Genomic DNA, 57,671 nt, shown 5'->3' with positions numbered 1-57,671 from the left:
GCTTCGCGCGGCGTGAGGTCCGGCAGCAGGCCGGGGATGCGGGCGGCGAGCATGGATTTGCCGCCGCCGGGCGGGCCGATCATCAGCAGGTTGTGACCACCGGCGGCGGCGATTTCGACGGCGCGGCGGGCGGTGGCCATGCCGCGGACATCGGCGAGGTCGGGGCCGTCATCGGTGCGGTCGATCGTGCCGCGCGGCGGCGGGGTGAGGATACCATCACCTTTGAAATGATTGATCAGGGAGAGCAGGTTGGGCGGTGCCAGCACGCCGATTTCGCCGGCCCAGCCGGCTTCGGCGCCCTGGGATTCCGGGCAGATCAGGCCGAGGTCGCGCGCCCCGGCGGCGATGGCGGCGGGCAGCACGCCGGCGACCGGGGCGAGGCGGCCATCGAGCGATAATTCACCGAGGGCGGCGAAGCGGGCCATTTCCTCGGCGGGCAGGATGTCCATCGCGGTGAGCACGCCGAGGGCGATCGGCAGGTCGAAATGGCTGCCTTCCTTGAGCAGGTCGGCGGGGGCGAGGTTGACCAGAATGCGTTTGGGCGGCAGCGCGAGGCCCATGGCGGTCAACGCGGCGCGCACCCGTTCCCGCGATTCGCCGACGGCTTTGTCGGCGAGGCCCACGATCAGGAACAGCGGCAGGCCGGGGGCGATCTGCACCTGTACCTCGACCGGCAGGGCTTCGATGCCGGAGAACGAGAAGGTCTGGACCCGTGCGATGCTCATGCGGCGCGCAACAGGCCTTCGCGGCGGAAACTGAGCCAGGCGCCTTTGCCGATGATGATGTGGTCGTGTAGCGTCACTTCGAGCAGGGCGATGGCGCGCTGGATTTCCTTGGTCATTTCGATGTCGTCACGCGAGGGGGTGGGGTCGCCGCTCGGGTGGTTGTGCACCAGGATCAGGGCGGTGGCGTGGTTCTGCAAGGCGCGGGTGACCAGTTCGCGGACGTAGACCTGGGTGTGGTTGACCGTGCCGCGCGAGGCGATTTCATCGGCGATCAGGCGGTTGCGGTTGTCGAGATAGAGGACGCGGAATTGTTCGATCGACTCGCGCGCCATGGCGATGGTCAGGTAGTCGATCAGCCGGTCCCAATTGTTCAGCACCGGCTGGTCGGCGAGTTCGGTGCGGGCGAGGCGGAGTGCCGAGGCGTGGATGAGTTTGATGGCGGCGACGCTGTGGATGCCTATGCCCTCGTGCGCGAACAGCGATTCGATCGGCGCGGCGAGGACGCCGGCATAGGAGCCGAATCGGTTGATCAATGATTTGGCGAGGGGTTTGGTGTCGCCCTTCTTGAAGGCGAGGAACAGCAGCATTTCGAGCAATTCGTAATCGGCCAGGGCGTCGGCGCCGCGATCAAGCAGTTTTTCGCGCATGCGGCCGCGGTGGCCCTGGGGGCCGGTGCTGGCGAACGGCAGCTCGGCGGCGCTGGCCGCATCGAACTGGTCACGTTCCGCGAAGCCTTTGCGGGTTGGCCGCGCGGGCGCTTCCGGGAAATCGTGGTCCGGGGCCTTGCGGATGCCGCGTAGCAGTTTCTCCCACAATCGCGCCTGACCTTTCGGGAAATTATCGCGCCTAGGTTGTAGGATAGAGAGGGAGTCCGGCATTTGTCCAGCGCAATCGTGCGACCACGGGTTGCGTGATGGCGCGACGGTTCGATACAAGGCGGGCTCAATCAGGAGGATCTGTGATGAGCCGTATCATTCGCACCGAAGCCAACGAAGTTCTTGCGAAAGTCGTTGAATACCATGGTTTCATCTACACGCAGGGCGTGGTTGCGACCGATCTGGACGGCGATGTGGCGGCGCAGACGCGGAACGTGCTCGATCAGATCGATGCGCTGCTGGAACTTCATGGGACGGACAAGACGCGTCTGTTGCAGGCCCAGATCTGGTTGAAATCGATCGAAGACCGGGCGGCGCTTAATACGGTGTGGAGCGCCTGGCTGCCGGAAGGCGGCGCGCCGGCGCGGGCCTGTGTGGAAGCGAAACTCGCCGACCCACGCTATCTGGTGGAGATCATGGTCACGGCTTGCCGCTGAGTTTCATGACCAACTCACAATTCGCCACCCTTAATAAAAATTTAGGAAATTGATCTTAATTTACGCCGAGCGAGACGGTGAAAGATTAAAATTTTCTACCTCGTGACATTTTTGTCAGTATTGAGGGTTGCAGATTTTGCAGTGCCCCCGTAACAAGAATGCAGACGTCCGGTAGGCTGGAGACGGAGTCGCTGCCTTGAAGACAGCGAGTTCTGTTGAAGAGGTACCGGAACATTCCGGCTTAAGGGCTTGTTTGGTGGGCGTTTTGCTGCGTAAGAGTTGGCTTCGAGACGGATTGGGGACGAGCAGGGTATGAGGCAGGGTGGCAAAAAGATCAGAGGCGCGGTCCGTGTTCTTGGGTGCCTTTCTGCCATTTTTGGTTTCTCACAAATCAGTCATGCGAATTCCACCCATAAAACCTTCCATGCCGCACCACATCGCCCGGTTGTCGCCCGTAAAGTCGCTTTTCATGGCCACGTCGTAACCCGTAAGGTCGCAATCCGGCGGCCGGTGCTGCGTCACATCGTCCAGCATCATGCGGTGATCCGGCATGACGTGGTTCGTCATCCTGAAGTTCATGCCGCCGCTTATCACCATGCAGTATGTCGCCGGGTGGCGGCGCGGCGCCCGGATTATCGGCACGACTACGTGGTGCATCACGAACTTCACCGTTACGTCCGTCACGCCGATTACCTGTGGTGCGTGCCTTACGCGCGTGACGTGTCGCATATCGATCTGACCGGCGACGCCTTCCTGTGGTGGGCCGAGGCGGCGGGCCGGTATGGTCGTGGTGAACGGCCGGAGGCGGGCGCGGTGCTCAACTTCCGCTCGAGCCGGCGGATTCCGATGGGTCATGTCGCCGTGGTCGCCCAGGTGATCAACAGCCGCGAAGTTCTGGTCAACCAGGCGAACTGGGTGCCCGACCGGGTCAGCCACGACGTGCCGGTGATCGACGTGTCGCCGAACAACAACTGGTCCGAGGTTCAGGTTTCGATCGGGGATGGCCGGTTCGGTTCGACCTATCCGACCTACGGCTTCATCTATCCCGAGCAATCCAACGGGTTGGTCTATGCCAACAGCGGCAGAACCGAGGTCGCCGAAGCGCCGGTTACCCATAAAATCCGCCTGATCGCGCCGAACCGCACGTTGCGCTGAAGCCCGCCGGAGCGGTCTGCGGTGTTCATTTGAACACCGCGTGCAACAGCGTCATCAATGATTGCGGCGCGGTGATCGGGATGGCGATGATGTTGGCCGGGGCTTCGCCACGATCGGCCGGTTTCAGCGCCATTACCAGAATGATTCGCAGATAATAGAACAGGCCGACCACGCTGCTCAGCACCAGCGTCGCGGTGAGCACCCGCAGGTCGGCGCTCACGCCGGCAGCCATGATGTAGAGTTTGGCGATGAAACCGATCGCGGGCGGGATGCCGGCAAGCGAGAGCAGGATCAGCGTCATGATGGTGGCGAGCAGCGGGCGATGCCAGAACAGGCCGCGCAGATCGTCGATCTGATCGGCATCGCGCGCTGAGCCGGCGCGCGACAGGACGCCGATGACGCCGAACGCGCCGATCACGGTGATCGCGTAGGTCACGATATAGAAAATCACCCCGGCACGGCCGATCCTGCCTGCCGCAAGCAGGGCGATCAGCAGATAGCCGAGATGTGCGATCGAGGAATAGCCAAGCACGCGCTTGAGGTTTTCCTGCATCAGGGCGAGCAGATTGCCCACCAGCATCGACAGCATCGCGACGATGCCGACCGCGCTGGCGAGGATGGGCGAGACGGTGCTGCCCGGCATCGCCAGCAGGTGCAGGATGACCGCGATCACCGCGATTTTGGGGATGACCGCGACATAGGCGGCGCTCGGCGCCGGCGCGCCGGCGTAGATGTCCGGCACCCAGATGTGGAACGGGACCACCGAGAGTTTGAACCCGGCGCCGGCGCCGATCAGCGCCAGGGCGGTCAGGATGATCGGGTTCGGGCCAGCGGCCAGCAGCGGGGCGAAGGTGAGATGGCCGGTGGCGAGTGCGGCGAGACCGATGCCGAACAGGACGATCGCCGAGGACATGCCGGAGAGCACCAGGTATTTCAGCGCGGCTTCCTCGGCTTCCGGTCGGTCGCGCGGGTAGGCGATCATGCCGATCATTGCGATCGTCATGGTCTCGAGGCCGAGAAACAGGGTGATGAACCCGGCGCTGGTCGCCATGGCGACGGCACCGAGCGTCGCGAGCACGAGGAGCAGGGGATATTCCTCGCGCGGGAGTGGCAGGTCGCGGGTCAGATAGAGTGTCGCGAGGATCAGGGTGGCGAGGCCAGCGAGCAGGATCAGCCCCGCGAAACCGAGCGCATCCGGCGTGAGGTTGAACAGGCTGGGGAAGGGGTTGGCGCGGGCGGCGAGCGCCCAGGGGATGCTGATTGTTGCGAGGATCAGGCCGGTTGCGGCGATGATCACTGTGATGGCGAACGAGCGGCGGATGGCGAGGGCGGCGAGCATTGCGGTGACGGCGAGGGCGAGGATGAGCAACGGGGCGGCTGCCTGCATCAGGGTCATCATGTGCCGCGCCTGGTGGCGGGGATTGCCGCGGCATGGGTGATCGGCAGCAGTGCAGCGATGCTGGGTCCTGCGATTTTCAGGACCGGCTGGGGATCGATGCCGAGCCAGATGACGGCGGCACCGAGTGCCAGCATCATGGTGGTTTCGCGCGTGCCGAAATCATGGATCTTGCGCGTGGCGTGGGCCTCGCCGTGAAAGGCGCGCTGGATCGCGATCAGGGAATAGAGTGCTGCCGGGATCAGGCCGATCGCGGCGAGGATGGCGATGGCGGGGGACACCGCATAGACGCCGCGCAGGATGAGGAATTCGCCGACGAAGTTGCCGAGGCCGGGCAGGCCCATCGAGGCGATGACGAAGAACGTGCCGAACGAGGACAGGCGAGGCAGGTCGGTCCAGAGACCGCCCATCCGCGTGAGGTCGCGGGTGTGCAGGCGGTGCTGGATGCTGCCGACCGTGATGAACAGCGCCCCGGTGCTGACGCCGTGCGCGATCATCAGGATCACCGCCCCCTGCCAGGCGAGTGCGTTGAAACTGTAGATGCCGATCAGCACGAAGCCCATGTGGCTAATGCTGGAGTAGGCGACCAGTTTTTTCAGGTCCGACTGGCCGTAGGCGAGGATGGCGCCGTAGAAAATACTGATGGTGCCGAGCGCCATCGCCAGCGGGGCAATGTGGTGCGCGGCGGCGGTGAACAGCGGTACGGCAAAGCGCATCAGCCCATAGCCGGCGGTTTTCAGCAGGATGCTGGCGAGGATGACGGAGCCGGCGGTGGGGGCTTCGGTATGCGTGTCCGGCAGCCAGATGTGTACCGGAAACGATGGCAGTTTCACCAGGAAGGCGATGAAGAAACCGAGCATGATGAGTGTGCCGAGGCGACCGGTCGGCTGGCTGGCCAGCAGGGTAACATAATCGAAGGTCAGCACGCCGGTCTGGCGCTGGTGGAGGAAGGCGAGCGCCAGGATCGACAGCAGCATCAGCAGGCCGCTGCCCTGGGTGAACAGGAAGAATTTGATCGCGGCGCGGCGGCGGTGTTCGTGGCCCCAGATGGCGATGATGAAATACATCGGCACCAGCATCACTTCCCAGAAAAAGAAGAACAGGAACAGATCAAGCGCGAGGAACACGCCGATCGATCCGGCAAGGGACCATAACAGGTTGGCGTGGAAGAAGCCGGTGCTGTGATCGATCTCGCGCCAGGATACGATCACGGCGAACAGGCCGATGATGATGGTCAGCACGATCAGCAGCCAGCTCAACCCGTCGAGATCGAGGCGGATGCTGATGCCGAGGGTCGGGATCCAGCTTGTGTCGAACGTGGCGAGCCAGTGGCCTGAGGTGATCAGATTGGGGGTGGTGAGGCTGGCGGTGCCTGGCCCATGGACCAGGGGCAGGATGAGGCCGAGTTCGAGCAGGAGGGTGGCGAGGCTGATGGCGCGCGGCAGCATCGGGGTGATGCGGTCGGCCGGCCAGGCGAGCAGGCCGCCGAGCAGGGGGATGATCAGGAGCCAGGCCAGAATCATGCGAACACCAACAGGGCGATGGTTGCGATCGAGCCGGCCATCAGCCAGGCAGCGTAGCGGCGGATCTGGCCGATCTGGCTGCGGCGGAGGGTGTGGTGCAGTTGCAGCGTCGCGGCGCTGATCAGGGTGACGACATGGTCGACCGGGTCGTGCCCGAGCGCGCGCACCAGCGCCATGAACGGGCGGACCAGCAGGGCTTCATAGAGCGCATCGAAGCCGAAGCCGGTGCGCAGCAGGCGGCGGAGCGCGCCCGGTTCGGCGGCGGCGGCGCGCTGCCAATGGCCGTTGCGATACAGCGTATAGGCGATGGCGATGCCGAGCAGCGGGACGATGTAGCCGGCGGCCTCCACCAGAATCGCCAGCGCCGATCGGGGTGCCGGGCTGCCGAGCACGGGGTGGAGCAGGGTCATCACCAGACGATCGCCGCCGAGGAACGAGGGTGTTTCGAGCCAGCCGATCAGCAGCGATCCGGCGGCGAGCAGCACGAGCGGCACGGCGATCGGCGCGCCGGACCGGCCGGTGACCGGGGTATGGGCCGGGCCGAAAAACACCAGAAAGACCACTCGGAAACTATAGGTTGCGGTGATCAGCGCGCCGAGCAGCCCGGCCGCCCATAAGCCAGGGCCGATGCCGGGTGCGAACCAGACCGCGCCGAGGATCATTTCCTTGCTGAACGACCCCGCGCTGATGATCGGCACCGCGGCGAGCGAGGCGGCGCCGATCAGGAAGCTCCAGAAGGCGAGCGGCAGGCTTGTGCGCAGGCCGCCCATTTTGAAAATGTCCTGCTCATGGTCGAGCCGCATGGCGATGGCGCCGGCCGAGAGGAACAGCAGCGCCTTGAAGACGGCGTGGGTGAGGAAATGGAACATCGCGGCCGACCAGGCGCCGACGCCGAGGGCGAGGAACATGTAGCCGATCTGGCTGATCGTGGAGTAGGCGAGCACGCGTTTGATGTCGGACTGCACCATTGCGGCCAGGGCTGCGAGCAGGATGGTGATGCCGGCGCCGATCGATATCGCGAGCAGCACGTCCGGCGCGAGCAGGTACAGCACGTGGAGCCGCACCACGAGATAGACGCCGGCGGTGACCATGGTGGCGGCGTGGATCAGGGCGCTGACCGGCGTCGGCCCGGCCATGGCGTCGGGCAGCCAGGTCTGGAACGGGAATTGGGCGGATTTGCCGAGACCGCCGATCAGCAGCAGGGCCGCGGCGAGGGTTGGCCATGCGCCGCCGTGCGGCCAGAGTTCGGTTGCGCGCGCGAGCATCGGCTGGATCGAGAGCGTGCCGAGTTTGACCGCCAGCAGCAGAATGCCGGCCAGCATGGCGATATCGGCGATGCGGGTGACGATGAAGGATTTGCGCGCGGCATAGCCGTTGGCGGCATCCTGAAACCAGAAGCCGACCAGCAGATAGCTGCAGACGCCGACGCCTTCCCAGCCGACGAACAGCACCAGCAGATCGCTCGCCAGGATCAGCAGCAGCATCGCGGCGACGAACAGGTTGAGATAGGCGAAATAGCGGCTGTAGCCGGCTTCGCCCGTCATATAGGCGGTCGAAAACAGATGGATCAGCGTGCCGATGATGGTGATGACCAGCATCATCAGCAGGGCGACCGGATCGAGGTAGAGGCTGATATCGACCGTGAGGCCGGGCAGGGTCAGCCAGGTCCAGAGATGTTGGATGAATAGGTGCGATGGCGGTGCGGCGGCATACCAGTGGAGCCCGATCAGGATCGCGATGAGGGCGGCGATGCCGACGCTGGCGGTGCCGATGATGGCTGCGGCGCGGGCTGGCAGCATTGTGCCGCACAGGCCGAGGATGGTGGCGCCCATCAGCGGGCTGGCGGGGACGAGCCAGAGGAGATGGTTCATGCCTGGGCATCCCGCAGGCGGTTGGCGGCATCGCCGTCGAGCGTGGTGAGGCGGTTGCGCAGGCGGAGCAGCAGGATCAGGCCGAGGGCGAGTTCGGCGCCGGCGAGGTTGATCACGAAGATGAACATGATCTGGCCCTGCGGGTTGCCCCAGCGCATGCCGGCGGTGATGAACAGCAGGCCGGCCGCGTTCAACATGATTTCGATCGACATCAGCACGAAGATCAGGCTGCGGCGCGCGAGCAGGCCGATCAGGCCGATGATGAACAGCATGGCGGCGAGGGTGGCCGGGGCGTGCCAGGAGAGGCTGACCATCGGCCTAGTCCCGCGCCCTGGCCGGGCGGCCGAGGTGGTACGCGCCAATCAGCCCGGCGAGCAGCAGCATCGAGGCGAGTTCGACCGCGGCGAGATCGGTGGTGAACAGTTTAAGGCCGACCGCCTGGGGCGAGACGATGTGATGCGCGCCTGCCGGGCCGGTGCTGCCGAGCAGGCCGTAGAGCAATTCGCCGGCGAGTGCCGCGCCGGACAGGATGGGGATGATCCAGATCGAGCTTGTCAGCCAGCCGGATTCGCGCGCGATGGCGGTGCGGTCGAGCCGGAGCATCATCACCACGAACAGGAACAGGACCATGATGGCACCGGCATAGACGATGACTTCGAGCGCGGCGGCGAACGGCGCGCCGAGCGTGTAGAACACCACCGCCATGCCGAGCAGCGAGAGGACGAAATTGAGCAGGCCATAGAGCGGGTTGGCGCGGGTGATCGCGATTGCCGTGGTGAGCAGGGCAAAGGCGGAGGCAGCGTAGAACACGATGTCGTAACACGACGGGCTCATGGCAGCAGCCCCCGTGGGTCGACCGGCGGGCTTTCGTTGAGCGCAGCACCTTTGGGTTTGCCGGGCGTTGCGACGCCGGCAATGCGGTAGAAATTATAGTCGGGCACCTTGCCGGTGCCGGCGATCAGCAGATGCTCTTTTTCATAGACCAGGCTCTGGCGGGAAATCTCGCTCATTTCGAAATCGGGGATGAGCTGGATGGCGGATGTCGGGCAGGCTTCCTCGCAGAAGCCGCAGAAGATGCAACGGGAAAAATTGATCCGGAAATGCTCGGGGGTCCATTGGTCCGGCGCCGCGCTCTTTTGCAGGCTGATGCAGTCGCATGGGCAGACCGCCGCACAGAGGTAGCAGGAGACGCAACGTTCCTCGCCGTCCGGATCGCGGGTGAGCACGATGCGGCCGCGGTAGCGCGGCGCGAGATAGGGTTTTTGTTCCGGATATTGAACGGTTTCGGTCTTGTGGAACAGATGCAGGAAGGTGAGCCACAGGGTGCGGATGGCGCTGATGATGAACATGCGGGGCTACTCGATGCCGGCGAGCATCAGCGCGCCGGTGATCGCGAGATTGGCGATGGTGAGCGGCAGCATCAGCTTCCAGCCATATGACATCAACTGATCGTAGCGCGGGCGGGGCAGGGCGGCGCGCAGCAGGATGAAGAAGGCGATGAATGAGCCAATTTTCAGGGCGAACCAGAGGGCGGGCGGCAGCAACGGGCCGTGCCAGCCGCCGAAATAGAGCACGACGGTGATCGAACAGATCAGCACGATGCTGGCGTATTCGCCGATGAAGAACATGCCGAATTTCATGCTGGAATATTCGGTGTGAAACCCGGCACCCAGCTCGTTTTCGCCTTCCGGCAGGTCGAACGGCAGGCGGTGGGCTTCCGCGATGCCGGCGATCAGAAAGGGTAGAAAGCCGAAGAATTGCGGGATCACGAACCAGAGGCGGGTTTGTGCTGCGACGATGGTTTCGAGGTTGAACGAGCCGGTCAGCATGACCACGCCGACCACGGCGAGGCCCATGAACACTTCGTAGCTGATGGTTTGCGCCGCCGCGCGCATGCCGCCAAGCAGGGCGAATTTGCTGTTCGACGACCACCCCGCGAGGATGACGCCGTAGACCGACAGCGAGGTCATGCCGAGGAAGAACAGCAGGCCGATGTTCAGGTTCGGCATGATGCCGGCGAACGGGCCGAGCGGGATGACCGCAAAGGCGAGTACCACCGTGGTCAGCACGATGATGGGTGCTGCGGTGAAGATGATTTTGTCGGCGAAGGGCGGTGTCCAATCCTGCTTGAAGAAAATCTTGATCATGTCGGCGACGATTTGCAGCGTGCCCTGCCAGCCGACCCGGTTGGGGCCAAGCCGGTCCTGCCAGAAGCCGAGCAGGCGGCGCTCGGCGAAGGTGAGGCCGGCGGCGAGCAGGGTGATGCCGAGCAGGACGGCGACCGCCTGGACCAGGGATAGCAAAATGGCGTTCATGAGGGCTCGCCGGGGTGGCTTGCGGTGATGGTAAGGCTGCCGGGCAGGGGCGGGTTCGCTTCGCCCTGGACGCCGATCGTGAGGCCGGCGACGCCTGCGGCCATGGTCGGGTCGAGCGCGATGGTGCGGCGGACCGTGGTTGTGCCGATCGTGCAATCGACCATCGTGCCGGCGGACAGGCCGCGCGTTGCGGCATCGGCGGGGTTCAGGCGGAGGATGGGGCTGCCCACGCGTGATGCGACTGCGGGCGCGAGATTGCTCAGCTCATCCGAGCCGAATACGCGCCGGATCGGCAGGGCGAGTATACCCGGCGTCGGTGATGGCGGATGGGGGAGCGGCAGTTCGGTGGGGATGCGTGTGATGGCCGGGAAGAGCATGACGCCCGGCTCGGCTGCCGAGGGGAATTTGAGGTTTGCCTGCACGGAGTTCCAGCCGGGCGACCAGACATGGGGCATCAGGCCGGTGCGCGGCATGGGGCCCTCCATCGTCGGGCCGAGCGGGGAATCGGGGTTTGCGAAGGGCTGAGGCTCCCGAACATGGCTTGCCGCATTGACGGCGGTGCGGCCGCTGTAGCGGTGCGGCAGCGTGGGCGGGCGCTGCATGTCGCCCTCATGCGCGTGCGGCCAGAGGGTGCGGCAGGCGGCGAGGTCGGGCAGGTTTGCGGCCATCGCCTCGATCAGGTCGCGGTGGGTGGCCCAGGCGGTTGCGTCGAGGCGGCCGGCGGCGATGCCGGCGTTGCGCAGGATGTGCCAGGAGGGCGCGGGATCGTCGGCGCCGAAGATCGCCTTGAAGCTGCGCTGGGCGCGGCCTTCCTGGTTGACGAGCGTGCCATCGGCGTCGGCGAAGCTGCCGACCGCGATGGCGAGATCGGCTGTCGCGGTGGTCGGGGTTTCGATGCAGTCGAGCACGCTGAGTGAGGCGATGCGGCTGAAGGCGTGTTCCAGCGGCCCGGTTTCGCTGCGGCGGTGCAGGTCGTTTTCCAGCACGATGACATGCGGTGCATGCCCTGTCTGGATTGCGGCCAGGGCGGCGGATAGTGGTGGTGCGCAGAACAGGCCGAGGCCGAGGCTGTTGGTTTCGGGCAGCAGGATGGACAGGCGCGCGGCGATCCCATGGCGGCGCAGGGTGGTGACGATGTTGGCGGCGGCGCGCATCAAGGCGCTGTCGCCACCGACCACGATGACCGGTGCGGAGGCGCAGCACAGGATGGCCGCGATGGCGGTTGGATCGGCGGTTGAAGGGTGTTCGAGTTGGGCTTTGATGGTGGCGGCGAGGGTGAGGAGTGCGGTCGGGGCGAGGCGGAGGCAGGCGGTCGCGCAATCATCGAGCCTGGTGCTCATCGGTGTCGCGATGATCAGCGGTGTTGGCGACCCGGCGGCGCTGCGGCGCGCGGCGCTGTCGTTCCAGGCGGGGATCTGCCGGATTGCCAGGGCCTCGCTGGTCGCGCGCTGGGCTGACTGGCGGAGCGACAAGGCGAGAATCGGTGCGATGTCGGACGGGTCCTCGCCCAGGATCAGCACGGCATCGGCTTGCGCGGCATCGGCCGGTGTTGCGGTCGGGACGGCGGCATCGCGCAGGATCGTGATGGCGGTGGCGATGATATCGGCGTCGTGATCCGACACGCCGGCGTAGAAATGCGCGGGCCCGACCAGAAGGCGCAGGGCCGCGTTGGCTTCGAGCGAGGCGCGCGGCGATCCGATGCCGATGACATTGTTCGTTCGCAACGGTTCAGCGAGTGCGGCGGTCGCGGCTGCGATATCGAGGGGCGTTTCGGTGCCTTGCGCGTCCCGCTGGAGGGATGTGCGACGTCGTGCTGGTGAGCGGATGAAATCGACGCCAAACCGGCCGCGGTCGCAGAGGAAATAGCCGTTCAGCGCCGCGTTATAAAGATTGACGACGCGCCTGAATTCGCCTTCGCGTTCCTGCACCGTGATGTTGCAGCCGACGGCGCAGTGCGGGCAGATCGAGGGGGTGGCGCGCATGTCCCATTTGCGGCGAAACCTGGTTGCGAAGGGTTTGTCGACGAACACGCCGGTCGGGCATACTTCCACGAGATTGCCGGCGAATTCGCTTTCCAGCGTGCCTGGCGTGGCGCGGCCGAAATAGATGTTCCGGTTGGCGCCGAACACGCCGAAATCATCACCGCCGGCGTAGTCGCGGTAGAACCTGACGCAGCGGTAGCAGCCGATGCAGCGGTTCATTTCATGGCGGATGAAGGGGCCGAGATCCTGGTTGAGATGGGTGCGTTTGGTAAAGCGGTAGCTTCGTTCTGTATGTTTGACCAGAGCGGTCATGTCCTGCAAATGGCATTCGCCGCCGACTTCGCAGACCGGGCAATCATGCGGATGATTGGTCAGGACAAATTCGATCACCCGGTCGCGAAATTGCGCGGTGGCCGGATCGGTGATCGATAGACGCATGCCCGGAGTGACCGGCGTCATGCAGGCCATCACGATAGTGCCGGTGTGATCCTCCGGGCCGTTGAACAGTTTGACGGCGCATTGCCGGCAGGCGCCGACCGCGCCGAGGGCGGGGTGCCAGCAAAAATAGGGGAGGTCGAGTTGCTTCGAGGACATTCTGGCCGGGTTGGGCCGTGATGATCGTGCGATCGACATCGAGGTGCAGATGGTTCAGGTCCATGCGCAGGCCCTGGTTTCGATGTGCCGGGTGAATTCGGCGCCGAAATAGCGCAGGCCGCTTTGCAGCGATGCCATCGCACCGGGTGCCAAGGCGCAGAAGGTGCGGCCCGGGCCGAGATTGCCGGTCATTTCCGCAAGCGTATCGAGATCGTCGATCATGCCGGTGCCGGCCTCGATCGATTTCAGGATGTGTTCGACCCACGGCAAACCATCGCGGCAGGGGGCGCACCAGCCGCAGGATTCGCGGGCGAAAAACTGTTGCAGATTGGCGATGAAACCGACCGGGCAGGTGTGATCGTCGAGCACGATGGCCGTGCCGGTGCCGAGCCTGGTGCCGTGCGCCGCCATGGCTTGCGCGGTCATGCTGACGTCGAGCTGATCGGCTGGGAGAAACGCGGTCGACGCGCCGCCGGGCAGGACGGCGCGCAGTTCATAGCCCGTTTTCATGCCGCCGGCATGGTGCTCGATCATGTCGTGCAGCGTCGTGCCCATCGGCAGTTCGAAGGCGCCGGGGTGGTTCACCCGCCCGCTGACGCCGTAGATTTTGGTGCCGACGCCGCCGTTGATGCCGAGGCTGCGATACCACGCCGCACCGTAGCGGACGATGTGCGGAATGTTGCAGATGGTCTCGACATTGTTGACGATGGTCGGGCAGCCCCAGAGGCCGCTGATCTGCGGAAACGGCGGCTTGGCGCGGGGGATGGCGCGATGGCCTTCCAGGGAGTTCAGCAGCGCGGTTTCCTCGCCGCAGATGTAGCGCCCGGCGCCGGCGTGCACCTGAATTGAAAGATTGTAGCCGGAGCCGAGGATATTCTTGCCGAGCAGACCTGCTGCCGTGGCTTCCGCGATCGCGGTGTTCAGGCGCTCGATGGCGGTGAAGTATTCGCCGCGCACGAAGATATAGGACATGTTCGCTTCGACGGCATAGGCGCTCAGGATGATGCCCTCGATCATCTGGTGGGGGTCGCCTTCGAGCAGCAGGCGGTCCTTGAACGTGCCGGGTTCCATTTCATCGGCGTTGACCACGAAGTAGCGCGGGCCGGGCCGTTGTGCGGCGCTCGGCATCAACTGCCATTTGCGCCCGGTTGGAAAGCCGCCGCCGCCGCAACCGGTGAGGCCGGACTCGGTGACCATGTGTACGATGGCGGCGGGGTCGGTCTTGCCCAATGTATCGCGGACCGCGCGATAGCCATCGGCCCGTTCGTAGGCGGCGATATCGAGATGGGGCGCGCCGCGATGGATATTGCGCGTCAGCGGGCGGTCGGGCGCTGTGTTCATGGGAGTGGCGTGGCGTCGAACATTGCGTCGAGCGTGGCGGGATCGACGTTGCCGTGCAGCACATCGTTCGCCATCATCGCCGGGGCGTGATCGCAATGGCCGAGGCAGACGATGGGCAGGAGCGTGAACCGGCCATCGGCCGAGGTTTCGCCTGGCTTGATGCCGATGCGGCGTTCGATGTGCTGTGCCAGATGATCGCGCCCCGTGATCCAGCAGGTGATACTGTCGCACAACAGGATAACGGTCTGGCCAACCGGTTTGCGGTAGATCAGATTGTAGAAGGTCGCGAGGCCGTCGAGTTCGGTGGCCGGCAGGCCGAGCAGGTGGGCGATTTCGGCGAGGAGGTTGTCGCCGATGTAGCGCCGCCGTTGCTGGACGAGTTTCAGCGCATCGATCGCGGCGGCGCGCGCGGTGGGGTAGTGGCCGATCAGATTGCGGATTTCGGTGCGTTCGGTCGGGTCGAGCGCGGGCTGGGCTTCAACGATCGACATCGGCCATCACGAAATCGATGCTGCCGATAATCGCGATGAGGTCGGCCAGGTAGGCGCCGCGGCTGATCGCGGGGATGATCTGCAGATGCGCGAAGGAGGGGGTGCGGATGCGCACGCGGTAGGGCTGGGTGGTGCCGTCGCTGACCAGATGATAGGTGTTGAGGCCTTTGGTCGCTTCGATGGTTGTCGATACCTCACCGGGGGGAATTACTGCACCCCAGGTCGCGTTGAGGAAATGTGGGATCAGCGTGTCGATATCATGCAGCACGGCTTCGCGCGGCATCGGCATGGCGAGCGGATGGTTCGATTTTACCGGGCCCGGCGGCATTTGTTCCACGCATTGGCTGATGATTCGCAGGCTCTCGCGCATTTCATCGAGCCGCAGTTGAACGCGGTTGTAGCAATCGCCGCGCTGGGCGATCGGGATGTCGAACGCGAGTTGATCATAGCCGGAATAGGGATGGATTTTGCGATAGTCGAACGCGATACCGGTGGCGCGCAGGCCGGGGCCGGTGACGCCCCAGTCGAGCGCTTCGGCCGCGCTGTATTCACCGATGCCGATGGTGCGGGCTTTGAATATGCGGTTGCGCATTACCATCGATTGATATTCGTCGAGCCGCTTGGGCAGATAGGCTAGAAACTCTCGGACCTTGCCATCCCAGCCCTGGGGCAGGTCTGCCGCGACGCCGCCGATCCGGAAGAACGAGGGGTGCATGCGAAAGCCGCAGATCATTTCGATCAGTTCGAGGGCGCGTTCGCGATCGGTAAAGACGTAGAACACCGGCGATAACTGGCCGACGTCCTGGACCATGGTGCCGAAGAATACGAGATGACTGATGATCCGGAACATCTCGGCGAGCATGATGCGGATCATTTGCGCGCGGGCCGGGACGGTGATGCCGGCCAGTTGTTCCACGCCCATCACGTAGGGGAAATTATTCATCACGCCGGCGACATAGTCGATGCGGTCGGTGTAGGGGATGAAGCTGTGCCAGGACTGGCGTTCGCCGATTTTTTCGGCACCCCGATGATGGAAGCCGATTTCGGGGACGACATCGATGATCTCTTCGCCGCGTAGTTTGGCGACCAACCGCAGCACGCCGTGCAGGCTGGGATGATTGGGGCCGAGGTTGATGATCATGGTCTCGGGATCGTCGTCGGCATCGTCGATCATGCCGGCGAGCGCTGGACTATCGCGGAGCGCGTACTGTTCGGCCTGTTCGGTTGCGGCTTGCATGACGAACGGGCCACGTTCGGTCGCACGGCTGTAGTGGTCCTTGCGTAGCGGATGGCCCTGCCAGCTTTCTGGCATCAGGATCCGGCGGAGATTGGCATGCCCTGCGAAGCGGATGCCGAACATGTCCCATATTTCGCGCTCGTACCAATTTGCGTTAGGAAACACCGCGCACAGGGTTGGGGCGATCAGCGCATCCTGCGTCAGCGGAATTTTCACCCTTAGCTGCTTGCCGTCGGTCGGGCGAAGCACATGGTATAGCAGGGTGAAATCGGCACAATTTGGGTGCGGACGGTGGGTGCGCTGCCGTTCGTCGATCGCTGTGATATCGAGCAGGAGACGATAATTCTGGGCCTGGTCGGTTTTGAGGTACTGCATCTGGCGGATCAGGTGATCGGCGTCGCACCAGATGGTTTCGATGGCGTCGGTGGTGGCTTGCGGCGATGGCGGCACGGGTTGCGCCGGTGGGGCGGCGGGCGGGCAGGATTTCAGGGCAGGTGGGGCAATGGCGTCGGGCAAGGTTACGCTCATGACAGGCGATCCGGCAGCGGTGATGTCCGCATGGCCATGCGGGTGTCGGTCTTGAGGTCGCGCTGGCTGGGCGGGGTGTAGGGAACCGGGCCGGTGTCGCCGATCATCCAGCTCAAAGGGCGTTTTGTGGCGCTGATCGAGTTCTGGAGCAGTAACAGGCCTTCGAACAGGGCTTCGGGCCGGGGTGGGCAGCCTGGCACATAGACATCGACCGGCAGGATACTGTCGACGCCCTGCACGACACTATAGACATCGTACATGCCGCCGGAATTGGCGCATGAGCCCATCGAGATGACCCAGCGCGGCTCGAGCATCTGGTCGTAGAGATATTTCACCACCGGCGCCATTTTCAGGAACACGGTGCCGGCGATGACGATGACATCGGCCTGGCGGGGGGTCGCGCGCAACACTTCGGCGCCATAGCGGGCAATGTCGAATTTGGAGGTGAACGAGGTCGCCATTTCGACGTAGCAGCAGGACAGACCGAAATTGAACGGCCAGAGCGAGTGTTTCTGACCCCAGGAGACCAGATCCTCCAGTTTGCCGAGCATGAATTTCTGGTTGGCGCCGGTCGGGTCCGGCGCTGGGTGGTTCACAGCGCCCGGTTCCGGGCTGGCAGAGGGCGCCGCGACCGCGGCTGCCATTCCAGCGCGCCTGAGCGCCAGAGATAGGCCAGGGCGACCAGGAGCAGGGCGAGGAATGACATGATGCCGCCATAGGCCGGCCAGCCGGCACGGCGTGCGGCGACCGCCCAGGCAAAGACGAAGACCATTTCAAGATCGAAAATGACGAACAGCATCGCGACCAGGTAGAATTGGCTGGGAAACCTGATTTTGGCGTCGTGGATCGGCATGATGCCGGATTCGAACGGGTGTGGATCGGCCGGGCCGCGCTTGCGGGGGCCGAGCAAATAGGAGCCGCCGACCATGACACAGGTCATTGCGATGATGGCGATGATGTAGAAACCAAGTCCGACGAAGTGTTGTGGCGTCGGCGTCATGCCGTGTTGCCGAGGCTTGAATGGATTTCGAGTCCGGCGTGGTCGATCATCGCGTTTCCTCTCGTGACAGCACCACCTTTGAGGCTCGTGCGGTTTTCCCGGCGACGCTCTGCGGCATCGATCACATTACGATGACAGAGTCAGATTAAATCAGTAAAGATAAAAAAATTTTTTTTATATTTAGAAAAACTTAATACTGTTTGTGCGCCGATCGCTTGCTACACGCCGTGACTCGATGAATTGTCGCGATCGCGGCAGATGACGCAGTGACGGTGATCAGCCAGCGCGACTCGTGGCACGGATCGACGTCGCCGCTGGATGCTAGTGCACCCAGTGCTCTCGCTTGCGCGTCAGCAATCCACACGACACGAGGCTGAAGTGGGACACGGTTTGAGGGGGGTTGGAAACCTTGGCTCCCGGAGCAGGACTCGAACCTGCGACAAAGCGGTTAACAGCCGCTTGCTCTACCAACTGAGCTATCCGGGAACTGTGCTGCGCGTCTTAGCCAAGCCGACGGCGATTGGCAACAGGGGGGCGGTGACGTGTGGCGCATCCACGGTTTTGCCGCCTCTTTTGAGTCGGAATGAGTTGTGCTAAGGCCTGCTCTTGGATGCGGGCGTGGTGGAACTGGTAGACGCGCCGGACTCAAAATCCGGTTCCGAGAGGAGTGTCGGTTCGATTCCGACCGCCCGCACCATGAAATCTCGAACAATTGGAGCGGGGACGGTCGTCATCGTGGCGGCGCTAATCTGCGCCGGTCTGCTGTCGCGGTTTTGACTTTGTCGTGGCTGCGGCCCTGACGGGTTTGCCGCGCGCGTCATGGGGTTTCGCCGCTCCGTTCAGCGGCTTGCCGGCCTGATTTTTTGATGCGTTCCGCGGGGCTGGGTGTGCGGCATGCACCGGCGCGATCGGGTGGGTTTGCGGAGTCGGGTGATCGATTCTGCGCTCGTCCTTCGGGTCGAGCCGTCGCAGATCGCGGTACAAACCGCCTTCACGCGTGAAATGGCGATTGTAGAACGGGTCCTCCGGCAGGACGTGCTCCCAGCGCAGCCGCATCGCCTCGTTCTCGCGCATGAAGCGCGATAGTTTATCTTCATCGAGGTCATCGCCACGGCTCATGCTTTCCCGATGCTCGCAGACGACATCCGGCGTGAAGATGATCCGGTAGCCGGCTTCGCGGATTTTGATGCAAAGATCGACGTCGTTGAACGCGACCCCAAGTTCCGCCTCGTCGAATCCGCCGGCGGCTTCGAACGCGCTGCGCCGGACCAGCATGCAGGCGGCGGTGACTGCCGCGACCTCGCGTGCCGCGATCGCGTGGGCAATATAACCGGGGGCGGCGCCGGACAGGCCGCGAAACGCATGGTCGGCAACGCCACCGACCCCGAGCACCACGCCGGCGTGCTGGATTGTGCCGTTCGGGTAGAGCAGCTTTGCGCCGACCGCGCCAACCTGCGGGTCTGCGAGAGCTTCGTTCAGCATGGTGCGTAACCAATCCGGATCGTTCACGATCACGTCGTTGTTCATGAACAGCAGGAACGGGTGCGATGCGGCGGCCACGCCGCGATTGTTGATCAGGGAATAATTGAAGGGCTCGGCGATACGCAGGATTTTAGTATCCAGGTAGTTGCCTTGTTCGGTGCAGAACGCCTCAGCTTCGGCACCCTGGGACCAATTGTCAAGTAGGAGAATTTCGATCGTCAGGCCTTCGGATTGGGCACGGATCGCTTCGACGCATTGGCGGGTCAGGTCGATATGGTTTCGAAACGGAATTAGGATCGAGATGCCTGGGTCGGCATCGAGCGCGAAGCTCGTGCGGTAACAGGTCAGCGCGCCGCGCCGCTCGACTTTCGCGGGTAGATTACGCCGTTTGAGGTGTTCGGCGACCGCCACCTCGCCGGCGAGGGCGGCGCGGGGCTTGGCGGCGGCGCCACCGGCGGTCGATGCCGGTGTAATACGCCAATGGTAGAGAATTTCTGCGACGTGATGGATCTCGTGCGGCAGCAGGCGCTCGCTCATACGGAGCAACAAATCGTGGTCCTGTGCACCGTCGAACCGCGGGTCGAGGCCGCCGACCTCGCGCACCAGCGCGGTTTCGGCGACGACCAGGTGGCAGATGTAGTTCAGGTCGAGCAGGAAACGGTAATTGAAATCGGGTTTGAAGTTGGGCTCGGAGACCTGACCGTTGCGGTCGATCTTGTCTTCGTCCGAATAGAGCAACCGCGCACCGGTTGCGGATCGGGCCCGGAGCATGACACCGAGCGCGCAGGGTTCCAACACGTCGTCGTGGTCGAAAAATGCGACCAGCGGGCCGCTGGCTGCGGCGAGGGCCTGGTTGGTGGCCGCGGCGATGCCGACGTTTTTAGGTAGGACGACCACTTTGATCCGTTGGTCGACGCTGCCGAGCCGTTCGAGCGTTTCGCTCAGCGTTTCATCCCGGCTGGCATCATCGACCAGGATCAATTCCCAGTTCTGATAGGTCTGGGCGCGCACCGAATCGACCGCGGCGAGAAATTCACCCTGATTGGGCCGAAAAACCGGGCAGAGTACCGAGACCAGCGGGGCATCGAGGACGGCACCGTATCGCGCGGTGGCGCGCTGCACGATCAGCGGCTGGCTTTGGCGGACCCAGGACGCATAACTGCCAAGTGTCAGCCGTTCCGCAGGCATGGCAGCCTTGAGTTCGCGTCGCAGATGATAGGCGTAGCGGAACAATTCATCAGCCCGGTCGATCAGATTGGCAAGGCGCGTGCGCTCGGCCTCAGTCGGGATCGCTATTTCCATCGGGCTGCCACGCAACAGGATGCGGTCCGGCATCGCATGGAAATCGAGGACGATGCTCTTGCCGTTCCGCAGTTCCGGCGGCAGCGCATAGGAGAAGCCGCAGGCTGGGTCGGCACCCAACGCTTCGGCGACATCGGCGCGGAACTCGTTGGCCTGCAGTTCGGCGAGCGGTTGACCTTTGGTGGAAATCAGCACCCGGATGCCGCCGGTCTTGGCGTTGGTGCGCTCGTCGACCCGCAGGGCCCAACCCTGTATCATGCCGTCGATCAGCCCATCGAGCACGCCATCGATATGGGTGCGGCGGGTCAGGCAGAAATGCAGCTCCGGCAGGATAAGGCCGCCGCGGCCGGGCAACTGGATGCGGTCGCCATCCAGCGTTGCAAAAGACAGGACGTGGCGCAACCCATCCTGAAAACGGGGGGGAATGGCGTAATCAAATCCAACACGGGTCGATGGCAGGTTGAGCGGCGCGGTATCGGGCCGATTGACATCACATTTGATCACGTCAGCAATCTGGCCGTCGACCATCACGCGCATGGTCAGGGTGCGATCCGCGGCCATCGGGTCGACTGCCCAGCCGGCTAATGACGCGTCTTCGATGCGATCGAGAAATCCTAGAATCACGCGACCGGGTCGCGCTGGCAGGACGCGACGGGCTGCTTCCTTGCCGACAACATCCGTATCAAGCCGTACCGCCATTCTTTTGCCCTTTTTCAATTCGCCCCCGGCCCATCGTTCGCCACAGACGATCCACGTCACACTACCTCACGTTGATTTATCTTGCACCCGGCAAAAATTAAAAAATTGATGCTTTCGATCGTTTTGCGCCGGCATATGAGCCGACGTGCAAGCGAAATGCGACCGGTTGCATTGGCCGTGCAATGTGCCTATACGCCGCACTCCAGCGCGATCCTGTCGCGAGCCCGGGCGTTTTGGCATGCCCGGCCGCACAACGCGCACCCGGAGTCGAGCGGCTCCGGGCATGGACTTGAAGGAGATGAAAATGCCGAAAATGAAGACCAAGTCGTCGGTCAAAAAGCGGTTCAAGATTACCGCGACCGGCAAAGTTCTGTGCGGCCATGGCAACAAGCGCCACGGCCTGATCAATCGTTCCACCAAAATGAAGCGCACCAATCGTGGCACGATGGCGCTGCCCGAGCAGGACGGCAAAACCGTCAAGCAATGGGCTCCCTACGGTCTCGGTTAAGGAAAACGCATCATGGCACGCGTCAAACGGGGTGTAACCACCCACGCACGGCACAAAAAAGTTCTCAAACAGTCGAAGGGCTTCGTCGGCCGTTCGTCGACCAGCTATCGGATTGCGCTCGAACGGCTCGAAAAGTCGCTTCAGTACGCGTATCGCGATCGCCGGGTTAAGAAGCGCGAGTTCCGCGCGCTGTGGATCCAGCGGATCAACGCGGCGGTTCGCGAGCACGGCATGACCTACAGCCAGTTCATCGCGGCGCTGAAAACCGCGAATATCGAACTGGACCGCAAGGTGCTTTCGGCAATGGCGTTCGATGATCCGGCCGGTTTTGCCGCGGTGGTCGAGGCGGCGAAGGCGGTCGCCGCCTAACCCACGTTTACGTATCGGCTGGCGTAACGCGGAGTCGGTACCATGATGTTGCCCGGGAGCTTTGGCTCTCGGGTGCATCAATTCGGTTTGACCGGGACCAGATTTTTCATGAACAGGGTGGCGCAGGCCTCCCACGAGAATTGCTCGGCGAAGCGGCGGCAATCCTGACGATCGATCGTCAGTGCCGCCAACGAGGCCGCGCGCAAATCATTGTTGAGTACGCCGACGCGCGGGAGCACGCCGCCAAAAATATCGCTGGGGCCGCAGACCGGAAATGCCGCAACCGGCGTGCCCGCGGCGAGCGCTTCGAGCACGACCAGGCCGAACGTATCGGTGCGGCTGGGAAACACGAAGACATCCGCACTCGCGAACAGGCTGGCAAGTTCGGCGCCCTGGCGGGGCCCAAGAAAGATCGTGCGTTCGCCGGCGTAGCGCCGTTCCAGCCAATTGCGTTCAGGACCATCGCCGACGATCAGCTTGGTACCGGGCAGATCAAGGTCGAGAAACGCCGTCAGGTTCTTTTCGACCGCCAACCGCCCAACTGATAGAAAGATCGGGCCGGGATAGGGCAGGGTGGTGGCGCGGTCGGGGTGGAACAGGGTGGCATCGACGCCGCGCGACCATAACAATGTGTTCGCGAAACCATGCTCGCGCAGTTCAGCCGCTAGCGATCGTGTTGCGACCATGGTGCCCGAGCCACGACCGTGAAAGCGGCGCAGCCAGGCATAGACAACGCGATGTGGCAATGCGGTGCGCGCGGCCAGATAATCGGGGAAGCGGGTGTGGTATGCCGTGGTGAATTGCCAGCCGACGCGGCGTGCCAGGCGAGAGGCGGCGATGCCGAGCGGGCCTTCGGTTGCGATATGCAGAGCATCCGGCCGGAACTCATCGAACAGGCGCGCCATGCGCCGGCGCGGAAACAGCGACAATCTGACTTCGGGATAGCTGGGGCAGGGCAGGGTATGGAAGCGATCCGGGCCGACGACCAACACGCGCTGGCCGAGCCGCTCAAGCTGCCCGGTCAGCATTGACAGCGTCCGCACTACGCCGTTGACCTGGCTGTGCCATGCGTCGGTGACGATCAGGATGCGGGATGTCTCAGGCAGGCGCCGCATCCAACGCGCCTTGCACGGCGACGGCCTTGCGCGGCGCCAGGAACGACAGCTTGTTCAACACCGCCCAGTCCAGCAGTTCAAGCCGGCCATCCCAATGTTCGACCAGGGCGGTGCAGCTTTCCACCCAATCGCCATCGTTGATGTATAACACCCCGTCCACCATGCGCATTTCGGGGTGGTGGATGTGGCCGCACACCACGCCATCGAAGCCACGGCCCCGGGCATCGGCCGCGAGAGCCGTCTCGAACCGATCGATCGCCTTCACGGCTTCCTTGACCTGCCGCTTGAGATAGGCCGACAGCGACCAATACGGGTAGCCCAGGTAGGATCGGGCCATGTTGAAGTAACGGTTCAGCACCAGAGCGGCGGTGTAGGCCCAGTCGCCGAGTAGCGCGAGGGTTTTAGCGTAGCACACGACCGAGTCGAACTGATCGCCATGCGTAATCAAAAGCCGTTGGCCGGCCGCGGTGATGTGTTCGGCTTCGGCCTGGAAGGTGACGCCTGCCATTTCCAGCCCCAGCGGCAGGAAGCGGCGGACCACTTCGTCGTGATTGCCGGGCACGTAGATGATTTTCGAACCGTTCCTGGCGTGGCGTAGAATGGATGTCAGGACATCGTCATGATGACTGTCCCAATACCAGCCGCGCTTGAGGCGCCAACCATCGATGATGTCGCCGACCAAATATATGTGATCGGCTGTATTCCGCCTTAGAAAATCGGCTAGAAAATCAGCCCGGCAGCCACGCGTGCCGAGATGAGTGTCGGAGATGAACACGCTGCGATAGCGTGTAATCGCGGCCGGTGCTGTCATGCGCGCTCGTTACGCGATCTGACCGCGTCTCACCTAATGAAACTCTGATGACAGGACTTGAATGTTTACAAATTCATGACGAATTCTGGGCGCGCCACTCATCCTGGGTGATCGCCCAGGTTTCGGATGGATGGCGGCCGGCGACGTAATCCGTCTCGCCCCTGGCGATCACGCGCATGCCCTGGCGTGCCGACAGGCGGGATGACGCGATGTTGGCGACTGCCTTGGAGACGCGCAAAACGGGCTGATCGAGCGTGTTGAAATAAAATTCGGTGACGGCGTCTGCCGCTTCGCTCGCGAAGCCCTGGCCTTGATGGGCGCGCGCGATCCAGAAGCCGCGGTTCTCGGTCGAACCGATCCGAAGGTTGATCAAGCCGACCCTGCTGTCAGGTGCGGTGCGCAGCCGGATACTCCACGCATAGGCCTCGCCGCGGGCAATCTGCGGCAGTAGAAGATCATGCAGAAACAGCCGTGCCCCGTCAGCCGGGTAGGGCCAGGGCACGCGGGTATTCATGAATTTCACGATGTCCCAGTGGGGAAACTCGGCCTGAATGAAATCAGCGTCATCAAGCGTGACGGGAACCAAGCATAGTCGCGCTGTGGTCAACACCGGAGAGTTCATTTGGCGCCGACTTGATTGAGCCAGTTCTCGAGATTGTAATAGTTGGTCACGCGTGTGATCAGCCCGTCCCGGATTTCGAAAAAGGCACCGGCGGGGAGCACGTAATTTTGGCCGTGGGCTTCGGGCAGGCCAGGATCGGTGCGCAGATACGCGCCATGCACGATGAATTCGGCGGCGGCGCGCGTCCCATCGGCGGCGGGCATCACCACGATATCGGTCAGCCGTTCCCGATACGAAATGTTCATGTGATCGAGAAAGGCCGCGAAGGCATCCTTGCCGATTTCGCGCTTACCCTGGTTGATGTCGTGGACGACGTCCCGGCTGAGCAGATCGAGCATCGCCTGGGGCTGGCCCGCATTGAACGCAGCATAGTATGATTCGATGAGATTCTTTGCGTTGGCAGGCATGGTTGGGCTCCCCTGAGATCGACAGACCTTCAATCTGCGAATTCATGATTGAGTTCAAGACCCATGGCGCGGGTGCTGCAACGAAATCTGATCGCCGACAGCGGCGGCTTGCTCCTTGCGGCTGCAACCCGTACCGTGTCGCTCAAACGAGGAGCAATGCCATGAGCCAACCAGAAAACCGGCAGTTTCGCCTGATCCGTCGTCCGGTCGGGCACGTCAAGCGCGAAGATTTCGAGTTCCGCACCGAGCCTGCGCGCGCACCCGAGGCTGGGGAAATCATGGTCGGGGTCGAATATCTATCGCTCGACCCGGCGATGCGCGGATGGATGAACGAGGGTAAATCGTACATCGCACCCGTCAAACTAGGCGACGTGATGCGCGCCGGTGGTGTTGGCACCATCATCGAGAGCAAGGCTGACGGCTTCGTACCCGGCGATGTCGTGACCGGAGCGCTCGGGATCCAGACGGTTGCGACGCTGGCAGCCGAGGGCTGTATCAAGGTCGATGCCAGCCTGGCGCCCAAGCCTTTGTTCATCTCCGCACTCGGTATGCCGGGCATGACGGCGTATTTTGGGTTGCTGGTGGTCGGCGAGCCAAAATCCGGCGAGACGGTGGTGGTGTCCGGCGCGGCCGGCGCGGTCGGCGCGTTGGTCGGGCAGATCGCGAAAATTCAGGGTTGCCACGTGGTCGGCATCGCCGGTGGTGCGGAAAAATGCCGTTATATTGTCGATGAACTCAGGTTTGACGGCGCGATCGATTACAAATCGGACAGCGTGCCGGCCAAGCTCCGGGAGCTCTGCCCCAAAGGCATCGACGTGTATTTCGATAACGTCGGTGGTCAGATTCTGGATGACTGCCTGGCGCAGATCAATCTTCGCGCGCGGATCGTGATTTGTGGTGCAATTTCGCAATATAATAATACGACACCGGTCAAGGGGCCGTCGAACTACCTGGCATTGCTGGTCAACCGGGCGCGGATGCAAGGCATGATTGTATTTGACTACGCTGACCGCTATCCGGAAGGCGCGCGCGCGATGGCAGGCTGGATGAAGGACGGCAGGCTGAAAAGTCGCGAGGATATCGTCGACGGGATTGAGACCTTCCCGGAAACCTTGCAGAAGCTGTTCACCGGCGAGAATTTTGGCAAGCTGATCCTGAAGGTTTGACGGGGCGCATCTGAGGCAGGCTTCGGCAAAGGCTTGCCTCAGAGGTGAATTGTATCGTTATCGTAATTATATGAGTTTGCCGTATGCGGTCCGTCCCTGGACAGCGCACGTGCACCATATTGGGTCAAACTGGTATCGGATACTGGCGTGATCCTTTGAATGGTGGTGTCCAGGGATTGCGCCACATCTCTCGGTATGTCACATTCATGAACAATAAATTATGGCGCTGTCATGTGTTGCGCCGGATTGGGGAAATGAGCGAGTACATCCTGCAGGCGCGTGGTTTATCCAAAGGTTTTCGCGGCTTCATGGCCGTCCAGGATGTCGATCTTTCAGTTGAAAAAGACAGTATTCATGCCCTGATTGGCCCGAACGGGGCGGGCAAGACGACGTGTTTCAATCTTCTGTCGAAATTTCTGGCGCCGAGTTCCGGCAGCATCAGTTTCGAGGGTGAGGACATCACCTCGTTGTCGCCGGCGGCGGTGGCGCGGCGGGGTATGGTGCGGAGCTTTCAGATTTCCGCTGTGTTCGGTCATATGACGGCGTTGGAGAACGTTCGGATTGCTTTGGCGCGCGCACGCGGCGGCAATTTTGACTTCTGGCGCGGCGAGCGTGTGCTGACGCAGTACAACGACCGCGCGCATGAACTTCTTCACGACGTCGGCCTTTCGGATAGTGTAGACGTTCCGGCAGCCGAGCTTTCATACGGGCGCAAGCGCGCTCTCGAAATTGCAACGACGCTGGCGTTGGACCCGCGGTTGATGCTGCTTGATGAACCAACGGCGGGTATGACCGAATCGGATGTTGCGCGCATTGTTGCGTTGATCAGGCAAATTCGCGGCGGGCGTACGATTTTGATGGTCGAGCATAATCTGTCAGTCGTGTCCGGACTGTCGGATCGGATCACGGTGCTGGCTCGCGGACGTGTTCTGGCCGAAGGTGACTACGAAAGTGTATCCGCCAACGAGGCGGTGGTGACGGCATATCTGGGATCGGATCACGCCGATGCTTGAGGTCAGCGGGCTGAACGCCTGGTACGATGAGAGCCACGTTCTGCATGGCATGAGTTTCGAGGTGCGTGAGGGTGAATGCGTGACCTTGCTGGGCCGTAACGGTGCCGGTAAGTCGACCACGCTTAAATCGATCATGGGGTTGATCCAGAAGCGCACCGGCAGCGTTCGGTTTCGCGGTGCCGAACTGATCGCCGCACGGCCCGATATCGTCGGTCGCGCTGGCATCGGGTTTTGCCCGGAGGATCGCGGGATTTTTGCGGGATTGAGTGTCGCCGAGAATCTGATGCTGCCGCCGGTGGTGGCTCCTGGCGGCATGAGTGTTGCCGATATTCACGTGCTGTTTCCCAATCTTGCCGAACGGGCGAAGAGTCCTGGTACCAAATTATCGGGCGGTGAGCAGCAGATGCTGGCGATTGCGCGCATTTTGCGGACCGGGGCAAAGCTGCTGCTGCTCGATGAACCGACCGAGGGTTTGGCGCCGGTGATCGTGCAACAGATTGGTCAGATGATTCTCGAGATCAAGCGGCGCGGATTTACTGTCTTGCTGGTCGAACAGAACTTCCGTTTTGCGTCCAAACTGGCGGATCGTCACTATCTGGTCGAGCACGGCCAGGTGGTCGACATGATCCCGAATCACGAACTGCCTGCTCGCGCCGAGGGGTTGCATCGCCGTCTCGGCATCTGAATATAAACCGGAGGAACTTTCATGACGATTTCCAGACGTACCCTGCTCGGCACCGCCGCTACCGGCGTTGCCGCCGCTGCTTTGCCGTTCGGACGCGCCCGTGCTGCCAGCAAGTCACTCAAAATCGCGGTCATCAGCGATTTTTCAGGCCCTTATCGCGACATCGGCGGGCCGACCTCGGTTGCCTGCGTCCATCAAGCGCTGGCCGATTTTGGTGCCAAGGACAAGGGCTACGATGTCACGGTGCTGCAAGGCGATCATCAGGAGAGCCCGGCGGTCGGCACTGCGCTCGCCCAACGGTTTTATGATCAGGGTGTCGATCTGGTGATCGACGTGCCGAATTCGGCAATCGGCATCGCGATCGAAGGTGTCGCGCATGACAAGAACCGCGCGTATATCAACACTAATTCCGCGTCTTCGGAAATTACCGGCAAGTTCTGTAATGCGCAGACCGTGCACTGGACGTATGACACCTATATGCTCTCGCACTCCACGGGTGGCGCGATGGTCAAGGGTGGCGGCAAGAAGTGGTTTTTCATCACCGCGGATTACGCGTTCGGACATCTGCTGCACGATCAGACGGCGGCAGTTGTCAAGCAGATGGGCGGCCAGGAGATGGGCAACGTCAATTTCCCGTTTCCGCAGACGACCGATTTTTCATCCTTCCTGATCCAGGCGCAATCGTCGGGCGCGGATGTGCTCGGCCTCGCCAGTGCGGGCAAGGATACCGTCAATCTGGTGAAGCAGGCGCATCAGTTTGGCATCAACAAGACAATGAAGATTGCCGGCCTGCTGGTCTTTATCAACGACGTGCATGGCATGGGGCTCGATATCGCGCAGGGGCTGACGCTGACCGAGAGCTTCTATTGGAACATGAACGATCGTACGCGCGCGTTCATGGCGCGGGTCAAACCGCGCACGCCGAATAATTATCCTTCAATGGGACAGGCCGGTTGCTATTCCGGCGTGCTGCATTTCATGAAGGCGGTCGAGGCGATGAACAATATGGCGGATGTGAAGAACGGCGCCGCTGTGGTCGCGCAGATGAAGAAAATGCCGACGGATGACGACGCTTATGGCAAGGCCTCGATCCGTGAGGACGGCAGGTTCATGTGCAACGCGTATCTGTTCCGGGTGAAGACGCCGGCAGAGAGCAAGGGGCCGTGGGATTACTACGATCTGCTCGCAACGACCCCGGCAGACCAGGCGTTTATGCCGATGGCGGCGGAAGGGTGCCCGCTGATCAAGACCTGATGTGATGCCGGCGAACCGGCACCGCACCAAACGGTCAAAAGTTTTTTGCTTCTTTTTTTTCAAAAAAGAAGCGCTACCCTATACTTTCCCTGACAGGATATCGCCCGCGCCATGATGATGATTCTCGGAAAACCAGCGCCGTTGTTGTTCGGGCAGTTGTTGCTGGGGATCATCAACGGGTCGTTCTATGCGATGCTGTCACTCGGGCTTGCGATCATTTTCGGATTGTTGAACGTGATCAATTTCGCCCATGGCGCCTTGTTCATGGTCGGTGCGTTCGTCACCTGGGGGCTGCTGCATTATCTGGGTATCGGGTTCTGGCCGGCGCTGGTCGTTGCACCGGTGATGGTGGGGGCGTTCGGGTTGCTGATCGAGCGCACGCTGATCCGCTTCACCTATAAACTCGATATTCTGTATGGATTGTTGCTGACGTTCGGATTGGCGCTGGTGTTGGAGGGGATTTTCACCAACGCCTTCGGCAGTTCGGGCGTCTCGTACGATGGGCCGAACATATTGTCGGGCACGTTGAACCTGGGATTCATGTATCTGCCGGTGTATCGGGCGTTTGTGGTGTTCGCAGCGATCGTGATCTGTTTTGGCGTGTGGTTCACCATTGAAAAAACCCCGCTCGGGGCGCTGCTGCGTGCGGCGACAGAAAACCCGGCGCTGGTGCAGTCGTTCGGAGTCAACGTGCCGCGTTTGATTTCATTGACCTTCGCGGGCGGGGTGGCGCTGGCGGGCTTGGCGGGCGTGCTGGCGGCGCCGCTGTATTCGGTCAATCCGGGCATGGGGACCAGCCTGATCAACACGGTGTTCGCGGTGGTGGTGATCGGCGGGATGGGGTCGATCGGCGGGGCGATCCTGACCGGATTCGGCCTTGGCATCATTCAAGGGTTCACCGAGGTGTTTTATCCGGCGGCATCATCGGTCGTCGTTTTTGCGGTGATGGCGGTGGTGCTGCTGGCCCGACCAGCCGGGCTGTTCGGCCGGGTGGCGTGATGTTCGGGTTCACGCGCGCGCAGGCGATCGGGTTCGTTGTCATGCTGGTGGTGTTGATCATCGCCCCGTTCATTGCCTATCCGATTTTCGTGATGCAGGTGATGTGCTTTGCCTTGTTCGCGATGGGCGCTAATTTGTTGATGGGCTATACCGGGCTGCTCTCACTCGGCCAGGCCGCTTATTTTGGCATGGGCGGCTATATTGCTGGCTATAGTGTGCAGACGCTGCATTTGACGCCCGAGGTGGGAATTCTGCTCGGCGGTTTGGTGGGCGGGGCGATCGGCGTGGTGTTCGGCTGGCTGTCGATCCGCCGGCAGACGATCTATTTCGCGATGGTCACGCTCGCGCTCGCGCAGCTGGTGGAGTTTTTCGCGGTCCAGGATACGTCGTTTACCGGCGGGGAAAACGGCATTCAGAACATTCACCGCGGCCGGTTATTCGGTGCGTTGCCGCTCGGGCATGATTTGCAGATGTACTGGCTGGTACTGGCCGTTTTCCTGATCGGCTTCATCTTCGTGCACCGGGTGATCCATTCGCCGTTCGGTCAGGTGGTCAAGGCGATCCGCGAGAACGAGAACCGCGCGATCTCGCTCGGCTACAAGGTCGAGCAGTATAAATGGATCATCTTCATCCTGGCCGCGGTGCTGGCCGGGGTTGCTGGCGCGATGAAGGCGCTGGTGATGGGGATTGCGACCTTGTCCGATGTCAGTAATTCGACATCCGGTATCGTGGTGCTGATGGTGCTGGTGGGCGGTATCGGCACGGTGTACGGTCCCTTGATCGGGGCTGCGATCATCATCGCGATGCAATATTACCTGGCGGGTTTCAGCGATTGGGTTACCGTGATCCAAGGCGTGATCTTCATCGCCTGCGTGCTCGCGTTCCGCCGGGGGATTATCGGCGAATTGGGGGCGAAGCTCAAACTCTCGCTGTAGGAGGCGCCGCATGACCGTCGCGTTGCAGGATTACGATGCCACCGGCCTTGCGGCGTTGATTGCGGATGGCAGCCTGTCAGCGGTGGAAGTGCTGGACGCGACCCTTGCGCGGATCGATGCGGCGGAGCCGCGGATCAACGCCATCGCGGTCGATCTGCGTGAGCGCGGGCGGGAACAGAGTGCCGGGCCCATCGCGGGGCCGTTTGCGGGCGTGCCGTTTCTGCTCAAGGATATTTTTCAGGAGTACGCCGGCGCGCGCATGACGATGGGGGCATTGCCCCTGAAGGATCATGTCGCGAAGACGACATCCGCTTACGTTGAGCGCTGCCGGCGCGCGGGCCTCGTGATCATCGGTGCGACCACGACGCCGGAATTGGGGCTGAAGGCCACCACCGAGACCATGCTGCACGGTGCCACGCGCAACCCTTGGAATCTCGATCACACCCCGGGCGGTTCGTCCGGCGGGGCGGCGGCGGCGGTTGCGGCCGGCTATGTGCCGATGGCCGGCGCTTCGGACGGGGGCGGGTCGATCCGGATTCCAGCGGCCTATTGTGGGTTGTTCGGCCTCAAACCCTCGCGCGGCCGGGTTTCCGAAGGGCCGGTGCTGGGCGAGGGGTGGGAGGGGGCGGTGTGTACCCATGTTCTGACCCGGTCCGTGCGCGATTCCGCAGCGATGCTCGATGTCCTGGCCGGTGCCGAGCCGGGCGATCCGTTCGTGATCACCCAGCCGGAGCGTCCCTTTGCAGCGGAACTTGACCACGATCCCGGCCGGCTGCGGATCGGGCTTTCCGTCCGCTCGCCGGTCGGTGGCCGCGTTGGTTCGGAGATGATCGAGGCGGTTCACAAGACCGCCGTTCTGCTGGAATCGCTCGGCCATCACGTCGAGGAGGCGGAGCCGTCGATCGATGGTGGGTTGCTTGCGCGCTGTTACATGGGGCTGTATTTCGGCCATGTTGCTGCCATGACCGCGCGGATCCGCCGCGAAACCTTGTGTGCGGCATCGTCGTTCCACCCCGATACCAGGGCGCTGGCTTTGCTCGGCCGGGCGATGTCGGCCGGTGCTTTCGTCGAACTGCGGGCGCATTGGAACGGTTTTGCCCGCGCTCTGGGTGAGTTCCACGCGCACTACGATCTGTTCCTGACCCCGACGACGGCGCTCGGCCCCGCTCGCATCGGCGCGCTCGACACGCCGCGCCCGGTACAGCTGTTGTCTACGGTGATCGATCGGCTGGGTGCGGGCCGCGCGCTGCTGAAATCCGGTATTGTCGATGAGCTTTCGTTCAAGAATCTCGAACGCACGCCTTTCACCCAGCTGGCCAACCTGACTTTCGTGCCCGCCATGTCGGTGCCGCTGCACCAGGGGCCGGATGGCCTGCCGGTTGGCGTGCAGTTCGTTGCGCGCTTCGGCGCCGAAACGACCTTGTTGCGCCTGGCGGCCCAATTGGAACGAGCGGCCCCTTGGTCGACGCGCCGGGCTTTTCGTATCTGATCCGCAATGTGCGGGTGCGCGTGAGTGCGGCTCATCAATCCTGACTTGAACATCCCGGCGAACCTGCCCACATCGGCTGGGCAGGTCGGGAAGGGTGTTATGTGCGGTGTCGATGCACCGGGTCTCGGCCCTTGGCGGCCTGTATCATCGTCGTGAACGGCGCTGAAATTGAATGAAATCCGACCGGAACCGGTTGCACGGAGACTGTCCAGCATGGATGACCAAGCCGCACTGATCAGCGCGACCGAGCCGGCATCCCGGAAGTCGTCCGAATTTCCCGTTGCACCGACCCGGCCGGTGCCGACCGCGGCATATTATTTTGATCCCGTAGCGATCGAACGTCAGCGATGGACCCAACAGATAGAGTTTGCGGCATCACTGGGATTCGATGCCGTCGCCATCGCATCGCCCTTCGCGACGGATGGTTCCTCGCATCGCTACAACATCATCGACCATGCCCGGCTCCACGAACAATTTGACGGTGGCGATGCGGATGCCGCCCTGCACAGCCTTGCTGAGGCCGCGCATGGGCAAAATCTGTCGGTCGTGCTCGACATTTGCCTCGATCGCGTTGCGCCCGCGGCGCCATTGACGCTGCAACACCCGGACTGGTTCGTGCATGCCAATGATGGTGCGGCGTTCCGCCTGCTGTCGGATACCGATGCGGTGACCGATTGGTGGGATGAGCGGATTGCCGCGTGGCAGGCGCTCGGCATCGACGGGTTTCGCTGCGATTCCGCGCATCGTGTGCCGGCGGGGGTATGGATGAGGCTGATTGCCGCCGCGAAGCAGCGCAACCGGACTTGCTGTTTCGTCGCGGATTGTCTTGGTGCGCCCGCCCCTGCAATGGCAGCGCTCGTGGGTTGCGGCTTTGATTATGCGCTGTCCTCATCCTGCTGGTGGGATGGTGTGGGTTCTTGGATCGCCGATGATCTCGATCGGGCCTCCGCAATCGCACCGGTCGCGACGCTCACCGTGCCGGCGGGCGAGGGGCGGGTGCCGTCAGATCGGGCGATCAGCCTTGCCGGTTTTCTCGGCAATCTCTGGATGCTGAACGCCGAGCCGCAGCCGATACAGGCTGAGCACATCAAGCACCTGAATGCGCTGCGCCAACAGCATCGTGCACTGTTCGAAGCGCCGGCCATGCTGCGGTCTCCGCCTGCGGCATCGGTCGCCTTGTTTGCCCGTGTCGACGCCGGGGCCGGGGGTATCGCGCTCGCGCTCGCGGCACCCGGGCAGACGGTTTCTGAATCTCTGCTTCGCACCTGGCTTGGAGCAGCGTTCGGCGGTACTGGCGCGCCGGTGCACCAGATCGACGAAACTGGCGCCCTCATCATGCAGATTGCGGCGCCACGCGTGATCACCAGGGCGGCAAGCGAACTGACGCCGGCCAAAGCTGCGGTCAAAGCACCGCGCATCGCCATCGAGGCAGCCTCCCCTTCGATCGAGGCAGGGCGGTTTCCGGTCAAGCGCATCGTTGGTGAACATGTTACGTTCGAAGCCGACCTGATCTGCGATGGCCACGGCAAGCTCGCGGCTGATTTGCTCTGGCGTGCGGCCGACGAAACGCAATGGCAGCGGGCCCCGATGGCGCTGGTGGTGAACGACCGCTGGGCCGCAAGATTTCAGCTTGAACGGTTGGGCCGCTACCAGGTCACGATCGAAACCTGGATCGACCGGTTTGGCGCATTCGTCGACGAAATCACCAAGAAACACGCAGCCGGTGTGCCGATCGCGCTCGAGCTGATCGAGGGGACGAACCTTGTCGAGGCTACGGCCAGCTCGTGCGTGAACGGGACCGATGAAGCACAGCGCGCCGCGGTGAGTGCCTTGCTTGCGGCGCTGCGCGACCAGCCCGAGCACGAATTTCTGTCCTTGCTGACCGATCCCGCCACGATCGCCTTGATGCGCGAGGCCGAGCAGCGGCACGCCCTGCTGCGGCTCGATCCGCCGCTGCCGATCGATGCCGAACGGACACGTGCCGGTTTCGCCAACTGGTATGAGGTTTTCCCCCGCAGCCAAAGTGGTTCGGAATCGCGGCACGGCACGTTCGACGATGTCATCGGCCAACTGCCGCGCATTCGCGCGATGGGGTTCGATGTGCTGTATTTCCCGCCGATTCACCCAATCGGCCGCAAGAATCGCAAAGGTCGCAACAACAGCCTGACGCCGAGCGACACCGACCCTGGCAGCCCGTATGCAATCGGCTCGGCCGAAGGCGGTCATACCGAAATTCATCCGGAACTTGGTGATTTCGATGATTTTCGTCGCTTGATCGATGCCGCAGCCGCGCACGGGATCGAAATCGCGCTCGATTTCGCAATTCAGTGCGCGCCGGATCATCCGTGGTTGCGCGAGCATCCCGAATGGTTCGACTGGCGGCCGGATGGCACGATTCGCTATGCCGAAAATCCACCGAAGAAATATGAGGATATCGTCAACGTCGATTTCTATGCCGAGGGCGCGATGCCCTCGCTCTGGATCGCGTTGCGCGATGTGGTGGCCTTCTGGGTCAAGCAGGGCGTGCGTATTTTCCGGGTGGATAATCCGCACACCAAGCCCTTGCCGTTCTGGGAATGGATGATCGGCGATATCCGCGCGCGCAATCCGGAGGTGATGTTTCTCGCGGAAGCGTTCACCAAGCCCAAATTGATGTACCGGCTGGCCAAACTCGGCTTTTCACAATCCTATACCTATTTCACCTGGCGCAATACGGCTGCTGAACTGCGCGCGTACTTGGTTGAATTGACAACCACGGCGCCGAGCGCGTTTTTCCGGCCGCATTTCTTTGTGAATACGCCGGATATCAACCCGGTGTTCCTGCAATCATCCGGCCGGCCGGGTTTCCTGCTGCGCGCAGCCCTTGCGGCGACGCTGTCCGGCCTGTGGGGGGTCTATAACGGGTTCGAGTTGTGTGAAGCGGCAGCGCTGCCGGGGCGCGAAGAATATCTGGATTCCGAAAAATATCAGCTCCGTGCCTGGGATCATCACCGGCCCGGGAACATCATCGCCGAGATCACCGCGCTCAACCGCATGCGCCGTCACAACCCGGCGCTGCAAAGCCATCTCGGCATTACGTTTCTGCCGTGCTCCAACGAGCAGGTGCTGTTTTTCGAAAAGGCCAACGCCGATCGCAGCAATGTCGTTCTCGCGGCGATCAGCCTTGATCCGTTCAACCTGCAGACCGCCGAAATCGAGTTGCCGCTATGGCACTTCGGGCTCGCGGACGACGCCAACCTTCACGCGGAGGATCTCGCACGCGACTTCGCTTTCGTCTGGCATGGCAAACGCCAGATCGTCAGCCTCGATCCACATGAATTGCCTTACTGCATCTGGCGGGTGCGCGCATGACAAAACTCGGAAAATTCGTGACCCCATCGATCAGCGATGCTGATCCGCTATGGTACAAGGATGCGGTGATCTATCAGGTCCACGTCAAATCCTTCTTTGACAAGAACAATGATGGTGTCGGCGACTTTGCCGGCTTGATGGAAAAGCTCGACTATATTGCCGAACTCGGGGTGACCGCGATCTGGCTGCTGCCGTTCTACCCTTCGCCGCGCCGTGACGATGGCTACGACATCAGCGCCTATCGCGCGGTGCACGAAGAATACGGCACGCTGAGCGATCTGAAACGCCTGATCGAGGCGGCGCATCGTCGTGATATCCGCGTCATCACCGAACTGGTCATCAATCACACATCAGACCAGCACCCGTGGTTTCAAAAGGCGCGCGCGGCGAAGCCTGGCTCCGCTGCGCGGGATTACTACGTATGGTCGGATACCGATCAGAAATACGACGGCACGCGCATCATCTTTCTCGATACCGAAAAATCCAATTGGACCTGGGACCCGGTTGCCGGTGCCTATTATTGGCATCGGTTCTACAGTCACCAGCCCGATCTGAATTTCGACAACCCCCGCGTGTTGCAGGAGGTTCTCGGCGTCATGCGCTTCTGGCTCGATCTCGGGGTCGATGGCTTGCGACTCGACGCGGTGCCGTATCTGATCGAACGTGAAGGCACGAATAACGAAAACCTGCCGGAGACCCATGCGATTCTTAAGCAGATCCGGACTGCGATGGATGCCCATGCGCCGGGCCGGATGCTGCTGGCAGAGGCCAATCAATGGCCCGAAGATGCCCAGCAATATTTCGGCGATGGCGATGAATGCCACATGTCGTTCCACTTCCCGCTGATGCCACGGATGTATATGGCGATCGCCCAGGAAGATCGCTTCCCGATTTCGGATATCATGCGCCAGACGCCGGCGATTCTCGAAACCTGTCAATGGGCGATATTTCTGCGCAATCACGATGAACTCACCCTTGAAATGGTGACCGATTCCGAGCGCGATTATTTGTGGGAGACCTATGCGGCCGATCGCCGCGCTCGCCTCAATCTCGGCATCCGCCGGCGTCTTGCGCCCTTGTTGGAGCATGACCGTCGCCGGATCGAATTGATGAACGGCCTGCTGTTTTCGATGCCCGGCACACCGGTTATTTATTACGGTGACGAAATTGGTATGGGCGATAACATCCATCTGGGTGATCGCGACGGGGTACGCACGCCCATGCAATGGTCACCAGATCGCAACGGCGGGTTTTCCCGCGTCGATCCCGCGCAACTCGTGCTGCCGCCCATCATGGACCCGATCTATGGTTATCAGGCGCTCAATGTCGAAGCCCAGGCGGCCGATCAACACTCGCTGCTGAATTGGACACGACGGATGCTCGCGGTGCGCAAGCGCCATCGTGCGTTCGGACGCGGCGCTTTGCGTTTTCTCTATCCCGGCAATCGGAAAATCCTCGCCTACCTGCGCGAATTTACCGATTCGGATGGGCGCGATGAGACGATTTTGTGTGTCTACAATCTTTCGCGCATCGCCCAGGCGGTGGAGCTTGATCTGTCAGCTTTCGAACACCGGATTCCGGTCGATCTGGTCGGCGGCTCACCGTTCCCGCCGGTCGGGCAGTTGCCGTATATGCTGACCTTGCCGCCCTACGCCTTCTACTGGTTCAGCCTTGCCACCGAAGCCGCACTGCCGAGCTGGCGCATTCAGCCGTCCGAGCCGCTGCCGGAATTCGCGACACTGGTGATGCGCAAAGGATTGTCCGATTTGCTGAATGCGGAAACCCGCGCCATTCTGGAGACCGAAAGCCTGCCGAACTATTTGGCGCGCCGCCGCTGGTTTGCGGCGAAGGACCAGAAAATCAGCGCGGCAACGCTGGGCCGCGCCGACATCGTCGGTAGTGAAACCGCGGGCTTGTTGTTGGCGGAAGTCAATGTCGAGGTCGGGGGTACGTTACAGACCTATCAGGTACCGCTTGCCGTGAGTTGGGACGACGCACCGTCGAACCCGATGGCGCAGCAACTGGCGCTCGCGCGCATCCGCCATCATCGCCGGGTCGGCTATCTGACCGATGCTTTTGCGATCGATGCGCTGCCGCGCAACATCATCGCGGGTCTCAAGGCGCGCACCACTCTGGCGGTGCGCGACGGCGAGATAAAATTCCTGCCAACCGCGCAGATCGACGATTTGCCGGACATGCAGGACGCTGAAATCCGCCGCTTCTCGGCTGAACAATCCAACAGCTCGATGATCGTCGGCGATACGGCCATTATCAAAGTCCTTCGGCGGATCGAGGGGGGCATTCATCCTGAAACCGAGATGACACGGTTTTTGACCGATGCCGGCTACGCCAACACCCCCGCCCTGCTCGGCGAGATCGTGCGGACGGATTCCGATGGCGTGGGTCATACACTGATCGTGGCGCAGCGCTTCGTGCGCAACCAGGGCGACGCGTGGCAATGGACCCTCGATACGCTGACCCGCGCGGTGGACACCGCAATCCATGCGGAACTCGACGATGCCGGCGAAGCGGATGCGCTGGCGGGCTACCTGCCGTTTGCCGCGGCAATGGGGCGACGTCTGGCCGAGATGCACGCAGCGCTCGCAACGCCCGATACGGCCCCGGATTTCCGCCCCGAACCCGCGGCGGAACGAGACGTTGCGCGCTGGACGCAAGGGGCAAAGCAGCAGCTCGCGGCGGCGTTTGCGGCGCTCGAACGCGCCCGCCCGCTCGCCGCAGCCGATACGCTCGCTCTGATCGATCAACTGGCAGCCTCCCGGAAGAGGCTCGAGGCGGCGTTGCCGGGTCTCGCGAACGCCGGCATTGGCACGCTGAAAACCCGCATCCATGGTGATTTCCATCTCGGGCAGATCCTGGCAGCGCAGGGCGATGCCTACCTGATCGATTTCGAGGGCGAGCCGGCCAAATCGCTGGCGGAGCGTCGGGCCAAGGGCTCCGCCTTGCGCGACGTCGCTGGCCTGTTGCGCTCGTTCGACTACGCGGCAGCCTCGGTAGAGCGCGCCGTGCCGACCTCAACCGAGCGGGCGCGCGAGCGCAGCCACGCGATGGTGCAACGCTTCGTCAAAGATGCAAGCGCCAGCTTCCTGGAAGCCTACCACACCACAGCGGCAGCGGCGGCACATCCATGGCTGTCCGAAGCGGCGTGGGATGATCTGCTGACCTTGTTCCTGATTGAGAAATCGGCATACGAAATCTGCTACGAATCGGCCAACCGCCCCACCTGGCTGATCATTCCGCTCACCGGCCTTGCCAATCTGGCAGCCCAGATCACGACAGGAGCCCAAGATGCAAGCATGGGATGACACGACACTCGATGCGCTGGCCAATGCCACGCATGCCGACCCGTTCGCCTGCCTCGGGCCGCATAGTATCGACGGTGCGCGTATCGTCACCACCATCCAGCCGGGCGCCCATCAGGTTCGCCTCGTCGGCACGGCAGGGTCCGAACCGATGGAGCGCATCCACCCCGCCGGTATTTTTCAGGGAACGCTCGCGTCGGGTTCGGATTATACGCTCGCGATCAACTGGGGCGAGACCAGCCAGACCATCGAAGATCCCTATCGCTTCCCGCCGATCCTGACCGATTTCGACATTCATCTGCTCGGCGAGGGTCGTCAGCTTCGCCTTGCCGATTGCCTTGGCGCAATCCCCGCGCGGATCGATGGCATCGACGGCATCCGCTTCGCGGTCTGGGCGCCGAACGCGCGGCGGGTTTCCGTGGTTGGCGCGTTTAACGGCTGGGATGGGCGCCGCCACCCGATGCGGCTGCGCTACGATGTCGGCATCTGGGAATTGTTCATCCCGGCGGTCGAAATCGGCACGCTCTATAAATTCGAAATCCTCACCAAATCCGGCGATATTCTGCTCAAGGCCGATCCGCTCGCGCGCCAGGTGCAGGGCCCGCCTGAAACCGCCTCGATCGTCGCTGATAACGTGACGTTCGAGTGGCATGATGAATCATGGTTAAAAAACCGAAACGGTCGTGCTGACAATGCGTTATCGGTCTACGAGGTTCACGCCGCCTCATGGCGCCGCCACGATGATGGCAGGCCGCTGCTATGGAGCGAGTTGGCCGACCAGCTGATCCCCTACGCCGCCGGCATGGGGTTCACCCATATCGAGTTTATGCCGGTGATGGCGCATCCGTTCGGCGGGTCCTGGGGCTATCAGCCGCTGTCGCAATTCGCACCGATGCCGGCGCTCGGCACGCCGGCCGAATTCGCTGCCTTCGTCGATCGCTGCCATCTGGCTGGCGTCGGCGTGATTCTCGACTGGGTGCCGGCACATTTCCCGACCGATGCGTTCGGCCTGGCGCAGTTCGATGGGACGCCGCTGTATGAGCATGCAGATCCGCGCGAGGGATTTCATCAGGATTGGAATACCCTGATCTATAATTTCGGCCGGATCGAAGTGCGCAACTTTCTGGTCTCCAGCGCGCTGTTCTGGCTCGATCGCTATCATGTCGATGGCATCAGGGTCGATGCCGTCGCGTCAATGCTCTACCGCGATTATTCGCGCAAGGAGGGGGAATGGATTCCGAACCGCTATGGCGGGCGCGAGAATCTCGAGGCGATCGATTTCCTCAAGGAACTGGCGAGTGCAATCGAACATTATGCGCCCGGTGCGATGTTGATCGCCGAGGAATCCACGGCATGGCCGGGGGTAACACGACCGGTCGCCGAAGGTGGTCTCGGCTTCAGCCACAAATGGAATATGGGCTGGATGCACGACACGCTCCGCTACATCGAAGAAGATCCGATCAACCGCCGCTACCATCATGATGAAATGACGTTCGGCTTGGTCTACGCGTTTTCCGAAAAATTCGTCCTGCCGATTTCGCATGACGAGGTCGTCTACGGCAAACATTCCCTATTCGGGAAAATGCCAGGTGATGCTTGGCAGAAATTCGCCAATCTGCGCGCCTATCTTGCGTTCATGTGGACGCAGCCTGGTAAAAAACTGCTGTTCATGGGCCAGGAGTTCGGCCAGTCGAGCGAGTGGAACCACGATATCGCGCTGGCCTGGCAGGAAGCCGATACGCCGGCGCATAACGGCGTCCGCCATCTGCTCGCCGATCTCAACCGGGTCTATCGCTCCGAGCCCGCGTTGCACAGCACCGATTTCAATCCCAGCGGGTTTCGCTGGCTGATCGGTGATGATCGGGATCAGAGCATTTTCGCCTGGGTTCGCCAGACCGACGATGTCGCGCAATCCGTCGTCGTGCTCTGCAACTTTACCCCGGTGCCGCGCGATTCCTACCGCGTCGGTGTGCCGGCCGGTGGCCGTTGGCTCGAATGTTTGAACAGTGATTCCGCGATCTATGGCGGTTCGGATGTTGGAAATCTCGGCACCACAACGGCGGATGCGAGCCCGGCGCACGGCATGGCGTATTCATTGGTGCTCACTGTGCCGCCGCTCGGGGTGCTGATCCTGCGACAGGACCGTTGATGGCGATATTGCCGGCAAAACTCGCGGCCGGATCGAACGAGCCGCTGGGTGCCACATGGGATGGTCTGGGGGTCAATTTCGCGGTGTTCTCCGCCAATGCCGACCGCATCGAGCTATGCCTGTTCGATCGCGGTGGGCGGCGTGAAATCGCCCGCTACGATCTGCCCGAATGCACTGATGAGGTGTTTCACGGCTATCTGCCCGATGCCTTGCCAGGCCTGATCTACGGGTTTCGCGCGCACGGCCCGTACCAGCCCGAGCAGGGCCACCGGTTCAACCCGAACAAGCTGTTGCTCGATCCCTATGCGAAGGCGATGTTCGGTGACATCCATTGGTCCGACACGCTGTTTGGCTATCGGGTGGGCGCGGCCCGTGCGGATTTGTCGTTCGACCGGCGCGACAGCGCGCTGGCGATGCCGAAAGCGATCGTGACCGATCCGTCCGCCGTCTGGGGCGAGCATCGCCGGCCACGCCGCGGCTGGAGCGAAACGATCATCTATGAGGCGCATCTGCGTGGGCTCACCAAGTGCCATCCCGGCATCGCACCCGAGCGCCGGGGCACGTTTGCCGCATTGCAGGACCCGGCGCTTGTCGAGCATCTGGTCAATCTCGGTATCACCGCGATCGAGTTGTTGCCGGTTCACGCCTATCTGCAGGATCGCTTTCTGGTCGAACGCAAACTGACGAATTATTGGGGGTATTCGACCCTTGGCTTTTTTGTGCCGCAGACTGCCTATCTGGCCGATCCCGAGCAGGCGCGCCACGAAATCCGCGCCGCCGTGCGCCGCCTGCACGAGGCGGGCATCGAGATCATTCTCGATGTGGTCTACAACCATACCTGCGAGGGCAATGAAATGGGCCCGACGCTGAGCTGGCGCGGCCTCGATAACGCAAGCTATTACCGCTTGATGCCCGGCCAGGAGCGGTATTTCATCAACGACACCGGCTGCGGCAACACGCTCAACATCTGCCATCCGCGCGTGCTGCAAATGGTGATGGACAGTTTGCGCTACTGGGCCGATGCGTATCAGATCGACGGATTCAGATTTGATCTCGGAACCATTCTAGGCCGTGAGGCAACCGGGTTCGACCCAGGATCGGGTTTCTTCGATGCAATCCGCCAGGACCCGGCGCTCGCCAGACTCAAGCTGATCTCCGAACCGTGGGATCTCGGGCCGGGCGGCTATCAGGTCGGTAATCATCCGCCCGGGTTCTCGGAATGGAATGCTGAATTTCGCGATGGCACGCGCCGCTTCTGGCGCGGCGATCATAGCCAGCGCCCGGAAATTGCACGCCGCCTGATGGGCTCGCCGGAGTTGTTTGACTATCGCCGTCGCCGCCCCTCCGCGTCGGTTAATTTCGTCACCGCGCATGACGGGTTCACGTTGCACGATCTGGTCAGCTACACCCAGCGCCACAACATCAAGAACGGCGAAAACAACAACGACGGCACCGACAACAATCTTTCAGCCAATTGGGGTGTCGAAGGCGAAACCAGCGATCCTGACATTGCATTGAATCGCGAACGGGTGGCGCGTGCCATGCTGGCGACGCTGTTCGTCTCCTTCGGCGTGCCGATGCTGCTGGCTGGCGATGAAATGAACCGCACCCAACGCGGCAACAACAATGCCTATTGCCAGGACAATGAAACATCCTGGGTGGACTGGTCCGGCCTGGATGATGGAACGGCGACCGAACTGGCCGCGTTCGTGGGCACTCTGGCGACGTTGCGGCGTCGCTATCCCAGCCTGCGCAGCGCAGTTTTTCGTCACGGTCTTGAAATGATCACGCCAGAGCTTGCCGACACCAACTGGTTCGATGAACAGGCGGGTGATCTGTCGATCGAGGCCTGGGCCGACCCGAACGCGCGACTGCTTACGCTCCGCCGTGCCACGCGCGAAGGCGAACAGCCCGACGTCACGCTGGTGCTGCTGAACGCCTCGGAATCCGATCGTGAATTCACCCTGCCTGCACCCATGTTCGATTGGGTGCTCGAAATCGATACCGCGCGTCCCACATATCGGCGCGCGGCGTTCACCGAACCTGTGGTGACGGTCGCCTCCCGCTCCATCGTCGTGCTCGGCGCCCTGATCGAAGAGACAGAACAATGACAATATCCAACCCGAATCCACCTCGTCCGGGCGCGCACATGTCGGGCAATGGGCGCACGAAGTTCACGATCTGGGCACCCGGATGTGATACGATGGCGCTCGCGATCGAGGGCCGTGACGCGCTGGCGATGCAGCGGCATCCTGATGGACATTTTACAGTCGAAACGGATTGTTCGCCAGGCACAAAATATCACTTCGTAACCGATACAGGAATGAAAGTGGCCGATCCGGCGTCTCGCCTGCAGGCGCCTGATGTTCACGACGCCAGCATCGTCGTGCCGCCCGATTCCTACCGCTGGACCCATCCGGATTGGCGCGGCAGGCCGTGGCACGAAACCATTGTGTACGAACTGCATCCCGGTGCCTGCGGCGGCTATGCCGGCATCGAAGCCATGCTGCCCGGCCTTGCCGAACTCGGCATCACCGCGGTCGAGTTGATGCCGATCGCCGATTTCCCCGGTCGCCACAACTGGGGTTATGACGGTGTGCTTCCCTATGCACCCGACACCGCCTACGGCACGCCGGATGATTTGAAACATTTGATCGACACCGCCCATGGTCTCGGCATCATGATGTTTCTCGATGTCGTCTATAACCATTTCGGTCCCGATGGGAATTACCTGCACACCTACGCGCCGGAGTTTTTCCGCGATGATATCCATACGCCCTGGGGCAGCGCGATCGATTATCGGCGCGCACCGGTCCGGCGCTATTTCGTGGATAACGCCATCTATTGGTTGAATGAGTTCCGGTTCGATGGTCTGCGGTTCGATGCAGTGCATGCCATCCAGGACGACGGATTTCTTGCCGCCATGGCCAGCCAGATCCGCGCGGCCTGCGACTCCCAGCGCCACATTCATCTCGTGCTCGAGAACGACGACAACAATGCGGGTCTGCTGGCGCCGGGTGCGGTCTATGATGCTCAGTGGGCGGATGACACCCACCATTGCCTGCACACCCTGCTGACCCATGAACAAGGCGGCTATTACGAAGATTATCACGATGCCGCCGCGCAACTCGCGCGCTGCCTGCAATCGGGCTTCGCCTATCAGGGCGAGCCGTCGCCCCACCGCGACAATGCACCGCGCGGCACACCGAGTGCGCATCTCCCGCCAACCGCCTTCGTCGCCTTCCTGCAAAATCACGACCAGATCGGCAACCGTGCGTTTGGCGAACGCCTGACCACGCTGGCCAACCCCGCCGCCCTGCGCGCGGCCGTGCTGCTGTTGCTGCTCTCGCCGCAAATCCCGCTGATCTTCATGGGTGAGGAATACGGCGATACCACCCCGTTCCTCTATTTCACCGATCACAACGCGCCCGACCTCGCCGAGGCCGTGCGCAAGGGGCGGCGGCAGGAATTCGCCAAGTTTGAAGCGTTTTCTTCCAAGGAGGCGCAACAACGTATTCCGGACCCGAACGACGCGGCGACCTTTGCAGCCTCGGTGCCCACGTTCGACAGGGCTGATGCACCGGCGGCGGCATGGCGCGCTTTCTACCAGATGCTCCTACGCCTGCGTCATACCGAAATCGTGCCGCGCATCCCGAATGCCCGTGCCTTACGGGCGATCGCACTGGGGCAAACCGGGGTGCGTGCGGTCTGGACCCTCGGCGATGGCGCAACCCTGACCATCGCGGTGAATTTCGGCGATCGTGCGCTGGTCTGCGCAGCAGGTGAGGGGCATGTTCTGGCATCCTCCCCGCCCGAAGCTCAATGCGACAACCATCTGCCGCCGCATACCGCCATCGCCTGGCTCGCGACGCCATGAGCGATGATGCCCTCTACGAACTCGCCGACCGTGCCGGATTGTCCCGCGTCTGGCATGATGTGTTCGGCACCGCGCACGATGTGTCCCCCACCAGCCTGCGCGGACTGCTTGCCGCGTTCGAACTCGATGCGGGTTCGGAGTCAGCCTGCCACGACAGCATCGCCCTGCTCGATGCCGAAGCGCGCCTGCCGCCGCGCCTGTTGACGGCGACGGTCGATTCCGAAATCACCCTGAACCATCCTGGCGGTGCGGCGCGCATCCTGCTTGAAGATGGCACCAGCTACGACACCAGGCTGGACGATGTCGGCAACGGCTACGCCCGGCTGCCCGGTCTGGCGACACCCGGCTATCATCAGATCCACCTCGGGGATGCGATGATCGATCTGGCGATCGCGCCGCATCGCGCGTTCACCATCGAGGATGCGCTGGCCCGCCACGGCCGCGCCGGCAAGGCATGGGGCCTCGCGGTGCAGGTCTACAGCCTGCCGCGCGAGAACGACGGTGGCATCGGCGATTTCGGTGCCCTCGCCACGCTGGCCGCCAATGCCGGTGCGCGCGGCGCCGATGCCGTGGCGATCAGCCCGGTTCATGCCCTCTATGCGAGCGAACCGGGTCACTACGGTCCCTACGGCCCCTCCAGCCGCATCGCGCTCAATCCGGTGTATGCGGCGATCGACTGCGCCGCCGCCGCCCCATCGCCCGATGGCCTGATCGACTGGCGGACCGCCACGCCGCTCCGCTACCAGGCGCTCCGTCGCGACTTCGCCCTGCACCGAGACGATCCGGCATTCAAGCAATTCCAGGCCGAAACCTCGCCCGCGATCCAACTCCACGCCTTGTTCGAGGCGCTGGTGGCGCATCAACTCAGCGTCGGCGCCGGGCGCGACTGGCGGTCCTGGCCGGACGCGCTGCGCGATCCGCACAGCAGCGCGGTTGCCGCACTGGCCGCGGCCAATCAGGACGAGTGCGCGTTTCACCTCTATGCCCAGTTCCGCGCGCTCGGCAGTTTGCAGGCCGCCCAGCGCGCCGCCATCGATGCCGGCATGGCGGTCGGCCTGATCGCGGATTTGGCGGTCGGCGCCGATCCCGCCGGCAGCGATGCCTGGAGCCGCCCGGCCGAGGTGTTGCGCGGCGCTTCGGTCGGCGCGCCGCCCGATGAATTCAACCGGCGCGGCCAGAACTGGGGCCTCACCGCATTTTCGCCGCGCGGCCTGCGCCAGAGCGGGTTTTCAGCGCTCCGCGACATGCTCTCCACCGCGCTGCACGCCACCGGCGGTGTCCGCATCGATCATGCCATGGGCCTGTCGCGCCTCTGGGTCATCCCCGAAGGCGGCGAGGCCAAGGATGGCTGCTATCTGCGCTACCCGTTTGAGGATATGCGCCGGCTGGTGATGCTGGAATCGCAGCGCCACCACGGCATCGTGGTCGCGGAAGATCTCGGTACGGTGCCGGGCGGCTTTCGCGAATCGCTGGCGGCCAGCGGCATTACTGGCATGAGCATCCTGTGGTTCGAGCGCGATGGCGATCGTTTCGTGCCGCCGGCGCACTGGCGCGCCGAGACCACGGCGTTGACGACCACGCATGATCTGCCGACCGTCGCGGGTTGGTGGCGCGGCACCGATATTGCGTGGCGCGAGCGCCTCGGCATCGCCGGTGAAAATCACGACAAGCGCGCCCATGATCGGCATTGCCTGTGGGATGCGTGCATTGCATCCGGTGCGGGACAGGGCGACATGCCGGCGCCCGACGATGGCGACCGTATTGCCGATGTCCTCGCCATCCATGTCGGCACCGCATCGTCGGCTCTGGCGATCCTGCCGATCGAGGATGCGCTGGCCTTACCCGAGCAGCCCAATATTCCAGGTACGATCGATGAACATCCCAACTGGCGCCGCCGGTTGCCCGCCCCCGCGGCAACCCTGCTCGATGCCCCGCGCGTTGTGGCTAGGCTCGATGGTCTCGACCGGACCCGCAAGGCGCGCGGCTGAACCATGACCCATTCCACGAGTCCGCGTGCAACCATTCGCCTGCAATTCCACAAGGGCTTCACGCTCGATGACGGTGCGGCCGTCATTCCCTATGCCGCAGCACTGGGAATGAGCCATTTATATGCCTCGCCGATCCTGAAGGCGCGGCCCGGCTCGACCCATGGCTACGACATCGTCGATCATACCGCGATCAATCCCGAACTCGGGGGCGAAGCCGCGCTCGAGCGGCTGTCGGCGGTGTTGCGCGACCACGGCATGGGCCTGATCCTCGATATCGTGCCCAACCACATGGGCGTCGGCGGCAGCGACAATCAATGGTGGATGGATGTGCTGGAATGGGGCCGCGCCAGCCGCTACGCCGATGCGTTCGACATCGACTGGACCCCGCCCGACCGCGCGCTGTACGGCAAGATCATGGCGCCGTTCCTGGGCGAATCCTATGGCGCCGCCTTGCAATCGGGCGATCTGCGCCTGTCCGCCGATGCGAAGGCAGGCCGGATTTCTGTCGTCTATCACGAGCACGAATTTCCGCTTTCGCCAGCCGGCATGGCAATCGTGCTGAAGGTAGCGCCGCGCCGCTTCGCCGATGCCATCGCACATTTCACCGGTGCCGCCGATCTGATCGACCGGCCGGACATCGCCCGCCCGCTGGCCGAAACCGCCCGCGCCCGCCTGATCGCGGCGCTGGCAACGCCGCACGGCGAAGCCGGCCTCGTCACCGTGCTGGCCCGCTACGAGCCGACCACACCGGATGGCATCCGCCGTCTGCACGAATTGCTCGAAACCCAGAATTATCGCCTCGCCTACTGGCGCGCCGCCGCCGATGAAATCAACTGGCGCCGGTTTTTCGACATCAACACCCTGGCCGGCATCCGCGCCGAAATACCCTGGGTGTTCGACCAGAGTCACAAGCTCATCCTCGATCTTTACGCACGCGGCGTAATCGATGGCGTGCGCGTCGATCACGTCGATGGGCTGGCCGACCCCCGCGCCTATTGCCGCAAGCTGCGCCGCGCACTGACCGCCGCGGGCAAGTCGCGCCCGTCCAGCGCGGCGGCGGGGCCACCCTATATCATCGTCGAAAAAATCCTGGCGCCGCACGAGCGCCTGCGCGCCGACTGGCTGACCGATGGCACCACGGGCTACGATTTCATGAACGAGGTCGCAGCCGTGCTGCACGACCCTGATGGTGGCGAACCGCTCGCCGCACTCTGGCACACACTCACGGGCCGCAGCGCGGAATTCGACCCGGAGGAACGCGACGCCCGCCGCCAGGTGCTCCGCGACAATCTCACCAGTGAATGGAACGGCACCGCCGCCCTGCTGCATCGCCTTGCAGGTGCAGATTTGGCGACGCGGGATATTTCCCTCACCGCCCTGCGCCGCGCCCTTGCCGAATTGCTGGTCCATTTTCCGATCTATCGCATTTACGCCGGTGCCGGCGGCAGCACGAGTACCGATGAGCAGACGATGGACTGGGCGCTGGCGCGCGCCCGGCGCAGCTTTCGCGTCGCCGACCGCGGCCTGCTGAACCAGATCCGCCATTGGCTCGCCGATCGGCCGCTGGCGCGCGAACCGCTGGAAACCCGCGCCCTGCACCGCCGGGCGATGGTCCGGTTTCAGCAATTATCCGCCCCCGTCGCCGCAAAATCGGTCGAGGATACCGCCTTTTACCGCTATGGCCGGCTGATTTCGCGCAACGAGGTCGGCAGCACGCCGGCGCAATTCGCCCTCACGCCGGGTGCCTTCCACGCCGCCCAGCAGCAGCGCGCCGCAACCCTGCCGCACGCCATGCTGGCTACCGCGACGCATGACCACAAGCGCGGCGAGGACACCCGCATCCGCCTCGCGGTCCTGTCGGAAATCCCCGATGAATGGCAGGCCGCCCTGGCGCGCTGGATGCGCCTGAACAGCGGCTTGACGCGGGATCTCGATGCCGGCCGCGCACCCAGCGAGGCCGACGAGATCATGCTGTATCAGACCCTGATCGCCGCCTGGCCGCTCGGTGCCGCACCCGATGGCAGCGGCGATTTCTGTGATCGTGTCTGGGGCTGGTGGGAAAAATCGATCCGCGAGGCCAAGCTCCGCTCCGAATGGGCCGCACCCGATGAGGCCTATGAAGATGCCTGCCGCCAGTTTCTCGATGGCGTGTTCGATACCGGCCGCGCCACCGCCACCTTGGGCGAAATCGCCGCCTTCGCGCGCCGTATCGGCCCGGCCAGCGCGCTCAACGGGCTTGCTCAGACGGTTCTGAAATACACCGTCCCCGGCGTGCCTGATCTGTATCAGGGCACCGAATTCTGGGACCAGAGTCTGGTCGATCCCGACAATCGCCGGCCGGTCGATTTCCCCGCCCGTGTCGCCGCGTTGTCCGCCAACCGGATGCCATCCCTCGATGCCTGGGAAAACGGCGACGTCAAACAGCGCGTGATCGCGCGCCTGCTGTCATGCCGCGCCGAACACCCATCGCTGTTCGCCGAAGGCGGTTATACGGCGCTCGACCTCACCGGCACCCATGCGGCACATGGTCTTGCCTTCGCGCGCACCCATGGCACGCGCACCCTGATCGTTGCCGTTTCACGTCTCGCGGCACCCTTGCTCGATGGCGTGCCACAACCGCTGATCCCTCCAGCCGACTGGGGCGATACCGCCCTCGATCCGGCGGCACTGCCCGGCCCCTGGCGCGATGTTCTGACCGGCGGGACACTCGATGCAACCGGCGGCATAATCCCGCTCAGCACCATGTTCGCCACCCTGCCGGTCGCGGTTCTGATCGCCTGAAACCCCGAATCGTGCTACCATGCTGCCATGCCGCATGCCGATTTCGTCCATCTTCGCGTCCACTCCGCCTATTCCCTGTCCGAAGGCGCGATCAAACCCGATAAAATCGCAGCCCTCGCGCAGGATCAGGCGATGCCGGCGGTCGCCATCACCGATACGTCCAATCTGTTCGGCGCGATCGAGTTCTCCCAGGCCTGCATGGCGAAATCCGTGCAGCCGATCATCGGCTGCCAACTCTCGCTCACCCGGGCGGACCAGCCGCGCCTGACGCCGGACCCGTTGGTCCTGCTCGCCAAGGATGCCGCCGGCTTCGCCAATCTTTCCAAACTCTCGTCCGCCAGCTTCCTCGAATCCGAAACCGGCAACCGCCCGCAGATCAGCCTCGATGCGCTGCGCCGCCATCATGAAGGGCTGATCCTGCTCACCGGCGGCCGGTTCGGCCCGCTCGGCCGCATGCTCGGCGAGGGTCAGCGCGGCGAGGCGGAAACTCTGCTGTCCACCCTTGCCGAAACCTTCGGCGACCGCATCGCGATCGAACTCGAGCGCCACGGCCTGCCGACCGAACGCGCGATCGAGCCTGGCCTGATCGCCATGGCCGATGCCGCAGGCCTGCCGCTCGTCGCCACCAACGAATGTTTCTTCGCCCGGCAGGACATGCACGAAGCGCATGATGCGCTGCTCTGCATCGCCGAAGGCCGCCTGCTGTCCGAAGCCGAGCGCCGCCGCGTTACCACTGAGCATTGGTTCAAACCCGCCAAAACCATGCGAACCCTGTTCGCCGATCTGCCGGATGCCTGCGACAACACCATCCACATCGCGCGCCGCTGCGCCATCGCCGCGCCCACGCGCAAACCGCTGCTGCCGATCTGCCCGAAAGTCCGCCCCGGCAGCACCGAGGCCGAAACCCTGCGCGCGATGGCGCGTGAAGGTCTGGCCGCCCGTCTCGCAGCAATCCGTGCCGATGCCGCGACCACCGCGCGCTATGGCGAACGCCTCGAGTTCGAGCTCAACGTGATCGAACAGATGGGTTTTCCCGGCTATTTCCTGATCGTGGCGGATTTCATCCAATGGGCGAAATCCCAGGGCATTCCGGTCGGGCCGGGCCGCGGTTCGGGTGCGGGTTCACTCGCCGCCTATTGCCTGCTGATCACCGATATCGACCCGATCCCGTTCAATTTGCTGTTCGAGCGCTTCCTCAACCCCGAACGTATCTCGATGCCGGATTTCGACATCGATTTCTGCCAGGAACGCCGCGACGAAGTGATCGACTACGTCAAACGCGAATACGGCGCCGATCGCGTCGCCCAGATCATCACCTTCGGCAAGCTGCAAGCCCGCGCTGCGGTGCGTGATGTCGGGCGCGTGCTCGGCATGCCCTACGGCCAGGTCAACAAGGTTGCCGAAGCCACGCCGAACAATCCAGCGAAGCCGATCCCGCTCGCCGAGGCGATCGAATCCGAACCCCGCCTGCGCGAGATGCGCGACACCGACGATTCCATCCGCCGCCTGCTGGAAATCGCTTTGCAGGTCGAAGGCCTGTATCGCCACGCCAGCACCCATGCGGCCGGCGTGGTGATCGGTGACCGGCCGCTGGCCGAACTGGTGCCGCTCTACCGCGACCCCCGCGCGGATATGCTGATTACCCAGTATTCGATGAAATATGTCGAGAGCGCAGGCCTTGTGAAGTTCGACTTTCTGGGCCTGACGACCCTCACGATTCTCGACCGGGCGTTAAAGTTTCTGCGGGGCCTCGGCACCAATATCGATCTCGCAACCCTCCCGCTCGATGACGTTAAAACCTATGAAATGCTGTCCCGGGCCGAGGCGGGTGGCGTGTTCCAGTTCGAAACCCAGGGGTTTCGCGACGTGCTCAAGCAGATGCGCCCGGATCGGTTCGAGGATCTGATCGCTGCCGTCGCGCTGAACCGGCCAGGGCCGATGGCGAACATTCCGGCCTATTGCGCCAGCAAGCACGGGCAGGCGTGGGCCTCACCGCATCCGGCGATCTTGGAAATCCTGAGCGAGACCTACGGCGTCATCGTCTATCAGGAACAGGTCATGCAGATCGCCCAACGCATGGCCGGCTACAGCCTCGCCGCCGCCGATTCGCTGCGCCGTGCGATGGGAAAAAAGATCCGCTCGGAGATGGAACAGCATCGCGCCACCTTCATCGAAGGCGCCAAGGCCAAAGGCGTCGATGAGCCGAAAGCCATCGAAGTCTTCGATCTGATGGCCAAGTTTGCCGATTATGGCTTCAACAAATCGCACGCCGCCGCCTACGCCCTGGTGTCCTACCAAACCGCCTGGCTCCGCGCCAACCACCCGGCCGCGTTCATCGCCGCCTGCATGTCGCTCTCGCACACCAACCACGAAAAACTCGCGGCCCTGAAACAGGACGCCGTGCGCCTCGCCATCCCAGTGCTGCCGCCCGATATCAATAAATCCGCCGCCGATTTCACGGTCGAACGTCAGTCGGATGGCACGCTGGCCATCCGCTACGCGCTCGCCGCGATCAAACGGGTGGGCGAAGGCGCGATGAACGACGTAGCACGCATCCGCGCCGATCGCCCGTTCACCGACCTCGCGGATTTCGCCACCCGCGTCGAACCCAAATCGCTCAACAAGGCGCAGATCGAACAACTCGCCAAAGCCGGCGCGTTCGATCAGCTCGAGCCCAACCGCGCCCGCGTCATGGCCGGTGCCGAAACCCTGATCCGCCGCGCCCAGGCCGAAGCCGCCAATCGCCAGTCCGGCCAGATCAATCTGTTCGGCACCAGTGCTGCGCCCGAACCCCTGCACCTGCCCGACACGCCCGATTGGCCCGGTTTCGAACGCCTCGGCTTCGAAGCCGAAGCGATCGGCTTTCACCTCACCGCCCATCCGCTCGATTCCTACGCTGGGGTGCTCAAACGCCTCGGCGTCATCCCCTCCAACCGGATCGAGGCAACCGGCCGCGCCGGCATCACCCGCGCCAAACTCGCCGGCGCCGTGGTCGGGCGCAAAGAGCGCCCCACCCGCAGCGGCACGCGCATGGCCTGGGTCATGCTGTCCGATCAGACGGGCGGCTTCGAGGTCACATTCTTCTCGGAAATCCTGGCCACCGCACGCGAATTGCTCACCGATGGCACCATGCTGCTCGTCACCGTCGAACTGCGGATGGACGGCGAAAGCCTGCGCATCACCGCGCTCGATGCCGAACCGCTCGACCGCGCCGCCGCAAACGCGGGCTCGGGCATCCGCATCGTGGTCGAACGCATCGAAGCCGTCGCCTCGCTGCGCGCCCTGCTCGACCGTGAAGGCCGTGGCAAAGGCCGGGTCCTGGTCTCGCCCCGGCTCGGTTCCAACGCCCGGCTCGACATTGCACTGCCCGGCGGCTTCAACGTCTCGCCCCGCCTCGCCCAGGCGGTGAAAATGATCCACGGCGTCGCCGAAGTCGCCGAACTCTAACCGCCCGCGTCCCTGGAAACTCCGCCGCCATGCCGATCATCGTAACGCCGCGCATCAAGATCGAGGATTCGGAATTATCCGAGATCTTCACAACGTCCTCCGGCCCCGGCGGTCAGAACGTCAACAAGGTGGCAACCGCCGTGCGCCTGCGGTTCGATGCGCTGAACTCACCCGGGCTCAGCGACGATATCAAAGCGCGCCTGCGCAGCATCGCCGGCCGCCGCATGAGCAAGGACGGCGTCATCCAGATCATCGCGCAACGCTTCGCCTCGCAGGAGCGCAACCGTGACGATGCCCGTGAACGCCTGCTCGCACTGATCAGAGACGCCGCCGTCCGCCCGGCCGCCCGCGTGCCGACCCGCGTATCGAAAAGCCAGAAGGCCAAGCGCCTCGACAACAAAACGCATCGCGCCCGTACCAAAACCCTGCGCGGCACAATCCCCGACGATTGATGGCGAACCGCGCTGCGTGATATCACCTCACCCGCGCAGGGTGGCGTTGGTTGCCTTGCTGACGGAAGCGACGATTTTGGCTGAAACCGCCTCGATTTCGCTATCGGTCAGGCTCTTGTCCTTCGGTTGCAGTGTCACGGCGATCGCGAGAGACACTTTGCCCGCGGGCAATTTATCGCCGGCGTAGCGGTCGAACAGTGTGACGTCGGTAATCAGGCCGCGTTCCGCACTTTTGGCCGCGCGCAGCACGGCTTCGGCGGCGACGCCGGCATCGACCACGAAGGCAAAGTCGCGCCGCAGCGGTTGCAACGGCGAGATACCGGGCGCCGATTTACGGCGGCGCTTCGGATCGGCAATGGCGCCAAGGTCGATCTCGAAGCCAACGCTGCCGGCCGGCAGGTCGAGTGCGGCGCAGAGCGAAGGGTGCAGTTCGCCGAAGCTGCCGATGGTGGTTTTGGGTCCCTGCTTGATCGTGCCAGCGCGGCCGGGATGGTAATGGCCGGGCGCCGTCGCGCTGACCTGCAGCGCCTCGAGCGGCACACCGATTTCTTGCAGCACGGCGAACGCATCGGCCTTGGCATCGAACGCATCGACGTTGCGGGATGCGGCGATCCAGGACAGCGGCGTGGCCCCGCTGCGCAGCCCGGCGGCGATCAGGTCCTGGCCGGCGGGGGTTTCGTCGCGAAATCCCGGCCCGATTTCGAACAGCGCGAGGTCGTCGAAGCCGCGTGCCGCATTGGTGGCGGCGGCGCGCGCGATCGTCGCGAGCGGTGAGGGGCGCATCTGGTCGAGATCGGCGGCGATCGGGTTGGCCACGGTCAGGGTATCCGGTGTCGCGCCGAACCGGGCGGCGGTGGCGCGATCGACGAAGCTAAACGTCACGCATTCCGCCATGCCGCGCGCGGCGAGCACGCGCCGCGCGCGCACGCTGCGGGCCTGACGCGGCGTGAGCGATGGCGTGGGCACGGTAGCCAGCGGCGGCAGCGAAACCGGCACGATCCGGTCAAGTCCTTCGATTCGCAGCACTTCCTCGATCAGATCGGCTTCCGGTTCGATCGCGCGGGCACCCTGCCGCACCGCGGTGGCGAGGTCCGGGTCCAAATCCTCGTGCTGATCGAGCGTGCTGCCGGCGGAAAACCCGGCGGAGGCGACATCATTGCGCCACGGCGGCACATCGACGGTCACACCCGCCGCATCCCGCGCGGCGATGCCAAAGCCAAGCGCGCCCAGAATCCCGACCGCCCGATCCGGCGTGACATCCGACCGGCCAAAGCTCTGCAGCCGCTCGAATCGAAGGCTGGCCTGCCGCTGCCAGGCAGGTTCGGCGCCGGCCTCGGTGATCGCGGAGGCTTCACCGCCGCAGAGCGCGATCACCATGGCGGTTGCCGCATCGAGCGCCGCCGGCAGCAACGACACATCGATGCCACGCTCGAAGCGTTGCCGCGCGTCGGAAAAAATGCCGCTGCGCTGGCCGCTGAGCGCAATCGCCACCCGGTCGAACAGCGCGCACTCAATGAACACATCGGTCGTGGTCTCATCGCACCCGGTCGCTTCACCGCCGACGATCCCGGCGAGCGACTGCACGCCCGTTTCATCCGCGATCACGCAATCATCCGAGGTCACGTTAACATCCTTGCCGTGCAGGCCGCGAAACCGCTCGCCCGCGCCGCGCCGCACTGTCAGCGCGCCGCCGCTGATCTTGTTAACATCGAACACATGCAGCGGCCGGCCAAGGTCGATCGTGAAGAAATTGGTGATGTCGGCCAGCGCGTTGATCGGCCGCAGCCCAACCGATTCGAGGCGCTGCTTCAGCCAGGCGGGGCTCTCGCCATTGCGCACGCCGCGCACCGTACGGCCAAGAATCCACGGGCAGGCCTCGATGAAATCGTCCTGCCAGCGGATCGCACTAGCTCCCGTACCGTTGATCGCAGGCGCATTCCACGGCGTCAGCGTGCCGAGGCCGGCAGCCGCAAGATCACGCGCGATGCCGCGCACCGCGAGCGCATCGCCGCGATTGGGAGTCACCGAAATCTCGATCACCGGATCGTCAAGTCCGGCCCAGGCGGCGTATGGCGTGCCGACCGGCGCATCGCCCGGCAGATCGACGATGCCGTCATGATCTTCGCCGAGCGCCATTTCCCGCGCCGAAACCAGCATGCCGGACGAAGCCACGCCGCGGATCTCGCCGATTTTAAGCGTGATGCCGCTGCCCGGAATATAAGCGCCGGGGGGGGCGAACACCGTCGTCATGCCGGTGCGCGCGTTCGGCGCGCCGCACACCACGCCAACCTCGCCCGACCCGGTATCAACACGGCAGACCTGCAGCCTGTCCGCATTCGGGTGCGGCACCGCCTCGATCACGCGGGCGATCACGAACGGGGCGAGCGCCGCGCCGCGATCCTCGATGCCTTCGACCTCAAGCCCGATATTGTTCAGCGCCTCAGCAATCTGCGCCAGCGAAGCGTCGGTTGTCAGATGGGTCCGGAGCCAGGAGAGCGAGAATTTCATGATTACGCGTCTCCCTCATGCAGCGTGACCGGGGCGAGCGGCGAGGTGCCGTAATGTGACAGCCAGCGGATGTCGCTCTCGTAAAAACTGCGCAGATCGGCGATGCCGTGCTTGAGCATGGTGATGCGCTCGACGCCCATGCCGAAGGCAAAACCCTGGTATTCGCGCGGGTCGATGCCGCAATTGGCCAGCACGTTCGGGTGCACCATGCCCGAGCCCAGAATTTCGAGCCAGTCCGACCCGGCGCCGATCACGCCGGTCTTGCGATCCCAGGCGATGTCGATCTCCATCGAGGGTTCGGTGAACGGAAAATAGCTGGACCGGAACCGCGCCTTCAGATCGGGGATTTCGAAATAGGCCCGCAGGAAATCGACCAGGCAGCCCTTCAGATGCGCCAGCGTGATGCCGCGGTCGATCACCAGACCCTCGCATTGATGGAACATCGGGCTGTGCGTCGCGTCGTGATCCGACCGATAGGTCCGCCCCGGCACGATGACGCGGATCGGCGGTTTCTGCTCCAGCATGGTGCGGATCTGCAGGCTCGAGGTGTGGGGGCGCAACACCATCGGGCGGTTGCGGCTGGTGGTCTTGAGATAGAACGTGTCCATCATGGCGCGTGCCGGATGATGCGACGGCACGTTCAGCGCGCCGAAACTGTACCAGTCATCCTCGATGTCGGGCCCGTCCTTCACGTTGAACCCCATGGCGCCGAACAGGGCGGTGAGTTCCTCGATGGTGCGTGACAGCGGATGGATCGAGCCGCGCGGCGCCGGCCGGGCGGGCAGGGTGATATCGATTCGCTCGGCAGCCAACCGCGCGTCGAGCGCCGCCGCATCAAGCACCGCCCGCCGCTGCTCGATGGCTTCGGCCACTGTATTTTTCAGCGCGTTGACCGCGGCGCCGAAACTCTTACGGGCTTCGGCATCCATCCCGCCGAGGGATTTGAGCAAAGCGGTGACTTGCCCGGTCTTGCCGAGCAGGGAGACGCGGACGGCATCGAGTGCCGCAGAGTCGCTGGCGGCGTCGATTGCGGCGCGGGCGTGGAGTTCGATCGTGGCGATATCGTTGGACATGGCCGGGCAGGGAGCGTGCCGCGCCGGAAATGTCAAGCAACGGCAGGGCGAAAGGCGGCGGCAGGCGATCAATCGTCGGTGGGAGGCAGGTTTTCGATTTTTCGAATAACACCGGAGCATAGAAACTCCGCCGATTTGGTTCGCGCCGCCGGAAAACCCCGCTCGTGCCGCAAAAATAACCCCCGGAACCAGGGTTCCGGGGGTCGATCGGTCTCAAAGCCATTGGTGCCGTAACATAATAGCCCGTCTAAAATCCCACCCCCGACGAGTAGGTAACGAAACGCGCCAAACGATCTAAAAAATAAACCGTGCCTATCCGGTTAAGTCAGACACCCACTACATGTGGGGTGGACCCATGCTCCCGAATAAAGCTGGGCATAGGTTGGCGCCTCGGCGCCG

General features: G+C 63.2%; 43 protein-coding genes and 2 tRNA genes (1 of these 45 running past the window's edge). 21 read left to right on the top strand and 24 right to left on the bottom strand.

What is annotated here, in order from left to right; translation table 11 throughout:
* Both B7X49_RS02150 and radC read right to left on the bottom strand, forming a co-directional pair.
* A protein-coding gene (locus B7X49_RS02150; protein ID WP_286702795.1) for a YifB family Mg chelatase-like AAA ATPase crosses the window boundary here: on the bottom strand, positions 1-725 show its 5' end (the start). 823 nt of this gene lie to the left of the window's left edge; 725 of the gene's 1,548 nt are visible here — the first part of the coding sequence; the start codon lies at positions 723-725; its stop codon lies off the left edge, out of view.
* Positions 722-1,540 (bottom strand): DNA repair protein RadC, encoded by an 819-nt coding sequence (gene radC / locus B7X49_RS02145; RefSeq protein WP_286838141.1) that lies wholly within the window; start codon positions 1,538-1,540, stop codon positions 722-724. Before radC ends, B7X49_RS02150 begins: the two co-directional genes overlap by 4 nt.
* A gap of 146 nt (positions 1,541-1,686) precedes the next feature.
* On the opposite strand from radC, the gene B7X49_RS02140 reads away from it, so the two are divergent.
* Positions 1,687-2,037, top strand: a complete 351-nt coding sequence (locus B7X49_RS02140) for a RidA family protein (protein ID WP_286702793.1) — start codon at positions 1,687-1,689, stop codon at positions 2,035-2,037.
* Positions 2,038-2,421: 384 nt separating this feature from the next.
* On the opposite strand, the gene B7X49_RS02135 is transcribed toward B7X49_RS02140, so the two are convergent.
* On the bottom strand, positions 2,422-2,604 hold the full coding sequence (locus B7X49_RS02135; protein WP_286702792.1) for a hypothetical protein: 183 nt from the start codon (positions 2,602-2,604) through the stop codon (positions 2,422-2,424).
* Between the two features lie 45 nt (positions 2,605-2,649).
* Here B7X49_RS02135 and B7X49_RS02130 point away from each other — a divergent pair, with 45 nt between their 5' ends.
* Positions 2,650-3,192: a CHAP domain-containing protein gene (locus B7X49_RS02130; protein WP_286702791.1), complete on the top strand. Its 543-nt coding sequence runs from the start codon at positions 2,650-2,652 to the stop codon at positions 3,190-3,192.
* 25 nt (positions 3,193-3,217) lie between these two features.
* Here B7X49_RS02130 and B7X49_RS02125 read toward each other — a convergent pair whose 3' ends face one another.
* The 14 genes from B7X49_RS02125 to B7X49_RS02060 all read right to left on the bottom strand — a co-directional run bounded on the left by B7X49_RS02125 (position 3,218) and on the right by B7X49_RS02060 (position 17,956).
* The gene (locus B7X49_RS02125; protein ID WP_286838138.1) at positions 3,218-4,591 is read right to left on the bottom strand and encodes an NADH-quinone oxidoreductase subunit N; all 1,374 of its coding nucleotides are present in this window, start codon (positions 4,589-4,591) and stop codon (positions 3,218-3,220) included.
* Positions 4,588-6,111 carry a NuoM family protein gene (locus tag B7X49_RS02120; RefSeq protein WP_286702789.1) on the bottom strand — a complete coding sequence of 508 codons (1,524 nt, stop codon included), beginning with the start codon at positions 6,109-6,111 and terminating at the stop codon, positions 4,588-4,590. Before B7X49_RS02120 ends, B7X49_RS02125 begins: the two co-directional genes overlap by 4 nt.
* Positions 6,108-7,982: an NADH-quinone oxidoreductase subunit L gene (gene nuoL / locus B7X49_RS02115; RefSeq protein WP_286702788.1), complete on the bottom strand. Its 1,875-nt coding sequence runs from the start codon at positions 7,980-7,982 to the stop codon at positions 6,108-6,110. Before nuoL ends, B7X49_RS02120 begins: the two co-directional genes overlap by 4 nt.
* Positions 7,979-8,296 (bottom strand): NADH-quinone oxidoreductase subunit NuoK, encoded by a 318-nt coding sequence (gene nuoK / locus B7X49_RS02110; protein ID WP_286702787.1) that lies wholly within the window; start codon positions 8,294-8,296, stop codon positions 7,979-7,981. The genes nuoL and nuoK overlap by 4 nt, the downstream gene beginning before the upstream one ends.
* A gap of 4 nt (positions 8,297-8,300) precedes the next feature.
* Positions 8,301-8,816, bottom strand: a complete 516-nt coding sequence (nuoJ, locus tag B7X49_RS02105; RefSeq protein WP_286702786.1) for an NADH-quinone oxidoreductase subunit J — start codon at positions 8,814-8,816, stop codon at positions 8,301-8,303.
* Entirely contained in the window at positions 8,813-9,331 is a 519-nt protein-coding gene (gene nuoI, locus B7X49_RS02100) for an NADH-quinone oxidoreductase subunit NuoI (RefSeq protein ID WP_245594090.1), read from the bottom strand. The genes nuoJ and nuoI overlap by 4 nt, the downstream gene beginning before the upstream one ends.
* Positions 9,332-9,337: 6 nt before the next feature.
* Entirely contained in the window at positions 9,338-10,297 is a 960-nt protein-coding gene (nuoH, locus tag B7X49_RS02095) for an NADH-quinone oxidoreductase subunit NuoH (protein ID WP_286702785.1), read from the bottom strand.
* Positions 10,294-12,873, bottom strand: coding sequence for an NADH-quinone oxidoreductase subunit NuoG (nuoG, locus tag B7X49_RS02090; protein ID WP_286838132.1), 2,580 nt, complete (start codon positions 12,871-12,873; stop codon positions 10,294-10,296). Before nuoG ends, nuoH begins: the two co-directional genes overlap by 4 nt.
* A 54-nt stretch (positions 12,874-12,927) precedes the next feature.
* Complete coding sequence (gene nuoF / locus B7X49_RS02085) at positions 12,928-14,214, bottom strand: NADH-quinone oxidoreductase subunit NuoF (protein ID WP_286702783.1); 1,287 nt, start codon at positions 14,212-14,214, stop codon at positions 12,928-12,930.
* The gene (gene nuoE, locus B7X49_RS02080) at positions 14,211-14,705 is read right to left on the bottom strand and encodes an NADH-quinone oxidoreductase subunit NuoE (RefSeq protein WP_286702782.1); all 495 of its coding nucleotides are present in this window, start codon (positions 14,703-14,705) and stop codon (positions 14,211-14,213) included. The genes nuoF and nuoE overlap by 4 nt, the downstream gene beginning before the upstream one ends.
* The gene (gene nuoC, locus B7X49_RS02075; RefSeq protein WP_324503774.1) at positions 14,692-16,470 is read right to left on the bottom strand and encodes an NADH-quinone oxidoreductase subunit C/D; all 1,779 of its coding nucleotides are present in this window, start codon (positions 16,468-16,470) and stop codon (positions 14,692-14,694) included. The genes nuoE and nuoC overlap by 14 nt, the downstream gene beginning before the upstream one ends.
* The gene (locus B7X49_RS02070; RefSeq protein WP_286702781.1) at positions 16,467-17,114 is read right to left on the bottom strand and encodes an NADH-quinone oxidoreductase subunit B; all 648 of its coding nucleotides are present in this window, start codon (positions 17,112-17,114) and stop codon (positions 16,467-16,469) included. Before B7X49_RS02070 ends, nuoC begins: the two co-directional genes overlap by 4 nt.
* A complete protein-coding gene (gene ndhC / locus B7X49_RS02065) occupies positions 17,063-17,470 on the bottom strand; it encodes an NADH-quinone oxidoreductase subunit A (RefSeq protein WP_286702780.1) in 408 nt (135 codons plus the stop codon). Before ndhC ends, B7X49_RS02070 begins: the two co-directional genes overlap by 52 nt.
* A 410-nt stretch (positions 17,471-17,880) precedes the next feature.
* Positions 17,881-17,956: transfer RNA gene (locus B7X49_RS02060), tRNA-Asn, on the bottom strand.
* 126 nt (positions 17,957-18,082) lie between these two features.
* On the opposite strand from B7X49_RS02060, the gene B7X49_RS02055 reads away from it, so the two are divergent.
* Positions 18,083-18,167: transfer RNA gene (locus tag B7X49_RS02055), tRNA-Leu, on the top strand.
* A 47-nt stretch (positions 18,168-18,214) separates the two neighbouring features.
* On the opposite strand, the gene B7X49_RS02050 is transcribed toward B7X49_RS02055, so the two are convergent.
* Positions 18,215-20,815: a glycosyltransferase family 2 protein gene (locus B7X49_RS02050; protein ID WP_286838127.1), complete on the bottom strand. Its 2,601-nt coding sequence runs from the start codon at positions 20,813-20,815 to the stop codon at positions 18,215-18,217.
* Between the two features lie 442 nt (positions 20,816-21,257).
* On the opposite strand from B7X49_RS02050, the gene rpmI reads away from it, so the two are divergent.
* Both rpmI and rplT read left to right on the top strand, forming a co-directional pair.
* A complete protein-coding gene (gene rpmI, locus B7X49_RS02045) occupies positions 21,258-21,461 on the top strand; it encodes a 50S ribosomal protein L35 (RefSeq protein ID WP_029311499.1) in 204 nt (67 codons plus the stop codon).
* Positions 21,462-21,473: 12 nt separating this feature from the next.
* Positions 21,474-21,830, top strand: coding sequence for a 50S ribosomal protein L20 (rplT, locus tag B7X49_RS02040; protein ID WP_029311498.1), 357 nt, complete (start codon positions 21,474-21,476; stop codon positions 21,828-21,830).
* A gap of 77 nt (positions 21,831-21,907) precedes the next feature.
* On the opposite strand, the gene B7X49_RS02035 is transcribed toward rplT, so the two are convergent.
* From B7X49_RS02035 to B7X49_RS02020, 4 genes are all read right to left on the bottom strand, one after another.
* The gene (locus B7X49_RS02035; protein WP_286702778.1) at positions 21,908-22,945 is read right to left on the bottom strand and encodes a glycosyltransferase family 1 protein; all 1,038 of its coding nucleotides are present in this window, start codon (positions 22,943-22,945) and stop codon (positions 21,908-21,910) included.
* Entirely contained in the window at positions 22,929-23,756 is an 828-nt protein-coding gene (locus B7X49_RS02030; RefSeq protein ID WP_286702777.1) for a UDP-2,3-diacylglucosamine diphosphatase, read from the bottom strand. Before B7X49_RS02030 ends, B7X49_RS02035 begins: the two co-directional genes overlap by 17 nt.
* Before the next feature lie 73 nt (positions 23,757-23,829).
* Positions 23,830-24,378: a GNAT family N-acetyltransferase gene (locus B7X49_RS02025; RefSeq protein ID WP_286838123.1), complete on the bottom strand. Its 549-nt coding sequence runs from the start codon at positions 24,376-24,378 to the stop codon at positions 23,830-23,832.
* Positions 24,375-24,785, bottom strand: a complete 411-nt coding sequence (locus B7X49_RS02020) for a ketosteroid isomerase-related protein (RefSeq protein WP_286702775.1) — start codon at positions 24,783-24,785, stop codon at positions 24,375-24,377. The genes B7X49_RS02025 and B7X49_RS02020 overlap by 4 nt, the downstream gene beginning before the upstream one ends.
* On the opposite strand from B7X49_RS02020, the gene B7X49_RS02015 reads away from it, so the two are divergent.
* The 16 genes from B7X49_RS02015 to arfB all read left to right on the top strand — a co-directional run bounded on the left by B7X49_RS02015 (position 24,770) and on the right by arfB (position 53,691).
* Entirely contained in the window at positions 24,770-25,951 is a 1,182-nt protein-coding gene (locus tag B7X49_RS02015) for an NADP-dependent oxidoreductase (protein ID WP_286702774.1), read from the top strand. The two genes, B7X49_RS02020 and B7X49_RS02015, sit on opposite strands and share 16 nt — an antisense overlap.
* A 254-nt stretch (positions 25,952-26,205) precedes the next feature.
* Positions 26,206-26,964: an ABC transporter ATP-binding protein gene (locus tag B7X49_RS02010; RefSeq protein WP_286702773.1), complete on the top strand. Its 759-nt coding sequence runs from the start codon at positions 26,206-26,208 to the stop codon at positions 26,962-26,964.
* Positions 26,957-27,649, top strand: coding sequence for an ABC transporter ATP-binding protein (locus tag B7X49_RS02005; protein ID WP_286702772.1), 693 nt, complete (start codon positions 26,957-26,959; stop codon positions 27,647-27,649). Before B7X49_RS02010 ends, B7X49_RS02005 begins: the two co-directional genes overlap by 8 nt.
* Positions 27,650-27,670: 21 nt before the next feature.
* Positions 27,671-28,903, top strand: a complete 1,233-nt coding sequence (locus B7X49_RS02000) for an ABC transporter substrate-binding protein (protein WP_029311490.1) — start codon at positions 27,671-27,673, stop codon at positions 28,901-28,903.
* A gap of 111 nt (positions 28,904-29,014) precedes the next feature.
* Entirely contained in the window at positions 29,015-29,902 is an 888-nt protein-coding gene (locus tag B7X49_RS01995; RefSeq protein ID WP_286702771.1) for a branched-chain amino acid ABC transporter permease, read from the top strand.
* On the top strand, positions 29,902-30,837 hold the full coding sequence (locus B7X49_RS01990) for a branched-chain amino acid ABC transporter permease (RefSeq protein WP_029311488.1): 936 nt from the start codon (positions 29,902-29,904) through the stop codon (positions 30,835-30,837). The genes B7X49_RS01995 and B7X49_RS01990 overlap by 1 nt, the downstream gene beginning before the upstream one ends.
* A gap of 10 nt (positions 30,838-30,847) precedes the next feature.
* Positions 30,848-32,326, top strand: coding sequence for an amidase (locus B7X49_RS01985; RefSeq protein WP_286702770.1), 1,479 nt, complete (start codon positions 30,848-30,850; stop codon positions 32,324-32,326).
* Positions 32,327-32,539: 213 nt separating this feature from the next.
* Positions 32,540-35,677: a maltotransferase domain-containing protein gene (locus tag B7X49_RS01980; protein ID WP_286702769.1), complete on the top strand. Its 3,138-nt coding sequence runs from the start codon at positions 32,540-32,542 to the stop codon at positions 35,675-35,677.
* Complete coding sequence (gene treS / locus B7X49_RS01975) at positions 35,674-39,000, top strand: maltose alpha-D-glucosyltransferase (protein WP_286702768.1); 3,327 nt, start codon at positions 35,674-35,676, stop codon at positions 38,998-39,000. Before B7X49_RS01980 ends, treS begins: the two co-directional genes overlap by 4 nt.
* Positions 38,984-41,146 carry a 1,4-alpha-glucan branching protein GlgB gene (gene glgB / locus B7X49_RS01970; protein ID WP_286702767.1) on the top strand — a complete coding sequence of 721 codons (2,163 nt, stop codon included), beginning with the start codon at positions 38,984-38,986 and terminating at the stop codon, positions 41,144-41,146. The genes treS and glgB overlap by 17 nt, the downstream gene beginning before the upstream one ends.
* Complete coding sequence (gene glgX / locus B7X49_RS01965) at positions 41,146-43,257, top strand: glycogen debranching protein GlgX (RefSeq protein ID WP_286702766.1); 2,112 nt, start codon at positions 41,146-41,148, stop codon at positions 43,255-43,257. Before glgB ends, glgX begins: the two co-directional genes overlap by 1 nt.
* Positions 43,254-45,023: a malto-oligosyltrehalose trehalohydrolase gene (gene treZ, locus B7X49_RS01960; protein WP_353744400.1), complete on the top strand. Its 1,770-nt coding sequence runs from the start codon at positions 43,254-43,256 to the stop codon at positions 45,021-45,023. The genes glgX and treZ overlap by 4 nt, the downstream gene beginning before the upstream one ends.
* Positions 45,020-47,011, top strand: coding sequence for a 4-alpha-glucanotransferase (malQ, locus tag B7X49_RS01955; protein ID WP_286702764.1), 1,992 nt, complete (start codon positions 45,020-45,022; stop codon positions 47,009-47,011). Before treZ ends, malQ begins: the two co-directional genes overlap by 4 nt.
* A gap of 3 nt (positions 47,012-47,014) precedes the next feature.
* Positions 47,015-49,792, top strand: a complete 2,778-nt coding sequence (gene treY, locus B7X49_RS01950; protein WP_286702763.1) for a malto-oligosyltrehalose synthase — start codon at positions 47,015-47,017, stop codon at positions 49,790-49,792.
* Between the two features lie 27 nt (positions 49,793-49,819).
* Positions 49,820-53,239, top strand: a complete 3,420-nt coding sequence (gene dnaE / locus B7X49_RS01945) for a DNA polymerase III subunit alpha (RefSeq protein WP_286702762.1) — start codon at positions 49,820-49,822, stop codon at positions 53,237-53,239.
* 29 nt (positions 53,240-53,268) lie between these two features.
* A complete protein-coding gene (gene arfB, locus B7X49_RS01940) occupies positions 53,269-53,691 on the top strand; it encodes an alternative ribosome rescue aminoacyl-tRNA hydrolase ArfB (RefSeq protein WP_286702761.1) in 423 nt (140 codons plus the stop codon).
* A gap of 27 nt (positions 53,692-53,718) precedes the next feature.
* Here arfB and pheT read toward each other — a convergent pair whose 3' ends face one another.
* Together pheT and pheS are read right to left on the bottom strand one after the other, a co-directional pair.
* Positions 53,719-56,199, bottom strand: coding sequence for a phenylalanine--tRNA ligase subunit beta (gene pheT, locus B7X49_RS01935; protein WP_286702760.1), 2,481 nt, complete (start codon positions 56,197-56,199; stop codon positions 53,719-53,721).
* A 2-nt stretch (positions 56,200-56,201) separates the two neighbouring features.
* Positions 56,202-57,272: a phenylalanine--tRNA ligase subunit alpha gene (gene pheS / locus B7X49_RS01930; RefSeq protein ID WP_286702759.1), complete on the bottom strand. Its 1,071-nt coding sequence runs from the start codon at positions 57,270-57,272 to the stop codon at positions 56,202-56,204.
* Between the last annotated feature and the right edge of the window lie 399 nt (positions 57,273-57,671).

It is taken from the genome of Acidiphilium sp. 34-64-41 (assembly GCF_002282635.1).
Classification (GTDB): Bacteria; Pseudomonadota; Alphaproteobacteria; order Acetobacterales; family Acetobacteraceae; genus Acidiphilium; species Acidiphilium rubrum.
This window is presented reverse-complemented; position numbering and strand designations above follow the sequence as displayed.

Coding starts and splice junctions, on each gene's coding strand:
- B7X49_RS02140 (WP_286702793.1), top strand. CDS start 1,687: ATGAGCCGTATCATTCGCACCGAAGCCAACGAAGTTCTTGCGAAAGTC.
- B7X49_RS02135 (WP_286702792.1), bottom strand. CDS start 2,604: ATGACGAACCACGTCATGCCGGATCACCGCATGATGCTGGACGATGTG.
- B7X49_RS02125 (WP_286838138.1), bottom strand. CDS start 4,591: ATGATGACCCTGATGCAGGCAGCCGCCCCGTTGCTCATCCTCGCCCTC.
- B7X49_RS02120 (WP_286702789.1), bottom strand. CDS start 6,111: ATGATTCTGGCCTGGCTCCTGATCATCCCCCTGCTCGGCGGCCTGCTC.
- nuoL (WP_286702788.1), bottom strand. CDS start 7,982: ATGAACCATCTCCTCTGGCTCGTCCCCGCCAGCCCGCTGATGGGCGCC.
- nuoK (WP_286702787.1), bottom strand. CDS start 8,296: ATGGTCAGCCTCTCCTGGCACGCCCCGGCCACCCTCGCCGCCATGCTG.
- nuoJ (WP_286702786.1), bottom strand. CDS start 8,816: ATGAGCCCGTCGTGTTACGACATCGTGTTCTACGCTGCCTCCGCCTTT.
- nuoI (WP_245594090.1), bottom strand. CDS start 9,331: ATGTTCATCATCAGCGCCATCCGCACCCTGTGGCTCACCTTCCTGCAT.
- nuoH (WP_286702785.1), bottom strand. CDS start 10,297: ATGAACGCCATTTTGCTATCCCTGGTCCAGGCGGTCGCCGTCCTGCTC.
- nuoG (WP_286838132.1), bottom strand. CDS start 12,873: ATGTCCTCGAAGCAACTCGACCTCCCCTATTTTTGCTGGCACCCCGCC.
- nuoF (WP_286702783.1), bottom strand. CDS start 14,214: ATGAACACAGCGCCCGACCGCCCGCTGACGCGCAATATCCATCGCGGC.
- nuoE (WP_286702782.1), bottom strand. CDS start 14,705: ATGTCGATCGTTGAAGCCCAGCCCGCGCTCGACCCGACCGAACGCACC.
- nuoC (WP_324503774.1), bottom strand. CDS start 16,470: ATGAGCGTAACCTTGCCCGACGCCATTGCCCCACCTGCCCTGAAATCC.
- B7X49_RS02070 (WP_286702781.1), bottom strand. CDS start 17,114: ATGGCAGCCGCGGTCGCGGCGCCCTCTGCCAGCCCGGAACCGGGCGCT.
- ndhC (WP_286702780.1), bottom strand. CDS start 17,470: ATGACGCCGACGCCACAACACTTCGTCGGACTTGGTTTCTACATCATC.
- B7X49_RS02050 (WP_286838127.1), bottom strand. CDS start 20,815: ATGGCCGCGGATCGCACCCTGACCATGCGCGTGATGGTCGACGGCCAG.
- rpmI (WP_029311499.1), top strand. CDS start 21,258: ATGCCGAAAATGAAGACCAAGTCGTCGGTCAAAAAGCGGTTCAAGATT.
- rplT (WP_029311498.1), top strand. CDS start 21,474: ATGGCACGCGTCAAACGGGGTGTAACCACCCACGCACGGCACAAAAAA.
- B7X49_RS02035 (WP_286702778.1), bottom strand. CDS start 22,945: ATGCGGCGCCTGCCTGAGACATCCCGCATCCTGATCGTCACCGACGCA.
- B7X49_RS02030 (WP_286702777.1), bottom strand. CDS start 23,756: ATGACAGCACCGGCCGCGATTACACGCTATCGCAGCGTGTTCATCTCC.
- B7X49_RS02025 (WP_286838123.1), bottom strand. CDS start 24,378: ATGAACTCTCCGGTGTTGACCACAGCGCGACTATGCTTGGTTCCCGTC.
- B7X49_RS02020 (WP_286702775.1), bottom strand. CDS start 24,785: ATGCCTGCCAACGCAAAGAATCTCATCGAATCATACTATGCTGCGTTC.
- B7X49_RS02010 (WP_286702773.1), top strand. CDS start 26,206: ATGAGCGAGTACATCCTGCAGGCGCGTGGTTTATCCAAAGGTTTTCGC.
- B7X49_RS02005 (WP_286702772.1), top strand. CDS start 26,957: ATGCTTGAGGTCAGCGGGCTGAACGCCTGGTACGATGAGAGCCACGTT.
- B7X49_RS02000 (WP_029311490.1), top strand. CDS start 27,671: ATGACGATTTCCAGACGTACCCTGCTCGGCACCGCCGCTACCGGCGTT.
- B7X49_RS01995 (WP_286702771.1), top strand. CDS start 29,015: ATGATGATGATTCTCGGAAAACCAGCGCCGTTGTTGTTCGGGCAGTTG.
- B7X49_RS01990 (WP_029311488.1), top strand. CDS start 29,902: ATGTTCGGGTTCACGCGCGCGCAGGCGATCGGGTTCGTTGTCATGCTG.
- B7X49_RS01985 (WP_286702770.1), top strand. CDS start 30,848: ATGACCGTCGCGTTGCAGGATTACGATGCCACCGGCCTTGCGGCGTTG.
- B7X49_RS01980 (WP_286702769.1), top strand. CDS start 32,540: ATGGATGACCAAGCCGCACTGATCAGCGCGACCGAGCCGGCATCCCGG.
- treS (WP_286702768.1), top strand. CDS start 35,674: ATGACAAAACTCGGAAAATTCGTGACCCCATCGATCAGCGATGCTGAT.
- glgB (WP_286702767.1), top strand. CDS start 38,984: ATGCAAGCATGGGATGACACGACACTCGATGCGCTGGCCAATGCCACG.
- glgX (WP_286702766.1), top strand. CDS start 41,146: ATGGCGATATTGCCGGCAAAACTCGCGGCCGGATCGAACGAGCCGCTG.
- treZ (WP_353744400.1), top strand. CDS start 43,254: ATGACAATATCCAACCCGAATCCACCTCGTCCGGGCGCGCACATGTCG.
- malQ (WP_286702764.1), top strand. CDS start 45,020: ATGAGCGATGATGCCCTCTACGAACTCGCCGACCGTGCCGGATTGTCC.
- treY (WP_286702763.1), top strand. CDS start 47,015: ATGACCCATTCCACGAGTCCGCGTGCAACCATTCGCCTGCAATTCCAC.
- dnaE (WP_286702762.1), top strand. CDS start 49,820: ATGCCGCATGCCGATTTCGTCCATCTTCGCGTCCACTCCGCCTATTCC.
- arfB (WP_286702761.1), top strand. CDS start 53,269: ATGCCGATCATCGTAACGCCGCGCATCAAGATCGAGGATTCGGAATTA.
- pheT (WP_286702760.1), bottom strand. CDS start 56,199: ATGAAATTCTCGCTCTCCTGGCTCCGGACCCATCTGACAACCGACGCT.
- pheS (WP_286702759.1), bottom strand. CDS start 57,272: ATGTCCAACGATATCGCCACGATCGAACTCCACGCCCGCGCCGCAATC.